This is a genomic window from Methanothrix sp. (genome assembly GCF_016706325.1).
GTDB lineage: Archaea > Halobacteriota > Methanosarcinia > Methanotrichales > Methanotrichaceae > Methanothrix.
Genome location: NZ_JADJJX010000002.1, coordinates 57,672 through 115,342 on the forward strand (window position 1 = coordinate 57,672; position 57,671 = coordinate 115,342).

A 57,671-nucleotide genomic window follows, 5' to 3' on the forward strand; every position below is an offset into this window, starting at 1 on the left:
GGAAAGTGGCGCATCACACTTCCATTTGATGGCATGGAAGGCCTTTTCAGCCATCCTGCCCACCAAGAGGAAACATAAAATGGCAACCATCGAGGAGCAGATCAAAGCGCTGGAAGAGGAGATCTTCAACACTCAGAAGAACAAGGCCACTGAGCACCACCTGGGCAAGATCAAGGCCAAGATAGCGAAGCTGAAGGCCCAGCAGGAGCTCCAGAAGATCAAGGGTGGCGGAGGGGGGAGAAGATATTATATCAAGAAGTCCGGCGATGCCACTGTGGCCCTGGTGGGCTTTCCGTCCGTGGGCAAATCCAGCCTGCTCAACCTTCTGACAGGCTCCAAGTCTGAGGTGGCTGCTTATCAGTTCACTACCCTGGAGGTCATCCCGGGGGTGATGAAGCATAAAGGGGCTGAGATCCAGATTCTGGATATGCCGGGGATCATCAAAGGGGCGGCGCGGGGCAAAGGCCGGGGCAGGGAGGTGATAACTGCAGCCCGGGCGGCGGATATGATTCTCTTATTGGGGGATGTATTCAACTACAACCTCAAGGTCCTGGAGCGGGAGCTTTACGATGCCGGCATAAGACTGGACAAGCAGCCTCCAAACATCAATATCACCCAGGAGAGGAAGGGGGGCATCATTGTGCGCAGCACTGTACCCCTCACCAAGATGACGGAGTTTGAGATCGCTGAGATCATCCGCGCCTATGGAATAGTGAATGCAAGCGTCACCGTCCGGGTGGATATAGATACCGATAGCCTGGTTGACTTCCTGGCCGGAAACAGGGTCTACATCCCCTCTTTAGTGGCCATAAACAAGTTCGATCTGCGCTATGATCAGATCGAGGAGAAGATCAGGGAGGATCTGGGCAGGGACTTTCTACCCCTATCCTGTGCCACCAAAGAAGGCTTGGAGGAGTTGAAGGATCACATATTCGAGAGATTGGGGTTCATTCGCATCTATCTCAAGCCCAAAGGAGGAAAAGCAGACCTGGAAGAGCCGCTTGTGATTCTGGACGGAAGCACAGTGAAATCGGTATGCGAGCATCTGCACCGGGACTTTGTGAACCTATTTCGCTATGCTCTGGTCTGGGGAAAGAGCGCCAAGTTCCCTGGCCAGTCCATAGGATTGGACCACCAACTGCAGGATTGTGATGTGCTCTCCATAGTGACCAAGAGGAGATGACCGAGGCATCATATCATTGACCAACAAGCTTATATGGCAAGCTATCTTGCTTATCCCGCTACATTTCATCGAATAGAAGATATCAATCGGATTGATTATAAAATAATGTTCGACCTGTTTTGATCTAAAGGCAAAAGCCTTCAGGATAGATCGCTGTGTGGCATGAGAAGAGGAGGAAGTGATCGAAATTGGAAAATCTGGGTCAGCCGATTTGACAAAATTCCAGGATATAATCTCAGAGCTCAAGAGAAGAGGAGCTGTGGTATTGATACACCGCCCGACTCGATGGGGTTATGTGGTAGATGCTGTAATTCCTTCTGCAAAAATTGTGATCCTGAAGATGCCGGACATCAGCAAGCAGGCAAGAGTGGCCGTGAGCCAGTTCAGGGATCTGATGAGCCGGCTGGAAGGCGATGGATATCAGGTTGTGGTGATTCCAAAGAACAGAATGAGCCCGGAAGATATCAAAGCATTCTGTGACAGGATCGCTGTTGAGGCATCTTTGGCCGCTGCCTGAGATTTTGGCCGCCGCCTTTGGCAGCCGCCTGAGATTTTGGCAGCCATCAGGGATCCTTTAGAGGGCCTCAAGGGGAGGAATCTGCAGAAAAGCCGGTATGAATCCATTCTCAATTGCAATCCTCTGGCCCTCTGCACTCAGCACAAAATCGATAAAGGCCTGCGCCCCCTGACTGGGCCTGCCCAGGGTGATGAAATAAAACTCGCGGGAGAGAGGATAGCTTCCATTTTTTATATTCTCGATCGATGGCGGAACGCCATCTAAAGATATCACATTCGAGTCGCCCCTCATGATATAGCTGTACCCGACATATCCGATGGCATTGTCGCTTTTCTGGATTGCGGTCTTGATCTCGGCGCTCTCAGCAGCTTCATTTCTAACTCCAGGGGTCTCAGACTCCCGGCTTCCCATGATGATCTCATCGAACGTATCTCTGGTCCCAGACCCCGGCTTCCTTCCTATGGCGAAGATCCCCCTGTCAGGACCGCCCAGCTCTTTCCAGTTGCTGATGCTTCCAGAATAGATCCTTCTGACCTCCTCCTTTGTGAGGTTAGTGACCCCGGAGTTGTACACTCCACGGCTCACTATCAAGCATATGGCATCGTATCCCACTGTGGTCACATTAAACCTCTTTTTAGGGGTCTCGTATCTTTGCCGCTCCACCAGATGAAGCTCCCGGGAGGTCATGGCGATCGCCGATCTGCCCTCGACCACGTTCACTATCCCCACCCCCGAGCCTCCTGAGTCGACAATCACCCGGTAGTCATTCTGGAGTATGTTGAACTCCTCTGCTGATATCTCTGCCAGGGGCATGACGGTGCTGGACCCTGACACCCTTATGCTCTGCCCTCTTGCTTCGACGGGTACAGTTATCAAGAAAAACACTAACAGCAAGACCGGGAACTGTCTTTTTGCCCTCATCATCATCATTTAGCGACCTGATGATATGTAAGGTTAATGTTCAGCTCAATTTGGTATGAAACCCTCCTCTGCGGCGATCTTCTGCCCTTGGGGGCCCAGGACAAAGTCGATGAACGCCATCGCACCGGGAACGGGATCGCCGAATGTGTAGAAGTAAAGGTTCCTCTTCAGCTCGTAGATGTCCAGCTTGATGTTCTCATAGCTGGGCACAATGCCATTGAAGGCTATCCCCTGGACACCGCCGCCCAGATAGTTGAATCCCAGATAGCCTATGGCTCTATCGCTTCTGGAGATCGCCGTCTTGACTGCTGCCCCGCTATAGGCTATAGTATCCACACCATCGGTCTCAGCATCGATCTCCTCCATCACTGCTTCATTGAAGTCATCTCTGGTGCCCGAGCCGTATTCCCTGGATACGACATAGATGTCCCTGTCCGGACCTCCCACCTCTTTCCAGTTGGTGATCTCGCCGGAGTAGATCCTCTTAACCTGATCCCGATTGAGATTTCTCACCCCCTTCTGATATATCTCATCGCTCACGGCAATGCTGATGCCATCCACGCCGACCTTGAACTGCTGGAAGCTCTCTCCAAATCTCTCCTTCTCCTCTTCAGTTATGATGCGCGAAGCCATGGCTATGTTGTATTTGCGCTCCACTATTCCCAATATTCCAGCGCCCGTTCCGCCGGCAGTGACGCTGACCAAATACTCGTTCTGCTCCTGGTTGAATGCCTCTGCGGCAGCCTCGGCCAGCGGCATCACTGTCGAGGATCCCATGACAGTCACATCCACTGGCATTGCAGTGCAGAGCGAGAGGGTGGCCAGTGAGAGCCAGACCAACAAGGTTATAATTTTTTTTGTAATGAACCCCACCATTTACAGATGGTCTGAACAGATATGTAAGCCTATCGTTGGCTCACTGCAATCAATACCCGGCTGGGTTTCAATATACCCTATAAATAAATTATTAAGTTTGCCTCCACGGCAGAATATCCCGGCGACTCCCGGCGACGGCACAAATACCACCTGTCCCTGGTGGGATCTTGAATCTGCAATGAATCAAGCCTGAAGGAACTGAGAGCTCAGATGCTCCCGGATATCCTGTGCCGCCTGGGCCAGGCTCTTTTCGTTGTCATATTCATTCAGCATCCTCTCCAGATCGGATCTGGGCTTCGAGGAGAGCTGCCTGACCTGTTCTGTTAGCTGGGGCACCGCCCGGAGGATGTTATCCACAATGCTCACAGTTGCTTTTTTTGCTGTGCGGGAGAGGGGGTTGAGGTCGATGGCGATCACCCTCTTCCCCATGGCCAGCAGGGCCTCGCAGCGGTCGCCGTCCTCCAGGGGGATGAGCACCACATCGGCATCATATATCCCGCCCCTGGTGGCCAGGGCGCGGGCGTGATCCAGGCCGGGCAGGGAGATGTCCGGCTGCTCGCCCAGGACATCCTTCGCCCCCTTCTCTCGCAGCAGAGCGGCGATCCTCTTCACCCTCTCCTCGCTGCGGTGGAAGAGGTTCACCTCCAGGGGGATGTCCAGGGCTTGGGCCAGGGCTACCATCTCCTCCGGGACCAAAGCAGCAACGTTGCCGTTGACTGAGATCGCCGGCCTCCTGGCCAGGAGCAGAAGTGCTGCTGCTGCCCTGATCGCCGCGGCGGCGGAGGGCGTTGTCCTCTCCCCCAAGAGGTAGTCGAAGCATTCTCCCCTGCCCTGGGCGATCAGCCCCTGGATGCTGGTGTATCCTCTCTTCACTCCTTCTGCCACGCGCTCCCGTGCCACCAGGGAGGCATATCTGGGATGGGATTTGGGAATATCAGTCAAGGTTAGCACCTCTCTGAGAGATGAAGGTGGAATAGACCGGGCCGAAGGCCTGCAGGGCCTCGGCTGCTCCAAGGGCATAGACTGCATCTCCCAGCATGATCATGCTGGCCCTTCCGCCCTCTGCCTCCACCGCCTCTATCACATCCAGGGCCCAGCTGCTGGCAAGTCCCGTCTGCAGGGTGAAGCGGCGGGAGAGGCGCATGAACTCCTTCAATGTGGGCCTCTTCAATAGATCCTTCAGAGCAGCCCGGCCGAACTCATTTACTGCTGACATAACACTCTGATTGGAGAGCACCTCCCGGGTGGAGATCGGGCCCCGGACCACACAGTGGACGGGAAGGGGGGGTACGGGTATGCGATCGATTCTGCCGCTGCCCGGTGCGCCCGCCTCCAGGCGGAGAACCATGCCGCCGCTGTTCTGGGCGATGACATCTCCCAGGCCAGTGCGGCAGACCACCTCTGCCTCATGGGCTACCGATGCCGCCTGATCGGCGGTGAGGGCCAGATCGAAGTGGCGGTTTAAGGCATAGGCGCAGCCCAAAGCCCCCGCCCCGCTGGCCCCAAAGCCGGATCCAGAGGGCATATCCAGATCTGTCCTCACCCGGACTGGGCCTCTGGCCAGCCTCTCCGCCACAAACCTTGATACCGGGGCCTCCGCGGCTGAACCGTTAAGGATGATCTCCAGATCCCCGATATCAGGTGAGGACTCCACCACAGTTGTAGCACCGGGGGAAAGGCAAAGGCCGCAGCCGACTGAGCCGGACTGCAACGGACCATCCTCGCGCCTGGCAGCGAAAAAGCCTGTGATGTGGGATGGGACCCAGGCTTTGCTCTGGCCGGGATTCAGCCCATTCACAGGACCTGCATTCACAGGACCTGCATTCATAGGATCTCCGCCAGAGAGTCGATGATCTTTCTTGCAATCAGGCTCTTCTCTCCCTGGGCCTCGCTGTGGCTGCCGTCGCGCCCCAGTATCAGCACCCGGTTATCGTCAGTTCCCATGCCGCCTCTCGAGACATCATTGGCCACCACCAGGTCCAGGTCCGCTCCCTCCAGGGACTCTCGTGCTCTGGCCAGGAGCTGCTCGTCGCCGGCATTTATCTCTGCCTTGAAGCCCACAATCCTCAGGTCGGGATAGGCCTCTCGCACAGCCTTGATTATCTTTTTGGTGGGCTTGAGGGAGAGGCTCAGCTTCTGGCCTGACCTGATCTTCTCCTCACTTGGGTCCAGAGTATAGTCAGCCACGGCTGCAGCACTGATCAGGGCATCGTAGCCTGTTTTTAGCTCATTTAGGACTGCATCCAGCATCTGAGCAGAGCTCTCGGCATAGATCTGGCGCACGGGCAGATCCTGGATGAAGCGGTGGACAACAGCCACATCCGCCCCCCGCCTGCGGGCCTCCAGGGCCAGGGCGACGCCCGTCTTTCCTGAGGCCCTGTTGGTGAGGATTCTTATGGGGTCGATGGGCTCGGCATTCGAGCCGCTGGTGATCAGGATTCTCTTCCCTTCGAGGTCGCCTGGGCCTAGCATCCTCTCCACCTCTGCCACCACCCGCCGGTTATCGGCGATCTTGGCCTTGCCCTCCTCGATGCGCGGATCGATGAGCACTACGCCCATCTCCCGCAGGGTCTCCAGGTTTCTGATGACTGCAGGGTGGCGGTACATGGCCTCATGCATAGCCGGCACCACAGCCACAGGCTTTCCACTTCCCAGAGCTGTGGTGGCAAAGGTGGTCACTGGAGTGTCATCGATGCCATTGGCCATCTTGCCGATGGTGTTGGCCGTAGCTGGAGCGACCAGGAATAGGTCTGCCTTTCCCCCCACGCCGCAGAATTCGACGTGCTCCACCCGGCCGGTGATCTCTGCTATCACCGGATGGGCGGAAGCGTACTCCAGGGCATAGGGATGCAGTATCTGCCCGGCGGCATGGCTCATAGTGCAGTGGACCTCTGCCCCGCGGCGGATGAGGTCGCGAATGAGATCCACCACCCGGACGGCGGCGATGCTGCCGGTAACTCCCACCACTATCGTCTTTTTGGATAGGGTTTCGCTTACCGAGGCTGAGATATCAGAGGGCATGGCAGTTTCTATGGCCTGCAAGCTTTTAAAGGATGCCTCACCCCCTGCAGAGAAGCACAAACCTTAATTAGCAATTCACCCGAGGGGGTATGCCGTGCCGGGGTGGCCTAGCTGGTTAGGGCGCGAGACTCATAGGGTTATAGCGAACGACGCGCCTGAGGCATCTCGAAGTCGCGGGCTCGAATCCCGCCCCCGGCACCTTATTTCCAGCAAATGTGCCATTGTTTTCCCTGTGGTGATATCAGGATGATCCGCCCTCACCGGTGAGACGGAGGCTGCACTGTTTGAGTTGATAAGACACGATCAGGATAGAATTATGATTATTGACCTTGGGCCGGAGGATGGTATGGTTATGGGCAGAGCCGGATCTATCGGAGTCACTCCGCAAGAATCAAAACGAGGAGCGACTGTCGTCAGATCGTCAGAAAAAGCAACCGTAACAGATTTAAACATTAAGAAATAAGAACAAAACTGCTTAATTTGGGAGCAAGCCCCCTGCCCAGCAGGGCCATCCGGGCCAGACGGATGGATTTCTGGGACGGAGAACGTCCCTGTTTCACGCACCTGGGTGATGTCTGAAACCCTGGGAGGTGCGTGAAACGTCAAAGCATATCGAAAAAGCCTCTTTGACAAGGCCGACTCCACTAAGATATAGGTGTAAGTCAAGGAGGTTCGTGAAAATCGGCTTTTTTTCGATAGCAGTAAAGGCCGAAAAATGGCGGCTGTATCCATGTCTGAAAGGACGTGGCCCAATTGAAACTCACCGACCTTCTCCCTGAAAAGGGAGCTTGCAATGTATCCATGTCTGAAAGGACGTGGCCCAATTGAAACCGGAATTAAAATCAACTAAAACGCAAATATTAAAATGTATCCATGTCTGAAAGGACGTGGCCCAATTGAAACTTGCACAAGCATTACAATTTTGCACAGTTGCTCTTCGGTATCCATGTCTGAAAGGACGTGGCCCAATTGAAACCTCCCCTTCCTCATACTCAATCAACATGGCTTTATAATAGTATCCATGTCTGAAAGGACGTGGCCCAATTGAAACCCCTCCATGGCCAACCCAACAAGCCGCAAAACTATTTACGTATCCATGGCTGAAAAGTCGTGGCCCAGTCCACCTTAAGAATTTAACACCAATCATAAAATGTGAAGGCATTATATCTTCTCATCAATTTTCACATTGCACGTTCATTTTACATGCAATTAATGTTTGAATTGTTTCATTTCGAACCGATCAACGGCCAGCTTCAATTGTATCCAAGCCTCCCCGGCGTTGAGGGGCCCAGGGCATTAGCGCGGGAGGCCCGAAGGGCCGACTCGCGGCGCCCAGAAAAAAACAGTCTGTATGGTCTCGAATCAGCCTAGATGACAGCCAGGATCTCATAAATATTATTCCAACCTTCGACCAGGCCCGTCCGGAGAATTTTTGTATTAATATATAACAGCTCTGAAACCATCAATATGCGATATTTTCTGAGGTTTTACGAGTTATAATACTTAAGTTCCAGCTCCAGGCACCTTATTTCCAGCAAATGTGCCATTGTTTTCCCTGTGGTGATATCGGGATGATCGGCCCTCACCGGTGAGACAGAGGCTGCACTGTTTGAGTTGATAAGACATGATCAGGATAGGATTATGATTATTGATCTTGGACCGGAGGATGGTACGGTTATGGGCAGAGCCGGATCTATCGGAGTCACTCCGCAAGAATCAAAACGAGGTGCGACTGTCGTCTGATCGTCAGAAAAAGCAACCGTAACAGATTTAAACATTAAGAAATAAGAATAAAACTGCTTAATTTGGGAGCAGGCCCCCTGCCCAGCAGGGCCATCCGGGCCAGACGGATGGATTTCTGGGACGGAGAACGTCCCTGTTTCACGCACCTGGGTGATGTCTGAAACCCTGGGAGGTGCGTGAAACGTCAGAGCATATCGAAAAAGCCTCTTTGACAAGGTTAACTCCATTAAGATATAGGTGTAAGTTAAGGAGGTTCGTGAAAATCGGCTTTTTTTCGATAGCAGTAAAGGCCGAAAAATGGCGGCTGTATCCATGGCTGAAAAGTCGTGGCCCAATTGAAACGCGATGCGCAGAAAGTTATCCGCGCGTTGGATTTGAAGTATCCATGGCTGAAAAGTCGTGGCCCAATTGAAACTAGCTGAGCTTGACGGCATGGATCTTGAGGATCTCATAGTATCCATGGCTGAAAAGTCGCGGCCCAATTGAAACCGTCATGCCTGGCTAGGCACCCATGAGGCATGAAAATAGGTCATGGCATGAAGGCATTCTCAAAGACATCAATCGCATGCAGGAGAGATCCATCGATATGCGTGGAGCCTATTTTCTTATCAAACATTTCCTCCTTGGCAACTTCGCCAAGGTCCTCCAACGTATCCATGGCTGAAAGGACGTGGCCCGGTCCGCCTTACAAATTTAATACTAATTATAAAATGCGCAAGCATTATATCTTCTCATCAATTTTCACATGTTCATTTTAAATATAATTAATATTTATATTGTTACATTTCTAACCGATCAACGGCCAGCTTCGATTGTATCCAAGCCTCCCCGGCGTTGAGGGGGCCCAGGGCATTAGCGCGGGAGGCCCGAAGGGCCGACTCGCGGCGCCCAGAAAAAGACAGCCTTCATGGTTTCGAATCAGCCTCGATGACAGCAAGGATCCTCTAAATATTATTCAAACCTTCGGCCAGGCCCGCCCGGAGAATCTTCGCATTAATATATCGCATCCCAAAACCATCAACATCCTCATTCCGATCTGTCTGGCTATATGGGCCCCTTCACCAGCATCCCGGATGGCCGACTCGCGGCGCCCAGGAAAAAAAAGCCTTCATGGTTTCGAATCGGCCTCGATAACAGCCAGGATCTCCTAAAATATTATTCAAGTTTTCAGCCAGGCCTTTCTGGAGAATTCTCGCATTAATATATAACAGCCCTGAAACCATCAATATGCGATATTTTCTGAGGTTTTACGAGTTATAATACTTAAGTTCCAGCTCCAGGCACCTTATTTCCAGCAAATGTGCCATTGTTATCCCTGTGGTGACCAGCTTATCTCCAAGATCTTTGACCCGTTCGTATTCAAGACGAAGGGCAAAATCAGTGAAGTTTCTCATAAAATATTATATACTAGTAATAATATTAATAGTTATTGATTAAAAGAGGTTTTTAGGAGTTCTCTTTAAATATTCTCCCCCTGGTACCGGCCCTCATACAGCTCCTCTGCCTTTTTTTCTAGCCTCATGAAGACCAGTTGCATCAACCGGGCATTCCTCTTCAGCCGCAACCCCGAGGGGTTGTGCACCACCAGAAGGCTCTGGCTGCGCCCCCGGTATCCCGGATCCCAGAGGGCCGTCTGCAGGCTGGCCCCACAGCGCAGGAGGGTGGAGCGGGCCCTGGCCATGGCAGCCACATCTGCAGGGATGCTGACGATCTCATTGAATGTCACCAGGTAGGCCCCAGCAGGAAGTTCGATCCAGCCGGATTGATCGAAGTCCATGACTTCCGTCTCCGGAAGCCTTCTCTCGCTGTTCTCAAAGGCCACCGCCCCAAAGGAGGCGAAGCGCTCAATCCTCTGCACTGTCAGCTCCATGCCGCACATCTGGGTCTGTGTCTGCGGCTCGATCATGGATTCCACAAGCCCCTGGGCCTCTCTGCCGGTAAGAATGCTCACTTCAGATCACCTTGAATATCTCATTGAATATCTCGTTGAATATTTGCACATGACTCCCTCACCAGAAAGGTCTATAAGCTCTTTGGCAGGTTATAACTCATAAGGTGATATCCTGTTTGAGATCCTGATACTGCCCATCACCGTCATCATCATACTTCTCATCCTAGCCCTGCCCCTGATCTTCATCTTCCTCTTTCTGCATCTCTCCCGCTCCGCCTTCGAGGTGGTCGGCTTCAGCCACTGGACTGCCACCCTGGCCGTCTTCGGCTCCATTCTGGGGAGCCTGGTGGACATCCCTCTCATGGAGACGCCGATCTCCACCTATCCGGAGTGGTACCTGACAGCAGCAAGCCAGCTCTCGATAGAATTTCCCACCTTCTTTCCCGCTGCCTTTCCCATCACCTTTCACCCCCTCTATCTGGCGGTGAATCTTGGCGGTTGCATCATACCCCTGGCCGTCTCCGCCCATCTCCTCCTCCGGGGACGGGCATCATTTGGCCGCTCCGCCCTCGGCATGGCTGTGGTTGCCGCAGTCACCTATTATGCAGCAGAGGCCATTCCCGGTGAGGGGATAGTCCTGCCCTTCTGGCTCTCCCCCTTCCTGGCAGCAGTGCTGGGGCTGGTCCTGTCGCGGGGCTACCGCCGCTCCCCTCCACTGGCCTATATCAGCGGCACCATAGGCACTCTGATCGGAGCAGACCTGCTCAGCCTTCTCACCCCGGGAGTTCTGCCTGCTCTATCGCCCCTGTATCTCTTACCCCCTCAGCCGGTAGTGATGTCCATAGGGGGGGCAGGGGTCTTCGATGGTATCTTCCTCACCGGGATCATCGCCGTCCTCCTGGCCGCAGGCATCGTCTGCATCTTTCGAGGATCATGCGAGGGCGGGCGGAGAACTGAGGTAGGCAGAAAAAAGAGATGAGAATAAGGCCGGATGGCTGTGGACCTGCCGGTATCTATTCTGAGATCAGCACCGGATAGATGAGCCTCTTCTCGATGATGCCGCCCTCCCAGGGCTGCAGGAGAAGAAGGTAGATCTCTGTCTCTCCAGGGGATTCTGCCCGGTAGGTGAGGATCGTCTTCTCCGGCAGCCCAACCATCTTTGGACTGGCATTGCCCTGAGATGATCCTGTTCCCACCAGGCTCAGGAACTGAGGATCGAAGTCATTCCACCAGCCAAATCCAGTTGAAGGATTTGATGGGAGAGTGATGTTGAACTCCTCTCCCGCAGTGACATTGATCAACGGCTCGCAGGGAGCGTTATCGCATACGCTGCTGCCAAGAGCCAAAGAGAGCGAGAGAAAGGCCAGGCCCAGGACAGATATCACATATACCTTTAAAGATCGCTTCATAGATCTAACATCTCCAAATTTATGCTATCTCTCTCTTTTTTCTATTTAAAAGGATGTGGTGAGAATCATCCGCAACTGCTCTAGTGTAAATTTTTATAAACGAAATATGGATACGAGTGAGGAGAGTAAGCCCCCTTCTGTTCTATGACGGCATTCAGCTTAGCGCCATACCCGAGCTTGGCTGGACGTCCATGTTCGCAGCTCTATTTTGGCTTGCACCCACAGGGTTTCGCCGTTTCATCCGCCTTCAGCGCGACCTCAACCTCCCGGCATCATAGCTTTAACGCTGCGCGGTCTCGTTTCTGTGCCAGAGCCGGAGCTCTCGCCCCACATCCTTTGGGATGTCTGTGTGTCCAGTGGTGGAGGGACTTTCCACACCGGCCGGAGCTGGCCAGCGGCAGCCGTCCTTCCTCTCTCGTATCATTGATAAATGCCGGTTTGGGTTAATAATACCTTCGCTGCTATCTGCCAGCAGCTCCCCCGGCTGTCAGGAGTCAAGGGCAGCCAGGAGGCGGCCAGGAGAGGCCGAGGGCGGCTGGGGGAAGCCTGGGGCAGAAAGGAAGCGGCCCCGATCCGCGAGAGTTTGATATCTGGGCTGGAGCACCAGGCATCCTCGGTCAGCTCTTTATTCTAGGTCTGCTAACTATTGGCAGATGGCCCGAGACCAGAAGGATCACTACTACCGCAAGGCTAAAGAGGAGGGCTACAGGGCCCGGTCTGCCTACAAGCTCCTGCAGATAAATGAGAAGTTCCATGTCATAAAGAGAGGCGACTTAGTAGTCGACCTGGGAGCGGCTCCCGGCGGCTGGCTGCAGGTGGCCCAGAAGCTCTCTGGAGGAAAGATCGTTGGTGTGGACCTGGAGGGCATAGCCCCCATCCCCGGCGTGGTCACCATCCGGGCGGATATCACTTCCGAGGGCACAGTGGGGCTGATCAAAGAGGCCCTAGGCGGAGATGCGGATGTGGTGATATGCGATGCCGCCCCCAATCTCTCCGGGGCCTGGGACAGAGACCATGCCATCTCTGTGGATCTGGCCCGCTCTGCACTGAAGATGGCTAAAAAGCTCCTCCGGCCACGGGGCAGCTTCGTGGTCAAGGTCTTCCAGGGAGATATGTTCAATGACTTTCTCAATGATGTCCGGCGGGAGTTTGTCCTCGTCCATGCCCATTCTCCGCCCGCCTCAAGAAAGGAGAGCGCCGAGACATATGTGGTGGGAAAGAAGCTCCTCACCGCCCCGGTGCGCAAAGGGGATATGCTCGATCTTACCATAAGCTCCACAGGCAGATCCGGGGACGGCGTGGCACTGGTGGAAGGCTTCGCGATCATCGTCCGGGGATCGAGGCTAAACGAGCAGCTCAGGGTTAAGATCGATGCCGTCCTGCCCAATTTTGCCTTTGCCACAATCGTAGAGAGAAAGAGTTAATAACCTGCCTAAGAAAAGTAAACGGAAGGGGCTAGACCATGGAAGAGAATGCAGTGATTTTCATTGGAGACAAACCAGTCATGAACTACGTCCTGGCAGTGATGACCCAGTTCAACAAGCCAATTGGCAGTGTGATATTGAAAGCCAGGGGGCGGGCCATCTCCCGCGCAGTGGATACCGCAGAGATAACCAAAAATAGATTCATGCCCAATCTCATCGTCAAGAATATCAGCATCAGCACTGAGACCATTCCCAATGAGGAGGGAAAGACGGTGAATGTCTCCTCAATGGAGATAATCCTCGCCAAGGAGGAATGAAGGAAATATTTTATCAAATCATTTTTCCTCCGAAAATAATTTAAGCGCAAAAGACATAACGAGGATATGTGACAGTATTCAGAGCTTATGATGTCAGAGGTGTCTACGGCACCGATCTCACAGAACAACTGGTGAAAAGGGTTGGCGAATCCTTTGGATCATATGCCGAAGGGGGCCAGGTCTCACTGGGAAGAGATACCCGGACCAGTGGGCCTAGCCTGCAGAAGGCCTTCCTGGATGGTATTCTGGGCACAGGCTGCCAGGTGAACAGCTTTGGCATCATCCCCATTGCCATCATCAGCTTCATCACCTGGAAGGAGGGGCTCAAAGCTGCAGCCTACATATCGGCCTCTCACAATCCCCCGGAGTACAATGGCGTGCGCTTCAGAACAGGTGACGGTTACGGCCTGCTCTATCAGAAGTCCGCTATAATGAAGTACTACCATGAAGGGGGCTTTCTCGCCGGCCAAGGGGTCCAGATCGATCGCGATCCTCAGGAGGCAATCGAGAGATACAGGGAGTATGTGGAGGAGAAGCTGAGCCTTGAACGCCCCCTCAAGCTGGTCTTGGACATGGGCAATGGCGCCGCCTGCACAATGGCCTCCTTCTACCAGCGGCTTGGATTCGATTCCCTGATCTTGAACGGCACTGCAGACGGCCAATTCCCCGGCAGAGGTCCCTCACCCAGCGAGGAGTCCCTGCGTCCTGCCTGCCAGGAGTTGCTGAGGAGCGGAGCCGATTTCGGCGTGGGCTTCGATCCGGATGCTGACCGGGGAATAGTCATCGATGATCGGGGAACTGTCCTGCCCCCGGAGAAGGTGGCGATCATCATCGCCCGGTCGAGGTATAAGCCCGGCGATCTGGTCATCTCCGGCTTTGACTGCTCTATGATCCTGGAGCGAGAGCTGGAAAAGGATGGCATAAGAGTCCAGCGAGAGAGGGTGGGAGATGTCTTCGTGGCCAACCGGGTGAAGAACTCGAAGGCGGTTCTGGGCGTAGAACGAAGCGGCCACTTCTTCCTGCCTGAGTTCCAGTACTCAGATGATCCCTTCGCCATGAGCCTCGCCCTGGCAGAGATCGTATCCAGCGGGGAGAAGCTCTCCCATCTGGCCGACATGATCCCTCACTATCCCTATAAACAGATGAGCATCCAGCTAAAAGAGGACCCGGCGGCTGTAATGCACCGCCTGACAGACTCCCTGGCCTCCCTTGAGCCGGATACAACTGATGGCCTGAAGATAACCACCGACAGCTACAGCGCACTCATCAGGCCGAGCAACACCGAGCCCATCATCAGGCTATATATAGAGACCACAAAAGAGGATATGAAAGAGCTGGAGGAGAAATACAAGGGTGCAATCCGCCAGGCGATGAAAGCCTGAATCGGCTGTTTGCTATTTGGTGCGCCAGATTCCATTGGGAGCTCAGACCCTCACCCCCCCAAACCCTCAATCCACAGCCTCTCAAACCGCATCCTCTCAACCCGCAACCCCTTAAGCCACAGCCCCACAACCTCATAAACCCCCAACCTGCAGCCCCCAAAACCAAAAAAACAAAAAAAAACGCCAGAGCTGATCCAAGCGTGAGCCAAGAAGAGATCTGCATTCTCATACCGACCCTCAATGAAGAGGAGTCCATCCAGCCGGTCATCCAGGAGTTCAAGGAGCTGGGCTACGATAATATCCTGGTTGTGGACGGCCACAGCATCGATAAGACAGTGGAAAAGGCCAGAGCGGCAGGAGCAAGGATACTGATTCAATCAGGATCAGGCAAAGGCCAGGCCTTAAAGGAGGTATTCGGCCATATCAATGAGAGGTACATCCTGCTCATCGATGGCGATGGCACCTACCTTCCCTCTGAGGCGGCCCGCCTCTTGAAGCCATTGCTGGAAGATCGGGCGGATCACGTGGTGGGAAACAGATTGGAGAACATTCAAGGTGGAGCCCTCAAAAGGCTGAACATGTTCGGCAACAAGATGATCAACCGCTTCTTTGCCATAATCTATCGTGTTCCTCTCCACGACATCCTCTCCGGCTACCGGGCCTTCACCTCAGAAGGGATAAGGATGCTCGATCTGTCCATGTCCGGCTTTGAGATCGAGTCTGAGATGACCATAGAGAGCGTGAAGAAGGGCCTGAGGATAATCGAGGTGCCTATCGCCTACCAACCCCGATCGGCGGGCACCAAGACGAAGCTGCACCCCTTCCGGGATGGCCTGAAGATCATTCTCACCATCTTCCGTATGGCCAAGACTGAGAACCCCATGTTCTACTTCGGTCTGATGGGCTCGCTTGTGGGAATGATCGGTTTTCTGGTAGGGATCTATGTGGCCAGAGACTGGTTTTTATGGCGCATAGAGCATATTCCTTTAACCATACTCACGGCCATACTGATCATCGTCGGCTTCCAGCTCTTCATGATCGGCATACAGGGCGATATGATGGCCTCCTTGCACCGGGAGATGATCAGAGAACTGCATCGAAAAAGGAGATGAATGATAAAAAGAGGAGGCCCTATATCTTCTTTTAGCGGAACTCCAGCTTCGCCTCCCTCTTCGCCTCGAATAGATATGCTCTTCCCGGTTCGAGCATCTCGTTCTCAGCCAAATTAATCCATCTCTCTCCCTCATACTTCCAGACGAATGCCGAGACGAGTCCCTTCTGGACCGCCTCTGGATATCTGTATCTCTTATGTTCGGCATTGATGGTGATATTGGCTAGATCAACGCCCTCATTCACCGGCAGGCCGATCATATTCCATCCCACATGCAGATCCAGCCGGCAAGGTAGATCAACTGGCTTTCCCGGTATCTCCATTGTGAAGTTCCCGGTGCTGTCTATAAGATATCCATCCCCTGCTTTGAATTCAGTCACATTGAGCTTGCCTGCCTCTTTCATGCCGAAATCCCATCCGCCTTTGCCAATGGTGAATATACTCCTGTAGGGCATGTTCTTCAGGTACCTCTCGGCGGATGGATCCAATGGATTCAGGTACAGGGATACGGCATTCCATCCCGCTGTGACATTGATCCTCTGCACCTGGCCGGGTATCAGCTCATACTCTATCTGATAGCTTCTCATCTCTTTAAGTCTGGGCCTGATGATCGGCCACATCACCTTCTTCTTTTTTCCCAGAGGATATTCATCATGCCATAGGGTTAGCCCTTCACCCTTCACCACGATCTTCTCCGCCTCACCAGGCAGCAGCACCTCACCGATGATGGCGGGGATGGCGTCCAGGTTGAGGTTGCCGCTGGAGCTATCTGTCTGAATCCAGTAGACCCAATCGGTGGCGCTCTCATTGAGCGGGATGACGGTCACCAATGTCTTCGTCTCATTCGAATCGCTATTGTTCTCCACAGACATCTCAGTTGTATAGGGGCGGGGTGGGACCCTTGGCAATGCAGGGCGGAAGCTCGGATCTCCCAGAATGACATTCATGTAGGATGTCTGGTTGAGCATCTCATGGACAGAGATATCCCAGTTGGGAAGAGCCTCATCATAATCGGAGTTGGGCTTGAGGCTCTCCGTTCCTCTGGACTTCAGCCGGAAGAGGTTATCTGCATCCAGTTGGGCCTGACCCACAGTGGAATTCCCGTAGACCAGGGACTGATAGAAGCGCTTGTAGTAGTCATCGGACAGGAAGATGTAGGATAGAGCAGAACCACCGATGTAATTCACTGATCCTGCTTTTATGAAAGCCAGAGCAATCGAATCCTCCAGCTTCCCGGGCACATACATTCGCGTCCCGGTCACATTCAGATAGTATCCTTTCAGATTGGTGGTGAGGCAAGCAGCCGCAGTAGTGGTCTGAGGGGACAGGGCGAGCTCTCTTACCTGCGCGGCGGTAAGGGCTGAGTCCATCATGGACCAGGCGGACAGATCCCAGGAGCCCTCATCTCCGTGATGATCGAAGTGGGCGATATTCTGGCCGTTGTTCATCTGAGATATAGTCTGCTGCATTGTGGCCTCCTCGTGGCGCAGGTCTTTGACTGCAAGCCCTGCCTCTTCCAGATACTCTTTTATGCTGATGCCCACAGGGGCCTGGGGAAATGAGAGGGCGGGAGAGGATACCACCAATCCGTTATTCTTCCAGCTTCCATTCAGCCGGTCGTAGGCCAGTGTCCGGGCCAGGAGTCCAGAGGCGTCGTACACGGAAAGCCCCATGATCCTTCCCACAGCTACAGTGCTATAATTGCCTATAACCGGCTTGATCTGGTAGTCCCGGTAGACCTCATACTCCATAGCATCCGATAACTTCTGAATGAGCCCTGTGGAGATGAAGGGCATAGAGCCGGGGTCACCAACCACCATGAGATACTCAGGATCAAGCTTAAGCTCTGCTACCTTCTGATTGAGCATCTCTTCCACCGCCAGGGGATCGATCCTTTGGGGATCACAGGCCACATCGATCAGCACCGCCCGGTGGGAGGATGCTGCCCCGGCTGCAGTCATCGAGAGCCTGGGGACCTTTGTATGGCTGAAGGCGGTGATGTTTAAGCCCTTCACATTGGAGCGAACATCGATGCTGTAGTTCTGAGTGCGGCTCACATCGGTCTCGATATTGAACTGCCAGATCCCCGGAGTGAGGAGGGGCACCCTGACATCATAGAGGCCATCCCTGGTTATGTTTGTGAGCTTCATCTTTCCTGATCTCTTGTCCGGGCTGAAGAGGTTCAGAGCGAGATAGTCGGTGTTCCGCTCCAGGTTCCAGGATATGTTTGTGCTCCCGGAATAGATCCATTTGGGATAGGTCAGATTGATTACGGGCGGATCATCCACATTCCTGAGGGTATGATTGTAGGTGAATCCATCATAAGCAGCAGTAGCGCCAGTATCCAGGCGCTGTGACCAGCCGGCATCCATGGGGTACATCAGCTCCACCTCCACATTGAGGCTGGTGGACTCTCCCGCCTCCAGCCGGCCAAGGTCCCAGCGGATCATGGAACCATTGAGGAAGGCAGAGGTCTGTGTAACCGGCTTTCTGTTGTAGGGGTCGATGACAATGATCTGACCTTCAGCAGCGCTCGCCACTCTTATGAGCCTTCCCATGGGAAAGATATCCCGCAGTTGCACCCCTTTTACCACCTCATCACCGGTATTGGTCAGGGTGACATTGAGCCTGACCACACCGCCTTCCTCCTCTGCCGGAAGCTGGTCTGGGCTCAAGGCCATTTTAATCAGCAGGTCTCCTACAATTGAGCGCACGACCTGCTCGCTTGTTGCCGGGGGCAGAAGGGAGAGGTCATGGGAGTTGGTCAGGACCACCATTGTGGGGCTCTCGCCTCTCATTCTCATCTCCTCTGCCAGGAACTTGTCGCTGCCCTCATGAAGGGTGATATTCATCTGGCTGAGGTTCTCCTTCACCCTCTCCGATAGCGGGCCCATTGTTACTGCCTGATCAGCTCCCAGCCGGAGCAGAGCAGAGCGGGTCTCCTCCGGCAGTGAATCGCCCACGAAAAGCAGTGGCCAGTTAAGGTAGGAGGCAATAGGAGCTGCAGAAAGGGCAGCAGTATAGTTCTCTCCCACAATTACTGCTCCCGGAGAGCTCTTCCAACGCCTGCTTATCATCTCGGCCAGTTCAAAGCTGTTGTTCGCCTTTATGGTCGAGTCGCTCATCCAGGATACATCTCCCACAGCCAGGACCTCCCCCCCCAGCTGCTCCAGCAGCCAGCGAGCTGCCACTGAGGGTGGCTCCAGCTCAGACCAGATGGGGGTGTGGACGACATCGTACTCAAAAGCGATCCCCGAGGCGCCTGAACCTGCCAGATCCTCGATATAGCTCAAGGCTCCCAGGACATTTTGGGTGGAGAGCACATAGCTAACATAATCATCGCTCAGCCGGATGTAGAGAGGATTGATGCTCTCCTGGCTGGCTATCTTGATATCATCAGGGGAGATGGGAGAGATGATTGTGAAGTCTGCCACCTTGGCCATCCGGGCGAAGTTATATCCCCGGCTGCGGTCAAAGGGGCTATCCAGAGCCACTCCCAATCTCACCGGGCCCAGCTCAGTGGTTATATTCCGGGCGTCCCTTACAATCCTCATGAGCTGTTCCTGCTTCCACTGGGCCCATCTCTCCCGGTTGTAGCTGTTGGCATTGGCCTTGCTGATGTCTATGCCTGTATCCTGATAGAACTTCTCTTTGCAGATATCGCAAAAGCAGTAGCTCTCGTCCTGGAAGCCGAACTGATAGAGCACAACGCCATCGACGTGGTACTCATCGATCAGCATCTCTATCTGATTGTAGAGCATGTCCCTTGCTTCCGGATTCACTGGACAATAATAGCTGCCATTGCCTCCGACATCCGGATTCGGTTTCTGCAGCATGTGGCGATCGATGCTGGACCGATCTGACCCCGCCGAAGCGAGGCCTGCCTGAGCCATCAAGGCCACCTCCCCCCGCTCCAGCCCATCCACTCCTGCTGAGCCGGCTTGAGATTCTGGCATCTGCAAAGTGACCGCCACATAGGCCTCGATTCCATCCTTCTGAGCGGCATGCACCATTGACTCCACCCTATCGCCAGTGCCATGGATGGTTATTGCGCTGATATTTGCTCCTTTGAAGGTATCCAGGATCGCCGAGGGACCATGCTTTTGCAGATCGTTCTCCTCGATCCAGCCCATCCTCTTGCCGGCATGGACCTCTCGGGGAAGGATGAGCATGGGCTTGGCAACAGTGCTATTCTCCTGGGAATAGATGGCCAGGGGAGTGGCAGCAATGGATGCATGCCAGTCGTCTGCGCCGACCAGGATGACATCCTCAGACTCTCCCTTCACCCCTCTCGTCAGGGGTTTTTCATCTGCTATGCAGAGCGGAGCAATAAATGATATTATAAGAAATATATAAAAAAATCTCAAGCGCTCACCTCCTCCAATTGGAGACCTGCCTCTTTGAGTGACTCGGTATAGTTCCCTTCCACTCTGCCCACGATCATCGCCCGGGAGAGGGAGGAATTGCGTGTGATCATCTCTTTTATGGCATCAAGGGAGGCGGGGGTGACGTTGCCCCTGCATACCACCAAGGGCAAGTCTCCGTCCATCGCTATTTTATAAGCCCGGAATATGTCCCCCTGTCTGGGGGTGGCCAGGACCACCTCTGCTGTTCCGTTCTCCCATATCTCTCTTATGAAGAGCCAGCACTCCTCATAGAGGCTTTCGCTATGTATGCGTTTGATTTCAGCATCTACTAGCTTGGTCTCGATATCATGAGATATCACAGACTCATTGCCCAGGATCACTATATCCTGGCACCCCTGCAGCCTATTTAAATAATCATCCGGGATCTCATCCGGGGGGTTCAGGAATACATCAAGGTTCCTGTTGCTGTAAGAGGCCAGAATGCCCAGTGTGCCATAGATGATATCCTCTCCTGTGAGCACCGCCTTTCCCTCTGCGGGGGAAGCAGTGATTGTGATGACCTCCTCGGGCATGGGGATGCCATGGGAGTCTGAGAGCTGGAAGGTGAGGGGATACTCTCCCGCTCTTGATGCCAGGAAGGTGATATTGGCTATCCCCGGGTTCTCGGGAGTGACCTTTACCGTCTGCGACTGAGGCATGACTATCAGCTCATCTGGAGAGGATGTCGTAACCCAGATGTTCTCTTTGACATCCAAGATCACCTTGAGGCTTCCCTTGTAGCTTTTGTTGGTGGCGATCTCGTCGGGAACATCGATCTGGGTATCGTAACCCCTCACCGCCAATCCAAACTCCACCTCTGCCTGAATGGAGGAGTTTATGGAATGGTTGCCCAGGGATGTGGCTGTGATGGTGACATTCTCTTTGGCCCCAGGCTTCTCTGTCTTTATCTGCAGCTTGATGGCGTGGGTGGCACCGGGGTCCAATGGAAGGTCATAGGGCATGGTGACGGCCTCATCATCATCCAGCAAGAATATGCTCCAGCCCTCGGGGAGGGCACCCGAATCGATCGAGGCTATATCCCTGAATGATCCCAGATTCTTAACTGCCAGATTGAACTGGGCTCTATCTTTGGCGCTGGCCCGAAGTGAGGCGGATTTTGCATCTTCTACCGTCATGGCAATGCCATAGCTCTCCTGAACAATGACATCGATATGAAAGTCTATGCGCAGAGGAAAGGAGGGCGGAGAGCTCTCCATCAGATATATAAATCCGGTATACGCCCCGGGCTTCGTCTCCGGGGGTATGCCGATATAGATTTTTATCTCTGCCTCATCTCCAGGGGAGAGGGGCTTGCCCTCTGGGACATCGATGAAGATAAAATCCCTGGCATCTCCAATCATCTCTGTCTTGGCGATCTTGAAGATGGCTGAATCTCCGGCGTTTATCACCTTGAGAGTCCTCTCTTCACCATCGCCGGGATGAAGAACTATGTCGAATCGATCCTTATCTGGTGTCAACTGAGCAGCGGCTGCGCCGGTCAGCAGGAACAGAATTATAAGCGGGTATATCAGCCTCATCTCACACCACATGTCATGTGCTGGATTTTTGCAAAGTAAATATATCTTCTCTTCTCGCTTTAAATCCTTTGCTTGGAGGATGACAAGAAGCATTGATGACCTCTCTGTCAGAGTGATCGATCTGGACAGACTGGTTTATATCTATTATGTGCAAGAATGCTCATTCGGTGTGTATCTTTGGAGCGTGAGAAGACGATCCTCGTGGCCACCCCTTTCAAGAAACGGGGCAAGAAGAGCCTGAAGGTCAGCGATTTCATCTTTGCATTATCCTTGGATCTGAAATGGGGGCCTCCGGAGAAGGTGCGCGCTCTTCTCAGAGAGGCCGAGGCAGAAGGGCTGGTCACGATGGATGGGGAGATGGTATCAGCGGCATTCGACCTGGAGTCGATGGAGGTTCCCCTGGGCTTTAAGCCCTCCACAGAGGAGGGAATACTGGATCAGGGAATAAGGCTCATCATCTCTCAGACGGGGATGAGCAGAAGGGAGGTCATCGCCCTGGCCAATGAAAAGCAGGATATGCTTGAGAAGCTGGTGGAGCTGGATGCAGTTGTCCTCCTGCTGGCGAGGGAGATGGGGATAGATGTTCATGATCTCGCAGCCAAGGCCTACGAGAATCTCCTTGCCCGCGCCCGAAAAAGCCCTTGAGAGCAGGGGATGGAGAGGCTGCAGGGGATGGAGAGGCTACAGGGGATGGAGAGGCTGCAGGGATCAAAGCTGACAGAGCAGACAACCAAGAATTCGCTAGACAGAAGAGGCTGGTTATATGGCAAGCATTACTCTTTATGAACTGCTTGGAATTCCCAAGGAACGGGCTGATGAGATTGCCCGGCAGGTTAGAGACTCCTTTGCCCAGTCGGGCACGCCGGGAGAGTGGATTGAGAGGCTGATAGAGGAGTTTGGGGTGGATAAAGATAAGGCTGAGATCTTTGCCTGTGGCTGGTTTGCCGGGAAGTATGCCGGGGTCTCAGAGATATTCAATGTGGTGCAAAAGGAGATAGATAGCCTGGAGAAGGATAAAGCAGAAAAAAGAGAGCTGAATAGCCGGCATCCCGGACAGAATGGGTATGCTTAGAGCTTAAGCCATCTGCATGTTGTCTTCATTGAACGCCGTTCCCTCTCCCACGCTGTTCCCTCTCCCACGCTGTTCCCTCTCCCACGCTGTTCCCTCTCCCACGCTGTTCCCTTTCCCATGCCGTTCCTTTTCCCACGCTGTTCCCTTTCCCATGCCATTCCCTCACCCACGCCAAGCCCCAATCTCTAATGGTCTATTAGAGCTCTTATGGCTTAACAAAAGCAATCAGTAATCGTAACCTTAATCTTGCATGGGGGCAGTCTCGGTGATTATGACTCCCCGAGTCCTCTTTACAACCTCATACCGAGATAGCCCTGAGCCATACGACTATATCGGAGCCAATGCCCGATCATGGTTCAGATTCTACTGGCCCCGGGTCCAATCATTCGGCCTGAGATTCCTCAAGCAGAACATTCCCCAGATTGAGATCATGGAGTTCCCCACCTGGGATCAGTACAATAAGAAGCTACAGGAGGGCTGGGATGTTGTCGGCCTCTCCTTTTACCTGAACGAGACCCATGAGGCCATAGAGATGGCAGATGCAGCCCATAAAGCGGGTGTGGGAGAGGTCTGGGCAGGAAACTACGGCGCTCTGACCACTGCTGTGCAGGACAGGTTTGATAAGGTATTTGTGGGATATGCAGAGCATCAGCTTGCTCCTTACTTCGGGCAGCAGATAAAAGATATAATCCATCCACCGCTTATCGAATACCTCAATACGCCCTTCAATATCAAGCTGAACATCTACGGGGTCCTTTTCACCACCAGAGGATGTCCGGTTGGCTGCAAGTTCTGCCAGACCCCGGTATTCTGCAATAAGCCCAATGTGATCTCTCTGGAGAGCATAGAGAGGGTCTTGGCCTACTACAAAGAGATGGGCATCAATGTGGTGATAATCGAGGATGAGAACTTCGGCTGCAATCGCCGCCATGCTGATGCAGTAGTGGAGCTATTCGATGAGTATCAGATCGTCTGGGGTTGTATGGCCCGGGCCGATTATCTGAGAAAGAAGATCGATGACTGGGCTGATGCCCGAAGGAGGAACGGCAAACAGATATCGGGATTTGCCGGGGCGGCGATCGGCATAGAGAACCTGCATCAAGAACGTTTGAACCAGATGAAGAAGAAGGAAGGGACTGAGGACATCCTGGAGACCATCAGGTTGCTTCAGTCCCGCGGCATGGGTTCGATCGGCTACTATATGATCGGCTTTGAGGAGGACACAAGAGAGTCGCTGAAGGTGGACATAAAGAGGCTGGCCGCCCTCAAGCTGGATATAACTCAGATCTGCGTGATAACCCCCCTGCCTCAGACCCCGATGTGGACGGAGATCGAGGAGAAGTACGGCATCTTCGATCACGATTACCATCATTACGACGGAAAACACCTGGTCTGGAACCACCCCCATATCAAGCCAGATGAGATGAGGGATATCCTGGACTGGTCGCTGCGGCAGGTCTATCCCTGGAAGACCCCCCTGCGAACATCGATGCGCGTCTGGCGGGGAGCCTATCAGTATGGCGGCTGGAGAGGGGTTAAGGAGGTTGCATCCTATATCTCCCGGGCAAATAAGTTCGATTGGGATCTGGGGCCCAGGTTCCTCCCCCTGCCGGGAGGCAAAGGATCATCTGGTGGTTCTGGATGAAGATCCTCCTTCTCTCCTCCCCCGTGGTCCAGCCCGACTTCGACCGCATCGCTCGCCTTCCCAATCTGGGGTTGGCCAGCCTGGCGGCGCATGTAAACGATCTGTGCACCGTCCATGTGGCAGATATCCATGGCCTGAGAGATCACCGGGAATATGTGAGAAGGCAGGTCCAGGGCTACGATCTGGTCGGCCTGACTGCCATGAGCTTTCAGTATCAGGAGGCTTTAGCACTGGCCAGGATTGTCAAGGATTCCGGCGCCAGGACTGTCTTTGGCGGCTATCATCCCACCCTGGCGGCAGAGGAGATCGGCAAGAGCGATGACCGCCAGCTGATCGACTTCATAGTGCGGGGCGAGGGTGAGGCCACCTTCCGGGAGCTGGTGGAATCTCAACTGGCGGGAAAGGGGCCAAATGATGTCCTGGGCCTCTCTTACCATGACCCGAGGGGCGGGGGCATGATTCATAACCCCGCCCGCCCTCTGCTGGATGTAGCGGATATCAGGATGCCTGACCGGGATGCCCGGCTCATCACCCGCGGTTTTCTCACCTTTGACGTGCCCATAGACTCTGTGGAGACCAGCAGGGGTTGCACTCAGGGCTGCAAGTTCTGCTCCATCAATCTCATGTATGGGCGGCATTTCCGCACCTTTCCCCTGGAGAGGGTGATCGAGGATATCAGGGACGCTGAAGAGCATGGTGCGGGCTCGATATTCTTTCCCGATGACAACATCACACTCCATCCAAAGAGGCTAGAGAGGCTCTGCCAGGCGATAATCGATGCAAACCTCACCCATCTGCGCTACAAGACCCAGGCCTCAGCTTCCGGCATCGCCTCCAGCAAGAGGCTGGTGGATAAGATGGGCGAAGCGGGATTTGATGGCGTCTTCCTGGGGGTGGAGAGCATCAATAAGAGGAACCTGGAGTTCTTGGGCAAGGGGCAGATGTCCAATGATGCTGAGATTGCAGTGCAGTACCTGCATGATAACAATATAATCGTCTCCACCGGGCTCATCGGCGGGAATCCAGATGATGATGAGGAGGATCTCTGGGAGAACTTCCATCTCGCCCGCAGGCTCAGGGTGGATTTTCCCATCTTCTATATCTCCACCCCTTATCCCAAGACCCAGATGAGGGCGGAGCTGGAGGAGATGGGGCTGGTGACCAGAAATGACTTCACCAAGTACGATGGCATGCATGCCAACCTGAGGACAAAGCATCTCACCGATGAGCAGGTGCAGTACATCACCTGGGAGATGAACGCCCGCTACTATGATCTGGAGTGGATCAGGTATAACAAGGTGAAAAGGATCTACCCAAAATGGTTTGCCGGAGAGATCAGAAGGCTGCTTCCCTTCTATGCCAGGAGAAAGCTGGAGCTGGCCATGGGGAAAAAGATGCCCCGGGATTTCTTCCAGGAGGACCTGGAGAGTGGAGAGCTGTGCAAGGGAGTGGTCTGAGAACAATTCAAATGGAAAATAAAAATAAAAAAATAGAAAATAAATAAGAGGTCAAGCTGATAAAAGGGGGGAAAAACTCAGGGCAATGAGACAGATCTACATTCAGGATAGCTACATAAGATCTTTTGAGACAAGGGTCGTTGATACAAAGGCCTTGGAAGCTGAGGGAGAGGGCGTCATTCTGCAGGAGACTGCATTCTATCCCCAGTCCGGTGGGCAGCCATCGGATGCAGGATACCTGTTTCGCAGTGGGGATGAGTTCAGGGTACTGAGGGTTGAGCCCTCTGGACCGCTTCACATTCTTGATCGGAGGGGGCTTGAGCCCGGTGACAGCATCTCAGGGATCATAGATTGGGATCGGCGATACCGGTTCATGCGCAGCCATACCGCCTGCCACATACTCAGTGCAGTGATATTCAAGGAGACTGGTGCCAGGATAACCGGAAACCAGATCGATCTGGCCAGATCCAGGGTGGACTTCAGCCTGGAGGCCTTCGACAAATCGAAAATAGCTGAATATGTCGAGCAAGCAAATAGCATCATCTCTGAGGATCGCGCCGTCAGGATCAGCCTTCTGCCAAGGTCAGAGGCCATGGAAATACCTGATCTGGTGCGGCTTGCCATGGACGTTCCGGACAGAGAGGTGATTAGGGTGATAGATATTGAAGGAGTGGATCAGCAGGCCTGCGGAGGAACTCACATTCGCAGAACGGGCGAGATCGGGGGGATAAAGCTTCTCAAGGCGGAGAACAAAGGCAAGTCCAACCGTCGGATCTACTTTGAGCTTGTGGATCGGCCTTAAGGTGGATCGGCCCTCAGAGAAATTGTGTATCATTTATCATCGAGAGGAGTGAAGAGAGTATGGAGGTCATACTGTATGTCACTTCATCTCAATAAGCCTGCTCTGCGGGCCCTGGGGATTGCGGAGAGCTTTCAGCGCCCCAGCACCTCCACTCTTTTCAGGCCATCCTTCGATCGATCACCCGCCAATCCGCCAACCGTCAATTCACCTGCTGACAATTCGCCTTCTGTCAATCCACCTGCTGTCAATTCGCCTTCTGTCAATTCACCTGCTGTCAATTCACCTGCTGTTAATTCACCTGCCGTCAATTCGCTTTCTGCTAATCAGTGCTCCGCAAATCCCCGCTCCATTCTGGCCGGGGTGGTCATGCGCGCAGACAGGAGGGTGGATGGCCTGGTCTATGCCCATGCGACTGTGGGAGGGGATGATGCCACAGAGGCAGTGCTTAACCTGTACCGCCGTCTTGAGCGCAGAGATATCAATGCCCTCCTCCTGGGCGGGGCGGTGATAAGCTGGTTTAACATCATCGATCTGGATGAGGTATTCGAGGAGATCAAGCGGCCTTTGGTCTGCCTGACCTATGAGGAATCAGCCGGCCTGGAAAAATATCTGCGCGAATATTTTCCTGGTTCCAAAGAAAAATTGAACGCTATCGATCCCTGGGCGGGAGGGAGAGGATGAGGCTCAAGACAGGGCATGAGATCTATGTGCGCGTCCATGGAGCAACAGTTGAGGAGGCGAGGATTCTCCTGAATAAGTTCACCCTGGATGGCAGGGTGCCGGAGCCTGTGAGGTTGGCCCGTATGGCAGCCCGGGCAGCGCGCAAGATTGAGGAGGGATTGGCATCCGGCAGCGAATAGTCGCCTGCTATCCAATGATATCAGCTATATATTGGCGATACCAGCGATATCAACTCAGATGGCTAGATGGCTTTCTGCTGGCAGGAGACCTTTCTGCCATCGGTTCTCCTGCCAGGGCGGCAAGGATAAGTCCCCACTCTCCTACCGCTCAATAGTCGATTCTCTCCGAAGTTAATAACTGTTTTTTTCATGTATATCTTATGTAGGTCTGATATAGGTCATCTATGATTAAGATCAGGGGATACACTGGCAGAAGGCATAAGATGCTCAATCGCCGATGTAAAATTCCCAGGAGGGTTGTCTGGCAGCGGGGTTGAGGCTACTGCTCTGTCGGCGGGCATTGGCCGATATCCTTCAGTGATGAAGCCAGCCTGTAGATCTCATCCACTGCCATTTGCTCTCCCTCAAGGGAGAATGCATACTCCCCTCCGGGCTCTATTATCAGCAATGCAATGGGGCGCGATCTGAATCCCAGCAGATCATCACCTGCTGCCATGACCAGGACCTCGATGATGGGATGGATGGCTCTATCTCCTGCCTGGATCTCTTTTCCTGCCAGGATGTGCTTCTCTATCCGGGGGAGCCGTCTATCCTTCACCATTCGGCTATCCTCCCAAAGCAGTCTTTTCCATTCCTATGCCCATCATACCCATCCTTTCATCTCTTCCTGCCAGTAAGCTCCTTTATCAACGTTCTCATCTCCCCATTCCGCAGGGCGGAGACGATGGCCACTGGAATATGGATCGGCCGGATTCTGGCCTGAGCCAGGAGCTCCCCCTCCAGCCTCTCCTCTTCAAAGAAGGGCAGGATGAGGATATCCCCGCCAAGACAATTGAGAAAGGCGGCCACCGCCCAGAGCCATCCGCTCAATACGGCCGTCCGGGCGGGATCATCCAGCCCGAACTCCAGGCGGCAGCGGATGCCCTTGAAGGCAAACGACCTCAATAGATGCTCGATGAGATCGACGAAGGCGGGCATGGCCGCCAGCAAAGATCTGAGCTGTCTTATGCTGAGGCCCCCCTCATCCTCCTCCTGCTGCCCGCCCCTCATGCCTTCCAAGGCCCGCTGGCCTTTATTCTGCTCTCTTTTCCCCTCCTGCCTATCCCCTCCTCTTCTCTCCCGAGCCGATGAGATGAGGTCAATGAACGATGGGGCTGAGCTTGCCCTCTCGAAGAGGCTGATGCCCAGCCACGAAATCCAGATTCTCCCCTGGACCAGCCTCTCCTGGCCCTTCAACTCACTGCCTGCAGATGTGCCCAGCCAGGATGCCATCAGCCTTCCCTCAATCTGCTCCCCGCTTTTGTATAAAAACATATTAATATTTAAAGGAATCATCAAAATAATCATCAAAATAATTATCAGCAGAATGATGAGAAGTAAGAGGATCAATATGGCTGATGTCAGAGGACTGTGATTCAATGGCGCAGCCAAAATATGAACGCCTGGTGGCATCCAGAAAACCTCGGGCGAGATCGATGGGAAAGGGCGTCATCGGCGAGGCTATTCGATGAGAATAGCAGTCTGCTGAGATGACCTCTTATCTCCTCTCTCCTTCTCCGTTCTCTCCTTCTTCGCTTTCTCCTTCTCTGCACTCTCTTTCTCTGCACTCTCTTTCTCTGCACTCTCTTTTTCTGATCCCTCCCGGGAGGCGGCAATCCTCTCCAGGATGGACTGGGCGGCTCCTGCTATGCTACCAAGATAGAGTCTATCTGAGCTGCGGCCAGAGAGAGGTATCACCTTGACCCCTTCCTCCCCGGGAATCTCCTTGAAGACCACTACAATGGCGACCGGCATCACTCCAGCCCCCCCACCGGCCTTCATCTTGCTGATCTCATTGCCCCTGGAATCCTTCCCCTGGCTGGCGCTGAATCCCATCCCCATCTTGGTGATGGGTATGATGATCTTGTCCCCCATCTCCATAGGCTCCCCAATGATATTCCTGGTGGAGAGCACCCCGAGAAGCTCATCCACTGTAGCCCTTATGGCATCGGTGCCGGTCATCTATATCTCCATTAATAAGATAGTATACATTATATTTACATCTTCTGCAGCATACGCAGTCCAAGAACATTTTATAAAATGTTAAACAGAACCAAACTTTATATAGAAAGAAGGCCCCAAAGTAAGGCAATCAAACTGCGCGCGGCCACTCCATCCTAAAGGGATGGGGTATGCTTCGGGCCGCGCGCCCTGGTTAGCCGGATTTCAGAAACATCTGAAGCTCCGGCTTCCTGGATGTGATAATCAGAATAATTGCGTATCTGCATTTGATTGCATGATGGCCCTGCTAATCGATCTCAATAAAACATGAAATCCGGGCGAGGGTTCACTTCATCCCCAACCCAAAGGATGGAGAATTCGTGACCCTTCGCGCTCTCGTATCATTAGATAGCAAGGTATTAGCACAAAAGTGGTATTTTCACTGGTCAATTTGTGGGAATTGGATTCAGTTTATGAGGTTGGTGGTTGAAATGAAAAACTTGGAAAGTACAGTAAGGAAGAATGGTGGTATTATGACTAAAACACTATATGCTTTTATATTAATAGTTGTTTTAATCGGACTGGCATCAGGCCAGCCTGTAGCTGAACCATCAGGGGACCAATTAACATCAGGCCAGCCTGTAGCTGAACCATCAGGGGACCAATTAACATCAGGCCAGCCTGTAGCTGAACCATCAAGGGACCAATTAATAATGATGGCCATTTTTGTGCTTTTATTATTAATATTTGCAGCTGCTCCAATCATATTAAACATGTATTGGGCGTATCGACATCTATCAAGAGCTCAGAATATATTGAATGATCTTGTGAAAAACCAAAAAGAGAATAAAATAGAAAATAGTTTATTGATACAAATCGTTAGAGATTGCATTGATGCAGAACCTAGTGGTATTATTGGTGTCGGCAGATCTACTATGGCCTTGACTCTTACTGTTATTGTAGGAATATCTATAATTTATCTACTTGTATATAACATATCAGCAGAGGGTCCGATAAAAGACCTGCTGCTAACTGTTATTGGAGCAATATCTTCTATCATCGGATTCTACTTCGGAGGAAGAGCTCTCCAGGAAAGCCCAAGTTACCCATCTACTACATCATCTGGCGTAGCTCCAACTGAAGTTAACATAAAGCCTTATGTAACAGATCTAGCTCCTGATAAGCTCTCTCCACAGGTAGCAGGGACGACCATAAATTGGATAGCAACGGCTATAGATCCTGATGGGGATCAGATATTCTACAAGTTTCTCCTCAAAGGTCCATCCACTAATAATCAGTTAGTGGCTAAAACACAGGGCTGGATCAAAGAAGGTACATGGGACTGGGTCACAACCCCGGGAGATATAGGGTTAAACCTCATTGAGGTTCGGGTAAGGGATGGAAAGCACGCAGATGAAGAAGGGTACGATAGCCGTATGATAGTGTCTTACCAGGTGATTGCAGAGTCGCAATGATTGATATAGAAGGGGAATTGGCGAGCATATTGCCAGCTGTGGAGGTTTAGGTAGTAACTTAGATCATCTGACAATAACTCATACGTCTTCGGTTAAGGATTCTGTACTTTCCAAGTTTCTCCTAATTTTTTATTACAACGGGAGTGCAGAGGGTCACGAATACCCCGACCTTCAGGTCGGAGATGAAGTGAAACCTCGCCTCTTCTTTTCTGCTATCTAATTCAATAAACTGTTCCTTCTTTTAAAATGAGGCCTTTAAGCACCTTAGCAACAGGTGGTGCCAGCCACCTATGGCTAGGATGTGATAAGCTTGGAGTTGCGCAGTTTTAGCCATAGCTATGGTTAGATAACCTACCACATCGTACTGGTGCCTAAGTACTGATACAGAATATTCTACGATAGGCAAGTTAAAAAGGATTGCATACGTCATCGGTTAAGGATTTTTTGATACTATATTATTATTTCATTTTGCACTTTGCTATTGAGCCAAAAACTCGAATTTGTTGAAATCAGTACTCTGTGGGCTTGAACCTTTTCTGCAAAAATTGATCTCAAAAAGCTCGGAAGCCTAATTCTATGCATGCTGGTCTTAACCGATGACGCATGCATTATATTTACATCTTCTGCAGCATACGCAGTCCAAGAAGACTTTATAAAATGTTAAACAGCACCAAACTTTATATAGAAAGAAGGCCCCCAAGCAGGGCAATAATAATGATGGTCCAGGCTTCCCGCATGCCTCTATTGGGCTTTGGCCAGAGGAGACTGTGGGGTTTTGCTGATTGGAGCTGATGTTCAATGAGACATATGGCATTATTGGTAGTATTAGCGGTATTGGTGGTGCCACTATTGCTGCTGGCCTCTCCGCTCACTCTGGCCTCTGATGCCGCCAGGATGACCCTCCCCAGCGGCATGAGCAACCCTCTGACCATAAGATACCCGGAACTGGCACAGGCTCCCTCACCCCCTCTGATCGTCGAAGGCCTCAGGGCCACCTATGAGATCGTGGCCGGGTCTCCGGATGTGGTCGCCGGAAAGGGAGATGTGGCATATTCCAAAGGCGAGTATGGGGCAGGACTGGTACAGATCGACATTCTCGCCCTGGAGGATGGCCAGGCTGCCACCCGGACGGTCTCATTTGCTCCTGATGCCATTACAGGGGAATGAAGAAGATCAACATCTACGGCTCAGTAAATGCAGCCGGCTGCGGGGATTTCTGGTGTAATCCCAGCCTCCTGGCTGCCATACCAAATAGAGCGGGGGAGGATCTGACTGTGGACCGGGGCAAATACGATCTGAATGGTCAGGAGTATGATGTGATCCGGTTCTATTACCGGTCCCAGGGCATCAGCCTGGGGATGATCTACGATCTGGAGACGGGAATACTCCTCCACCACACCGCCGACTATACCTCAAACCTGCCCACAGAAGAGGGTGGAATGGTCACCAGAGGCCAGAATGCCATAATGAGACTGAGGAATCTGCGCCAGGTGAACATCCCCTGGAATGATGGCCGCGTTCCATCCTGGGCCAGAGGGGGAAGTTCTCTTCACTTCCAGGGTACGCACTCATTCTGGCTGCCCCAGCTGCCAGATGTGGCTCCCACAGTCTCTCCCATCAGTGTGCGGGTTGACATACAGGAGGCACATGAGCGATTTATAGAGGGCAGGCAGCAGACCTACACCCAGGAGGCCGTTCAACCGGCCTATGTGCCTATGGTGTCGAGCATCTCCCAGCTCATGGGCTTTTGGGTGCCCAAGGAGGCGATGTCACTGAGGCCAGCGATTATAGATAGCGATCCTGACACGGGAATGGTCGTGAGCATCCTGGAGAGCAGCCCGGATGGACTGATCATGCAGGAGACCAACAACATCAATTACAAGTTCATAGCGGCATATGATGCCAGCGGCAGGGTGGTTCAGACGGTCATCGAGAGCTATGCAGGGACAGCCACCGGCCAGAGGGATGAGCTGCAACTGGTAGAATGATCCCTTTCGATCCCAATCGGGACAGGATGGTGACGGATCGATATGACGGATCGATATGATGGATCGATATGACAGATCGATATGATGGATCGATATGATAGTGCCCCGTATGCTCCTGCGGGGGCACTATCCCTCTGCTCTCTGTGAGGCTATCTCCCTTTGGCGAAATCAGCATTATTCGGGTTCATGAGGCTCCAACATTTTTAAGACCGCAACAGAGTGGCTGGAAAAGATATAATTAGATCGAAAACTCCTCAGAAGATGATAAGGAGAGAATAATGTCTGAGGATCTCAGAATAGTCTACAGCCGAGCTCCGGAGATTTTCCAGAGGCTCAAAAGAGAGATCGATAAGGTGATCGTGGGGCAGGATAGGGCCATAGAGCAGCTCCTGGTAGCGATAATTGCTGGCGGGCATGCCCTTTTGGAGAGCAATCCCGGCCTGGCCAAGACACTGCTGGTGAAGACCACCGCCTCCTGCATGGGCCTGGACTTCAGCAGAATTCAGTGCACTCCAGACCTCATGCCTGCAGATATCACCGGCACCACCATCATCGATGAGATCGGAGGGGGAAAGAGGTTCCGTTTCGAGCCGGGGCCGGTCTTCTCCAATATCGTCCTGGCGGATGAGATCAATCGCGCCTCCCCCAAGACTCAGAGCGCTCTTTTGGAGGCCATGCAGGAAAAGCAGGTGACAGTGGGCAATAAAACCTATCCTCTGGACAGGCCCTTCTTCATCTTAGCCACCCAGAATCCAATCGAGATGGAAGGCACCTTTCCACTGCCTGAGGCCCAGCTCGACAGGTTCCTGCTCAAGATCTTCATGGAGTATCCCACAACGGAAGAGGAGCTGGAGATACTGGAGAGATATACCATCCGGGCAGAGCCGGCGGTCTTTTTTCAGGTGAGCAAGGCAGAGGTCATCGCCCTCCAGCAGCTCTGTCGCGATATACCGATTGCTGATGATCTGAAAAGGGCGGTGGTCAATTTAGTCCTGGCCACTCGCAACTGGGAAGGGGTCCAGTATGGCGCCAGCCCCCGCGCCTCCATCGGCCTCATCCTCTCCGCCAAGGCCAGGGCATTCTTGCAGGGGAGGAACTATGTCTCCAGGGAGGATCTGCATGTGATGGCCTATCCAGTCCTCAGGCACAGGATAATCCTGGGATTCGAGGCGGAGAGAAAGGGGCTCACCCGCGATCAGGTGGTCGGTGACATCCTGAAAAGCCTATCGCTATGATACCAATCTGGATGCATTATGGATACTGATTTCTTCAAGGAGCTGGAGAGGTTCTCCCTGCTCGTCCGCAAGCGCGTCTCCACCGCCTACAGTGGGGGAAGAAAGTCGATGCGCTTCGGCCACGGCATCAGCCCGGTGGGCTACCGGGAGTACCGCAAGGGGGACGACTTCAAGCTGGTGGATTGGAAGGTCTATGGGAGGACGGAGAAGCTCTTCATCCGGGAGCACGAGGAGGAGAGAAGCCTTGTGGTTCATATCCTGCTCGACAGCAGCGGCAGCATGGGCTATGGGGGAAAGTTCGCCTACGCCTCCCGTCTGGCAGCGGGCTTTGCTTATCTGGCCACCACGGAGAATGAGAAGTACACCATATCCCGTTTCTGCCACCGCTTCTACCCCGGGGAGCCCAAACGGGGGAGGAGAAATCTGATCTCATCCATAGCCATGCTGGATGATACTCTGCCCCGGGGGAGGACCAATCTCCTGCACATCGCAGAGCTCTTCGCCTCCCAGATCAAGACCACCAGCATGGTGGTGATGATATCCGATCTCCTTGATGATACAGAGGATGTCATCTCCAGCATCTATCGGCTCGCCAGACATGATCTGGTGGTCATTCAGGTCCTAGCTCCGGATGAGGCACAGCTGGGGTTCGGCGGGGATGTGAAGTTTGTGGACCTTGAATCCGGCAACTCCCTTGTCACCCGGGTTACAGAAGGAGAGCGCTCGGAGTACCTGAGGAGGTTGAATGATCACAACCAGGCCATCAGAGCGACATGCGACAGAGTCGGAGCGAACTACTTTCTCTTCCAGACAGACCGGCCGATCTTCGATGCCTTCTCTGAGATGCTCACCAGAACAGTGATCTGGAAGACATAGGCCATATGAAGACCAATAAGAATGGACTGCCATACCATGAAATCAGATAATAACACCATTAAGCTCGATTATGGACAGGGCTGCCTGGAGCTTTTGGCAGGGGAGGAGGTGGAGGTAGTTCTTCCCCGGGAGCTTCCGCCTGCCGGGCCAGAGGAGGTCGGAAGATCTTTAGAGCAGGCAGTGGGAAGGAGGCTGGAGGATTTTGCCGGGGCAAGGTCGGCCTCTATCCTGGTGAGCGATATCACCCGCCCCGCTCCCAGCCATCTCATGCTTCCTCCTCTGGTCAGAAGGATGAGGGAGCTGAACATCACAGATCTCTCTGTGGTCTTTGCCCTGGGAACCCACAGAAGGATGAGCCCGGCCGAGGAGGAGTATCTCCTCAGGGAGTTCATCCGCCTGCCTCACTCCCAGCACGATCCCAAGGCCTGTATCTCCCTGGGATTTACCGAACGGGGAACTCCAGTGGAGATCCTGGAATCAGTCGCTTCCTCTGATCTGATTGTGGCCACGGGAAATATCGAGTATCACTATTATGCCGGCTACAGCGGCGGGGCAAAGGCCCTCCTCCCTGGGGTGAGCTCAGAGCCCTCTGTGGTCAGAAATCATGAGCTGATGAGGGATCCGGCGGCGACCACTGGGAACCTGAAAAGCCCCGTCCGCCAGGATATGGAGGAGGCTGCTCGCATCGCTGACCTGGACTTCATTCTGAACACTGTCTTAAACAGCAGAAAAGAGATAGTCCTATCCACAGCCGGCGACTACATAAGGGCGCATAGAATAGGGGCGGCGGCGGTGGACAGGATGTACCGCTGCCCGGTGGAGCGGGCGGATATTGTGGTCAGTTGTGCTGGAGGCCGGCCTAAGGATATCAACCTCTTCCAGGCCCAAAAGGCCCTGGACAATGCCAAGAATGCTGCTCTGCCCGGCGGCAGCATCATCCTCCTTGCGGAGTGCAGCGAGGGGCTGGGCCATCCGGTATTCGAACGCTGGGCCTGTGAGGCCTCCTCTGCTGAGCAGTGCTGGGAGAGGTTCGGCATAGAGTATGAGTTTGGAGGGCACAAGGCCGCCTTCCTGGCCAAAGAGTCCCTGGAGCACCATCTGATCCTGGTCTCATCCATGCCCAGGGATAAGGTAGAGATGTGCTTCATGAACCCGGCGAGGACTTTGGAAGAGGCTCTATCCCAGGCCTGGAAGAGGCAGGGCAGGGATGCGAGGATGCTGGTGATGCCCTACGGGAATCTGACCCTGGCGGTGGGTAAATAGAATAAGTGAACCGGGAAGCATCGATCCAGCTTCATACTGCAGGGTGGGCGGGCGATCTCTTGGAAGATGATCCCGCCGGATAAACTATTTCCGTTGAAAGGATTTTGGCGAATATATGATGCGGCCTGAGGAGCAGATCGAAAAGCAGCTTATGGATGACAGCAGTGGAGCAATCCTCAAGGATGCTGTGATCATCAGAAGATTGAGAGCTAGCGATCTGCAGGCAGCTTTGGAGATCGATCGGGAGGTCTCGGGGGGGTACAATCCCGATGTGTTCACTGCTTTCTACGAGTATCATCCCGCAACCACCTTTGCGGCGGAGGTGAACGGAGAGCTGGCAGGATTCGTCCTGGGATTCAAGCATGCCCCCTTCGAAGGCCGGGTCTTCTGGCTGGCAATAAGAACCAGATACCAGGGCCAGGGAATAGGCATGAGGCTCATGCTTGCTCTCCTCAAGTCCTTCCGCAAATTGGGAGCACTGAGGGCCACCCTGGAGGTAAGGGTGAGCAATCGGAGGGCTCAGTCGCTCTACACCAACCTGGGATTCCAGACCACAGCCGTCTGGCCCTCCTACTACTCCGATGGGGAGGCGGCCTTCATCATGAAAGCCCGGCTTTAGCCCTCGGTTGCAGTCGCACCTTCTGCTCTCTTTTATTACTCCAGGCCCCGGGAGGTGAGACGGAACTGGGCTGTTCTATTCTCCGGAAGTGAGCGGTGCTTCATCAGCCTGGCCCGGCGCAGGCCCTCGCCCGCCTTCTCCAGCAAGACTATAGCCTTGCACATGTGCTCGAGGTACGTGCCCCCAGCGGCCGGAGGGTGTTGCTCTCAATATCGGTGTAGACCTGATTGGTTATGACCACAGGTATGCTGTGCCTCCGGGCGATCTCCTGCAGCTCAGAGAGCTGGACGGTCAGGGCGCGGCGGGCAGGCCTGCTGTCCTCTGCCTCCAATAACATGCGGTATAGCGATGTCGCCGAATCAAGGACGACCAGCCCTACATCCCGGCTGACGATCTTGGACGCCTCTCTGATGGCCATCGCCTGCTGCTCAAGGCTCATGGGCTCAAAGATTATGATCTTCTTCGCCATCTCTGCCGCGCCCGGTCCGGCAATCTGTTTGAACCTCTCTGCAGAGAAGCCCTCTGTATCGATGAAGATCACCTTGAGGCCCCTGGTCACTGCAGCTACTGCGAGCTGCAGGACGATGTTGCTCTTCCCCGAGCCAGACTCGCCATAAAGCTCTGTGATTATGCCCGACTCGAATCCTCCGCCCAAAAGGAGGTCCAGGCTCTGACAGCCCACGGGAAGGCGCTCAAGCATGTTCATAGATATCGAAATTGCTCATCTCCTGTGGGCGAAGCTGTCTATCCGATCCATCAGCCTCTCCATCGCCTCTCTCTCTCTGGGGTTGCCGCAGCGGTCTATAATTCTCTGGGTCTTCAGCAGCTCCTCGAAGTAAGAATCAGTGCGAAGGGACATGTACCTGGTGGCGGCTACTGCTGCCTCTATCACCAGATTGGCTCCCCGGTTGACTGCCCGGAAATCCTTTCTCAATAGCTCTCCTTTCACGGGCTCGATATCGGTGATTATGATGTCCGAGGCAAAGGGATTGCACTTGAATAGCAGCCAGGCCTCAGTATCCTTCAAGATCGGCAGGCCATCGCAATGGGTGAAGTACTCCTGAGGCAGGTCCTCCAGGGCCGTCTCCGCGAAGATCCAGGCATCATGGGTGACATTGGCCACAAACCATTTCCTGGTGAGGATATTCTCATAGGTATGAGTGCCTAAAAATAGGCGAATGTACAGGCTGTCCTCACTCCTGATGATGCCTAAAGGAGCAGCATTGACTCTGCCATTCCTCTCTGTGGTAGCAATTACCTCGTTTATGCCCTCCAGTATTCCCAACTCATCCAAAGCCTCTCTGCCATAGAACATGATCAAAACCGCAATCTCCTCAGAAGGGAGATAAATAAAGATGCCGCAATCAGATCTGCCGTGGAGCCGGGATTCATGTCCTCCTCCAGCAGATATCTGTCCATCTGCCTGGCCTTATCCAGGCTGGGATCAAGCAATGCCTCAGCCGCGAGCTGTGAGACCTGCAAAGACCTCTCCTGGCCGAACTTGGCAGAGATGAGGCTGTCAGGCACCTGAGCCAGTGCCTCAAGGAAGGCCCTGACAACGCCATCATTGAGGCCGTATGATGATACCAGCTCCTGCAGCCTTCCAGCGAGCTGGAATGATCGTTTGTAGTCAGTGGCCCATTCGCGAGCGACGATATCATGATCCGCCGAGAGCATCATCAGATCGAGGAGCGATCGGCGAGCTTCCATCAGCCGCTCTTTCCACTGCGGATCCTTCAGGCAGAACTCATCCACGGATACCACCCTCGCCCCGGCCAGGCCGAATGCCCGGTAGAAGTCCACTGCATCCTGGATGGTGGTGCTTCTCAGCACCCTGGCCAGCTCCTCCTCCAGCCTTTCAAAGAGCCGGTCAGGGCTGGCCTTCTCTTCATCCTCTCCCACTGCCTGCCATTCGCCGTGGCTGCAGTCATGGGGGCGGCCAGCACGATCTCTTGCCTGGCCGGCTGCCAGGGCGAGAGGCATCATGAGCACCAGCGAGCCGAAGTGGGTGTTGCTTCTCAGACCCCATTCCCCCCAGGCCTGCACCCCTTCCAGTATGAGCGAGCCGGGGCTCCCCTCCGCCCGGGCCGCCTTCCTGAAGATGGGATAGGCTGAGATTGCACTGGTGAGGAAGTGATGAAAGCTGATATCGGAAAAATCATGGCAGCGGTCGACATTTCCCGGCTTGGGGCTGGAGGAGAGCTCGAAGAGCATGGCCAGAACTGCACACTGGGCGATCCAGTCAGAGATCCGGTCGGATACCCCTCCGGCACTCCGTTCTGATAGCTGTTCTGCCTCCCGATGCGATCTGCTGCCGGGCCGGTTCATGCTCGATCAGTGGATCTTGGGCAGGATCTTCTCTGCCAGCTTCTTTTTCAGTTCCATGTACTCCCTTTCAGAGAGATCCGCCCTGGCCAATGCCTCATCTCGCAGGTAGCAGGGCTTGCCGATCTTGCAGCACCAGACAAGGCTGCCAAAGCAGGTGCCTTCTCCCTTCTCCAGGGGAGTGCCCCTGGCAGCAGCGATCTTCCGATTAACATACTCCTCTGGAGTTAGGCCTGCTCTCTTCAGGGCCCCGAAGACGGCACAGCTCTTCACCGGGGGACAGCAGAAGGCCAGGCCGCGCAGGTCTCCGCCGGCACAGATGTGCTTGGGAGCATTGCACCAGCCGCTCAGGGAATCATATTCTGTCATCGCCCCCGCGAGCCACTGGACAAAATCGAGATCCGCACCTCTAAGGGATACCACATCTGCTCCCATGGCCAGAAGGGTTCTGGCATCCTCAAAATCTCCCACATCCGCCAGGGCCATTATGGCCGGACCGCGAGCATCCGCTGCCTTCTTGACCAGCTTGGGGCTGACCCCATCCAGGCCTCGCAGGTCGAGGTGGATCATGTCCAGATCGCTCTCATTGAGCTTCTGCAGCAATGTATTGGATAGATCCTCAGGCCTGATCCTGAGGGAGAGTGTGACTCCGGAGCGCTTCAGGAGAGGTATCAGCTCCAGCAGCCTGATGGGGTCGCGAATGCTTGACATCTTCAGCTCAAGCAGACAGAGATTCTGAGCAGCGATTCTCGCTGCCTCCAGGAGGGGGCCGTCCTCTGAGCAGGTCGCACAGAGGCCGAGGGAGGCAGGACGGGGCAGCTCCCTTTCCCCGGACCCTTCTTCTTTAGCCCCTTGCCCATCATATATATTCGGGAGGCTCGGCCTTCCCTCCCTCCACACCAGAAGCTTCTGCTTCACATCATTCAGGCGGGACTTGATCTGTGAAAGGGAGACGAGATCGAGGTCAAAGCCGTCCAGCAATATCAAACCGGCTGAGCTGTCGGTCTCCGGACGGCTTTGGGGAGATACAACGGCAATGGGATTATCAATATGTAGATATCCAATTTCAACCATCAACAAAGCAGTAATGGCGCATATGATATCAGTCTTTCGCCTCCTGGCCTATGCTCTCAGTATTATGCTCCCGTGTATGGTTCCGGTCTATTCTCTCGGTCTATGCTCCTGGTCTATGCTCCCGGTCTATTCTCTCGGTCTATGCCACCTTTATATTGGAGAAAATCCAATCACTCTCTGTGATACAATGGTGAGCTTCAAAGTAGATGCTGATGCAAGGGCTATTGTTCAAGGATCTGAGGACCTGGAGAAGCACCCTATAGTGGCCAAGGTCAAGGGCTCTGGAAAAGATGGAGCTTTGAGCGTCCAAGTGGGAGGGGATGGCTCCAACCCCATATCTGCCCGAATATCAGGGGACTCCCAAAAGCCCATAGCCCTCGAGCCCATCAAGCTGGCTCCTATCACTGTGGTCCCAGATCTCAAGGAGGCCGCCCAGACAGTGGACTTCGGATCCATTGTCGATGCACTCACCCGGCTATCCCAGGGAGTGAAGGTGAACATCGGCAATCCAGACGCGCCCCTCAGCATAGCACTGGGAAAGATCCCCGTGGACCTGAACATCTCCGTCTCCTCCCCCAACCAGGAGACCGTCTTCAAGGTGGAGATCAAAGGATTTATAGGAGAGCAGGAGCCATAAACCGGCAATATGAGCCCCGAGCAGGGAGAAGAGGTCTTTGATGCCGCCTTTTCTGGCATCATTTGCGCATTTGGAAGGTCCAGGTGGTTTTTATAGTCCCCTCATGGCTGACCATTCTCATGGCGGCTGCTCTTCCCGTCTCTGAGGTCCGGGGGGCCATACCTTTGGCCATAGGATATTATGGATATTCATGGGATCAGGCCTTTATCATATCAGTCCTGGGAAATCTCCTGCCTGTGGTTCCTCTGCTCTTATTCCTGGGTCCGGTCTCCGATTACCTTAGCCGTTATTCCCTGGGTGATAAATTCTTCACCTGGCTGTTTGCCCGCACCCGCAGCAGGTACATCCAGAAGCATGAGAGCTTCGGATTGATCGCACTGACATTATTCGTGGCCGTGCCCTTTCCATTGACCGGGGCCTGGACCGGCTGTGCCATAGCCTTTCTCCTTGGTTTCAGGTTCCTGCCGGCTTTGGGCGCTGTAGCGACAGGAGTCTTGATCGCGGCAGGCATTGTGACCGCCACAGTGATGGGCGTAAAAATCCTGATTTTTTGAAAGCAGTAACCACCTGATAGGGATCAATGTGGCCGGCCTGTTTTCTTTTCCACCCTAGCCATATGATCTCTATTGCTCTTCAAGATTGGAAAGGCAAGCCCCGTCAATAACGCCATCAGTGCATGCAGAATCGCCTGTCTGTGGCTGTAGCCTGGACAGCTTTGACTCGATGGTGGTCTCCCTGTCCAGCCGCATATCTATTTTTATGGAGGTGATTATCCTTCTGACCCCCATCTGAGCGAGCAGGTGATTGGCCTTCTCCATCAGATCGAAGAGCTCTCTGAGGCTGCTGACCTCCAGAGATGTGGACATGGCCCCGGGGATGAACTTTATCTCCTCCTCTTCCAAAAGCGCGTGCACTGCTCTTATGCAGTCTCCGGCACTGGTTCCCGATCCCATGGGGAGAAGGGAGAATTCAGCGACTATCATGGTAATGGACTGCTCAGCGCAAGTATAGAAATCTGCTGGGCTATCCAATTCTTCGACATTTTGCCAAACCAAAATCGTCATATAGTAATAACAAAATCAGAGGGCTGAGGTTCGATCGCTATGAGATCTCATAAGCTACTCCCTGGAATGATTCTTGTCATCGTTTTACTGCTGCAGGCACCTGCCGGAGCCGGCGACCCTCTCGATCCCAGCCAGATGGGAGAGTCCATGTCCATGCCCCTCTCCCCAGAGCTCATTCAGGCAGCAGTGAGAGCTGGAGTTATAACTGATTCGAATTTGCTGGAGAGGCCTGACCGCCAGCAACCATCCTTTTCCGCCGGGCCCAGAGCTGAAGCCGATGCTGTCAATTCTATAGATAAAGTGAATGTGACTGGGATCTGGTCGCTGGATCTGGGCGGGGAGCCTGGTGAGCAGATGAGGCTGGATCTGGTCCAGATCGGCGGGATTATCATGGGCCAGGGAGCGTTGATCAGAGGGGGTGAGAGCGAGAATGCCACTGTAAGCGGCTCGCTATCAGGCGACAGGTTGAGCCTGGTTGTGATGCCCGTGGGGGTGCTGAGACTCTATCAGTTGAATCTATCCCTGTCCACCCTCTCTGCAGGCACTTATACCGCCTATATGGCAGACGGCAGCAGCCGGTCGGGCAAGGCAACTTTCTCCGTCTCCTCGAACATCTTTATGGAGAAGGGCCCGGACAGCTCCTTTCCCTCCATCTAGCAACCGCCAGCATCCTCCCGATCCCAGTTATCGAGGGGAAGGATTATCGCCTGTGATTGAGATCCCATTGCCCGGTGAAGGATGAAGTGATCGAGACCAGATATGTAGAATTTGAGAGCGATAGCGGAGAGGTAGTTGATATAACCGGCGAGGTGCAAAAGAGCCTGGAGAGCACCTCTTTGGAGTCGGGGGTGGTGGTGATCTTCGTTCCCGGGGCGACGGGAGCAGTGAGCACCATCGAGTACGAGGAGGGTCTGGTGGCTGACCTGGGGGATGCCCTGCAGAGGATCGCCCCGCAGGAGATCGATTATGCCCATAACCTGCGCTGGCACGATGGCAACGGCCACTCCCATATCCGGGCCTCTCTGATCGGTCCCAGCCTGGTTGTACCCTTCTCTGCCCAAAGATTGATGCTTGGCACCTGGCAGCAGATAGTTTTCCTGGAGCTAGATAACCGCAGCCGCCACAGAAAGCTTGTGCTGCAGATGATGGGAGAGTAGGCAAAGAGCTGATTTTGAGAGAGAAGGAAGAGAGCTGATTTCGGACTGAATTCAGCTCAAAATCCGCCCAGAGGATCAAGGTCAGTGCCCATCTTCGTAGCCGACACTCAGAATCCTCTGGTCATGCCTCTTCTCCTCCTCCGGCCACGATCCCGGCTTCTCAATGCCATTGGGGTTTTTCCCAATATCTAAAGCAGCAGACCTAAGGAATGATGGATTCAAGTTGTGCTGGATCTAGGCGCACTATATCCAAGGTGTAGCAGAAAACTCTTGAAGGGCGGGTAATGGAGGGAGGGGAAAGTCGTTATAAAATGGAGTGTAGGAGGGAATGGAACGACTTTCACCATACTCTATATAGTCAACCACTGAGATATATAGTTTTCGATATAAGAGCTATGGTTCATGCTTTGTGCCAATATCCTCGATATGTGTCATAAAAAGCTTATACAAAGATTTACGATATATCTTAACGAAAATTTAAACTTTAAAAAATTTAATCATCGCTTCCAGATTGGAGGGATGAGGCTATGGGATCGAATGAAGAGTTGAAGGGCAAAAAAGAGTATGTTAAGATACCCACCTCTGAAATCAAAGCTTCGGAGATGGATGTAGAAGGAAATGGAGATAGACAGGAGCATATCGATTACGGTCAGAGAATCGATTACGGCCAGAGAATCGATTACGTTCAGAGGGATACATTCACATTGAAGTATGAAGTCAACGATAAGGGCATAGGCCAGCTACTGCTGCCCCCAAGCTTATCTCTGCTGCTTCAATCTGATCGAGTATCGATATCGCCTTCTGCTGGCGGTCTGTTCATCCGGTCGATTTGACATCGAGAGGCCTCTGAGAGGGGCAAGGTGCGATCCATGAGGCTGGAAGGAGAATCGCGTGAGAATGAACATGCCGTTGGTGTCAATGCCCCGGAGAGCTCTTGGCCCCTATTCGCAATGGGCCGTGAGATCTGCAACCCCATGAACTCGATTATAAGCATGACCTCCATTCTCCTTCGGGATGAGACTCTGACATCCGATCAAAGGGAGTTCGTGGAGAGCATAAAAGTCAGCAGCGATGCACTCATGAGGGTGCTCAACGACATCATCGATCTCTCCAAGCTGGAGAGCGAGAAGTTGACATTGAATATACATCCTTTTAGCCTTCGAAGCCTGGTAGAGGAGACCCTCAGCTCGATCTCCATCGATGCGGCCAGAAAGGGTTTGGTCCTCTCGCATCGCTTCAATGGGGCTGTCCCGGACGACATTCTCCAGGATAAGATGAGGCTTGAACAGGTAATCTTCAATCTGCTGGACAGTGCAGTGAAATGCACAGATTCAGGGGAGATACGGCTCAATATCTCCTGCCAGGGGGGGCAAGGCGATCTGGAGATCCATTTTTCCATCCTGGATACTGGTCTGGACTTGTCCCGTGAGGGCGCTGAAGATCTCTTCAATCCCCTCATCGAGAAGGACTCTCTCTGCTCTTACAGGTTTGGCCGTTCCGGCCTGGGATTGGCTATCTGCAAAGGGCTGGTGGAGCTGATGGAGGGCAGAATCTGGGTCGAGTATGCAGAGGGCACCGGCTCGGCATTCCATTTCACCATTAAGGCTAATCCTCGGGCTGAGGTTCGGAAATTATGCGGGGAGAATTGAGCACCACGCCCTGAATATCCTTTCAACCTGGCGGGCGGCACCACTGCGCTCTTGCTGCCTGGTCGTCCAAATAATGATGTAATAGAGATATTCTCGTCCCGGCAATGGGATGGATCAGCATAATGAGGTAGAGTGGACCTATAGCATGGATGCTGATTAAGAATCTCTGCTACGAAACATATTCCCAGCTGATTCAGTCTATTGTTTTTTCCTTAATGTACATAATCGTCTATAATACTGAATAGGATCGATCAGTATCAAAAAGGAGGAAGATCATGAAAAGAAATAGAAATGAGATCATATCCGAGATCCTCAGAGTCTGCATGAAAGGGGCAAGCAAGACCAGGGTGGTGTATCAGGCTAATCTCAATTTCAGAACAGTTAATCCTTATTTAGAGCTTCTGATGAAGAACGATCTGATTGTTGCCAGCAACCAGGGACCTCGTGTCGTCTATGAGACAACAGAAAAGGGAACGGACCTGATGAAGACCATAGAGCAGGTGCACAGCACTCTGATTGAATATCAGGAGCCAGTTCCCTCCTCAACCTCGGCCTGATTCCAATTCAGCCATCCCAATGCTTTTATCCTTTTTATGCTCATCTCCCCCCCATGCCATCACTCTCCGTCCATGTCGGCGGCCTGGATCTGAAAAATCCTGTCCTTCTGGCTGCAGGCATCCTGGGCACCACTGGCGCATCCCTCTGCCGCGCATCCCGAGCGGGCGCAGGAGGGGTCGTCACCAAGTCCATCGGCTCTGTGCCAAGAGCGGGCCATCCCGGCCCCTGCATCGTCCATGTGGATTGCGGTCTTATCAATGCCATGGGCCTTCCCAATCCCTCTTACCGGGATTTCCAGGAGGAGATCGATGCTGCCAGAAGGGGTGGGGCGCCGGTCATAGCCAGCATCTTCGGCTCCAGTGCAGAGGAGTTCGCCCAGATCTCCCGCAGCCTGGATGCCGATGCCTTCGAGCTCAATTTATCCTGCCCCCATGCCGAGAAGTACGGCAGCGAGCTGGGGCGTTATCCCGATCTGGTGGAGTCAGTCACCGGGGCGGTGAAAGCGGCCTCAAACGTCCCGGTCTGGGTGAAGCTGACCCCCAACACTGCTGACATCCTGGAGCTGGGGCTGGCTGCTCAGAGGGGAGGAGCAGATGCCGTAGTGGCGATAAACACCCTCAAGGCCATGGCCATAGACATTGAGACCGGCTACCCCATTTTGGGCAACCGCTTTGGGGGCCTGTCCGGGCGGGCGATCAAGCCGGTGGCCGTGCGTGCGGTATACGACCTCGCCTCCCGGCTGGAGATCCCAGTGATAGGAGTGGGCGGAATATCCTCCTGGGAGGATGCTGTGGAGATGATCATGGCCGGAGCCACCTCGATTCAGGTGGGAACTGCCCTCCTGCAGGGCTATGGCATATTCGAGGAGATCATATCCGGCCTTTCGGCCTATCTGCAGAGAAAGTCGATCACATTGGAGGAGCTATGCGGCATGGCCGGGAGGCGCACATGAGGCCTATAGATGTCACTATTCTGGATGTTGTGTCCGAGGCCCCTCAGATCAAAACCCTGTGGCTGGACAGAGACCTTGATCCCTATCCGGGACAGTATGCCATGCTCTGGATCCGGGGGCTGGACGAGGTGCCTATGAGCTTCTCCGGACCGGATAGCATCACTGTGCAGTCGGTGGGAGAGGCCTCCGAGGCCCTCACCAGCCTGGGCAAAGGGGAGAGTATCGGGCTGCGTGGCCCCCTTGGCAGGGGTTTTACCATCCTGGGAGAGAGGATTCTGATCATCGGCGGCGGGGTGGGGGTTGCTCCTCTGGCCTTCCTGGGCGAGCAGGCCGCTGAAGCGGGAAGAGAGGTCACCTCGCTGCTCGGCTATCGCTGCTGTAGCGATATGATATTTCTGGAGAGGTTCCAGAGATTGGGCAGGACGGTCGTCACCACTGATGATGGCTCAAGCGGGATCTGTGGTCGGGTGTCGGCGGGCCTTGAGGCTTTGGATATTGATGAGTATGATCAGATCTATCTTTGCGGCCCGGAGATGATGATGTGGGATGTGATCTCGAAGATCAGGGAGCAGGCAGAGAAGATTCAGGCCTGCATCAACCGCTACTTCAAGTGTGCTGCTGGGATATGCGGATCCTGCTGTCTGGACCCAGAGGGGATCAGAGTCTGCGTTGAAGGACCGGTGATCAGGGCCGATCGGCTCCTGGAGAGCGAGTTTGGCCGGTATCGGCGGGGGCCGACAGGAGGCAAAGGCCCTTGCAGAGGATGATTGATGGTGGGGACGAAGAAAGGGGATGGGAGGGGTGTAAGAGGATGGGAGAGGGTGTAAGAGGATGGGAGAGGGTGTAAGAGGATGAGAGGGGCAAGAGAGGATGAGAGGGGCAAGAGAGGATGAGAGGGGCAAGAGAGGATGAGATAGGATGATTGTCAGATTCGTGAAGGATGGCACTGTTCGGGGTGGCTCATATAGCATTGAACACGGAATAGTATCGGGAGGAGACATAATCCCTCTGGAGGAGGTGGATTTGCTCGTGCCCTGCCAGCCGACAAAGATCATCTGTGTGGGCTTGAACTATGTGGAGCATGCACGGGAACTGGATATGGAACTGCCCGAAGAGCCGGTAATCTTTCTCAAGCCTCCCACTGCTGCCTTGAGCCCGGGAGGGGAGATAGTCTATCCCTCCTCCAGCCAACAGGTGGACTATGAAGGGGAGCTGGCGGTGGTGATAGGAAAGAGGGGCAGGGATATCCCGGCGGATGAGGCGGAGGGCTATATTCTGGGATACACCTGCTTCAATGATGTTACCGCTCGCGATCTGCAGAGAAGGGATACTCAGTGGACCCGGGCGAAGAGCTTTGATACCTTTGCCCCCTTCGGCCCCTGGATTGCATCGATCGATCCCGCCAATGCTGCTATCCAGACGAGGGTGAACGGCAGGAGGGTGCAGCAGTCCAGTACCTCGGACCTGATATTCTCCGTTCCGAGGCTTATCGAGTTCATTAGCGGCATTATGACCCTGATGCCAGGGGATGTGATAGCCACAGGAACCCCGCCCGGGGTGGGCCAGTTGCATAAGGGCGACCGGGTGGAGGTGGAGATCGAGGGGATAGGGGTTCTGGAGAACTCTGTAGTGTGAATGGAATTGATCTTGATTCTGTCAAAAATAAGAGGTATGAGGAGGCTGAAGGCTCATTTTAGGATCTTAATCGCCTCCTCGGCGCTTTTGCCCTGATTCACTATGGCTGCTATGGCCTGGGTCATCTGCACAGGATCTTTGTGCTGGAAGACGTTTCTGCCTATAGCCACACCGCGGGCGCCGGCCTGCATCGCTCCATCGATCATCTGCAGGAACTCCATGTCCGTATCGGTCTTGGGACCTCCTGCGATGACCACCGGCACCGGACAGCCCTTGACCACGCGGGCAAAGCTCTCCGGGTCTCCAGTATAGTTGGTCTTGATGATATCTGCTCCCAGTTCAGCTCCCGCTCGGGCGGCGTGGGCCACCACCTCTACATCATTAGGATTGGCGATGTTCTTGCCCCTGGGGTACATCATGGCGACGAGGGGCATGCCCCAGAAGTCGCAGCGCTCGCTCACACATCCCAGGATGCTGAGCTGATCGGACTCGGTCTCAGAGCCGATATTGATATGGACAGAGACTGCATCAGCGCCCATCTTGAGGCACTCTTCCACCAGGCAGACCTGGACCTTGTTGTCCGGGTCTGGGCCCAGTGAGGTGGAGGCGCTCATGTGCACAATCAGGCCCACATCCTGGCCGTAGCCACGGTGGCCGTGTCTGACCATTCCCTTCTGCTGCAGCACAGCATTGGCCCCGCCCCGGGCCACCTTGTTCACCATCTCTGGAAGGTCAGCCAATCCTTGGATAGGACCTACTGATATGCCGTGGTCCAGGGGAATGATGACTGTGTTCCTGCTGTCTCGATCCATTATCCTCTCAATTCTCACTCTCTTGCCAATCTCGCTCAAGTATGATCACCTAATCATGCTAACATGTATCATGGTAGCACGTGACATATATAAGGGTTGCGATTTGATATGAAAATGGGCGCAAGCATATCAATACAATCTCCCCTGGATATGATTGATCTCTTCAATCTCTTCAATCTCTTCAATCTCTTCGATCTCTTCTATCTCTTCGGGAATGCCTTTGTGCCATGATCCATTTTCATACCCCATCTATTTCTAGTCAGGAATCAGCGATCTGAGCCGGAAATCTGAATCTAGCAGGTTTTTGCTAATAGATATCTATTTAAATTATCTTTAAAATGCTGTAAATTGGAAAAAACATATGAAAATATAAAGATTTATTATCAATTTTCACTGTTGAAGTTCAAGTTAGATCATTTCATCTTTATATTTCTTTTTTTTCTTAGGATGTGTCAACTCTCACTTTTCACTCCAATTACAGCTTTAATATCATAATTATTAAAAAACAAAAATTTAAAAATATAATAAAAAAATAAAAAATACATATATTACTGATAATCATATATTTATTTTATATTATGTTTTTATGATCATACTAAAACATAATCAATTTAATAGCATCATAACAAAATCATATTATAAAATTTTAAAATATAGCTATATGATATGTTTATATGCAATTAAGATTTTGTAAATATAAATAATCTATTCAACTAATTATGGATTTCAATAATTTTATAAATACATGATTGGAGGAAAACTGAGATATTCTATAGGCCTATTTTATATTTATAAAAATGTTCAAATTAATTCTTCCGGGTCCTATAAATCTTATAGTGTATGTGAATGAAATGGGGCCGGATGTCAATTCACCCTTTAGGACCGCTCTTCGCCTGGTGAATGATAGGTATGTGCGGAGATAGGGGCATATTCACATAGTGTATAGAATGAAGTTGTTGACAAAAAGCATGTTTTTCCGGAGAAAAAAAATCGATACCCATAGTTTATGGAATAAGGCTGTTTTTATCAGCGCGTTTGCATCCATCCAAGAGCTCTTATTCAGGAAAATCAGAAAATGAAAATATATAATTTATAAATTTGATTTAAATCAATTAACATTGAATTTTAAAATTTGTACAATTAATAAACAATTATTTTTTTACATAATTCTAATAATTTGATTTAATGTACTAATATTTGTTTTATATTAAAATTTATTATTTATGAAATTTTATTATTTACTAAATTTCATTTATTTATTTTATTTTTATTTATTAAAACTATTTAGAATCATTTTAATTTTTCTCTTTATGGGTTTAAAAGTGAGAGTTAGATTTACCCGTCAAATTCATTTAATTAATTATAATAAATTAAAATAAATTATAATAAATTATATAATTATCAAGACCCTGAAAGCGGGTGGTGATCCTAAAATGGATTGGATCTTATGGAGAGCAATTAGCGATTGCGGTCTCATGGACAGGTCCAAGAGGATATCCAGGTCAAATCAGCATTCAGTAAGAGCTAATTCTATGGCCGGCCAAATGCCAATCCATAATTGATTCATGACCTGAAAATGCCTGATGATGACTTCACTCATCAGCGTTTTTCCAGCCCATTATATACGAATTTATAATTATATATTAATAGTTATAGACTTGTTTTGATTGAATTGAAATAGCTGCTCATCAAGAGGGGATAGAAGGGATAAAATAGGAATTCGTTTGCTCTATTAAGCGTTCAAGCAAGAGGTCAGGAAAGATGCCGAAGCGTGAAGATATAAACAAGATCATGATCATTGGGTCAGGCCCCATCGTTATCGGGCAGGCCTGCGAATTCGATTACTCTGGCACCCAGGCCTGCAAGGCGCTCAAGGCGCTGGGATATAAAATAGTCCTTGTGAACTCCAATCCGGCTACTATCATGACCGATCCAGGGATGGCCGATGCCACCTATATTGAGCCCCTCAATGTCGATAGACTGGCTCAGATCATCGAAAAAGAGAGGCCTGATGCCCTGCTGCCAAACCTGGGCGGGCAAAACGGGCTCAACCTGAGCCTTGAGCTCTCTCGCGCAGGCATCCTGGAGAAGTTCAAGGTCAAGATCATAGGAGTGGAACTTGATGCCATCGAGCGGGGCGAGGACAGGATCATCTTCAAGCAGACCATGAACTCTCTGGGTATCGAGGTTCCCAGGAGCTTTGCCATCTATACTATAGAAGAGGCTGAGAAGGTGGCCTTGGAGCTGGGCTATCCGGTCGTCATCCGGCCAGCCTATACTATGGGGGGAACTGGGGGCGGCCTGGTCTATAATGCTGAAGAGCTGAGGACAGTTGTAAGCCGGGGAATTGCCGCCAGCCTGATCGGCCAGGTGCTGATTGAGGAGTCGGTAGCCGGTTGGGATGAACTGGAGCTTGAGGTTGTCCGGGATGCCAAGAATCATATGATCACCGTCTGCTTCATAGAGAACGTCGACGCCATGGGAGTCCATACCGGTGACTCCTTCTGTACTGCCCCCATGCTGACCATATCCCAGGAGCTTCAGGATAGGCTGCAGGACTACTCTTACCGGATCGTCGAGGCCATCAAGGTCATAGGGGGCACCAACATCCAGTTCGCCCACAATCCCGACACCGGAAGGGTAGTGGTCATAGAGATCAACCCTCGCACCTCCCGGTCATCCGCCCTCGCCTCCAAGGCCACCGGCTTTCCCATCGCCCTGATCTCAGCGAAGCTTGCCGCCGGGCTGACCCTGGATGAGCTGCCCTACTGGAAGGAGGGTACTCTGGAGAGATATAAGCCCTCGGGAGATTATGTCGTGGTCAAGTTCCCCCGCTGGGCCTTCGAGAAGTTCCCGGGCTCAAAGGATATCCTCGGCACCCAGATGAAAGCAGTGGGTGAGGCGATGAGCATAGGCAAGAGCTACAAGGAGGCCTTCCAAAAGGCAATACGCTCATTGGAAAACAGCAGATACGGCCTTGGTTTTGCCAGGGACTTCAACAGCCGATCCCTGGAGGATCTAATCACCCTTCTCCAGGAGCCTTCCAGCGAGAGGCAGTTCATTCTTTACGAGGCGATCAGGAAGGGGGCCGATATCCAGAAGCTATATCAATTGACCCGTATAAAGCCCTGGTTCCTGCAGCAGATGAAGGAACTGGTGGAGCTGGAGGAGGAGATTCTGGCCTATAGGGGGCAGACCTCTGGCCGATCTTCCTGACGAGCTTTTAGGGCGAGCAAAGAGAGATGGTTTTGCAGACCGGTATCTCTCCAATCTCCTTGAGGTTCCAGAGGCTGAGATCCGGGCGCGGCGCAAATCGCTGGGAATTGTGCAGGGCTGGGAGGCAGTTCCCGTGAGCGGGGTGGAGAATGCCTTCTACTACTACTCCACATACAATGCTCCCGATAAGACCCCTAGCAGCAGCCGGCGAAAGGTCATGGTCCTGGGAGGAGGGCCCAACCGCATCGGTCAGGGTATTGAGTTCGATTACTGCTGTGTTCATGCCGCCTTTGCTCTTAGGGATATGGGCCTGGAGACCATCATGGTCAACTGCAATCCTGAGACTGTCTCCACCGATTATGACACCTCAGATAAGCTCTACTTCGAGCCCCTGACAGTGGAGGATGTCCTCAGTATCTATGAGAAGGAGAAGCCTGAAGGGGTCATCGTCCAGTTCGGCGGCCAGACCCCTCTCAATATCTCTCGCGAGCTGGAGGAGGCAGGGGTGAAGATCCTGGGAACCTCTGTGGATGCCATAGATCTGGCCGAGGACAGGGACCGGTTCAGGATGATGATGGAAGAGCTGAATATACCCATGCCGGAATCGGGGATGGCAAGCAACCTCGACCAGGCACTTGAGGTGGCCAAGAGGATCGGCTATCCCCTCATGGTCCGGCCCTCATATGTCCTGGGCGGACGGGGGATGGAGGTGATATATGATGAGGAGAAGCTGGAAAAATATGTCGCTGCGGCAGTGGATGTCACCCCGGAGAGGCCGATTCTCATCGACCGCTTCTTAGAGAATGCCCTGGAGACGGAGGCTGATGCCCTCTCCGATGGAGCTGGGGCCTTTGTCCCGGCGGTCATGGAGCATATCGAGCAGGCAGGCATTCATTCCGGCGATTCTGCCTGTGTCATCCCCCCGGTGAGCATCTCCCCGGATCACCTCCAGATCATAGAGGAGTACACCCGCAAGATCGCCCAGAGGCTGCATGTGGTGGGATTGATGAATATGCAGTATGCCATCGCCCACGATATGGTATATGTGCTGGAGGCCAACCCCCGCGCATCGCGGACGGTTCCCCTGGTCTCCAAGGTCTGCAATGTCTCCATGGCCAGAATAGCCACCCAGATGATGATGGGCACGCGGATGGATGAGCTGGGGCTGAAGAAGAGGAATATTCCTCATTATGGGGTCAAGGAGTCAGTATTCCCCTTCAATATGTTTCCGGAGGTCGATCCCCTGCTCGGCCCGGAGATGCGTTCCACTGGAGAGGTGCTGGGGCTGGCAGACTCATTTGGAATGGCCTTCTATAAAGCGGAGGAGGCGGCCAAGCCCTCCCTTCCTGTGAAGGGAACAGTGATGATCACTGTTGCTGCCAGGGATCGGTCGGCGGAGCTGGTAGAGGTTGGGCGGGAGTTTCAAAGGCTCGGCTTTACCATCAAGGCCACCAGCGGAACCCAGTCCTTCCTGGCAGAGAATGGCATCCAGTCAGAGATGATCAAAAAGATCTATGAGGGCCGGCCCAATATCGATGATGCCATAAAGAACAAGGAGATCCAACTGGTGATAAACACCCCTATCGGCAAGGCCAGCCAGTATGATGACTCTTATATCCGGAAGGCGGCAATCAGGTACAAGGTGCCTTATATCACCACCATTGCTGCTGCCTCAGCGGCGGCAAAGGGGATAGCGGCCTCAAGATCCGGCCACTCAGAGGTGAAGTCGCTGCAGGAGTATCACAGAGATATAGAGTAGATAGGAGCAATCATCCTGCCGCTCACCTAAATAGCGCATCTGCTTGAGCCGCAGGACAGCCTGCCGGCGGGTCTCGTAAACAGCCTTGAATTAGAACCTGGTCACCCAAATCCAGGCACTAACTCTCCAGGGACTCGCCCTTTGGCAGAATGTTATTGGACTGCTGCTGGGCTGCTGCGTATGACATTGGCCAGTCGAGAATGCTGAATAGATGGAGATGTCAAAAACAGCATATAAATCATATACTAGCTCTAAATAAAACTGAGAGTTTTAATTTTCGGCGCCAAGTGCTGATGTGGGATAAAGGCCATCTCTTCAAAAGCACGCCATGAACCTGGCTATTCCTGGGCTCGCTGTTTATAGCGGGGATGAGGCCGGCTGACAACATTCAATATTTTATAATCTCTGCCGCCACCGGCCAGAGGGCAGCATATGAGCTGTAATGCTCTTGGATCTGCCGACAAGCTTGAAGAAGATGGATGATTGAAGTGGCGGCGAGACATGCACCCCACTGCAACCAGACGGGGCATTCAAGGCACTGCCAAATGAAGATGGTATTGCTCGGATCTGATTCAATCCCCAGTTGGACACAGATGCCTTTTATCTTTGATGCAAGCATCGAGGTGAGGTATTGCGATAGAGGCTCATCTAAGCCTCAACTTAGAGAAAGCAGAAGATTTTTAGATGATTCACGTCCCTCGCGTCGCGGCTTGGGCTATGGTCCAGGACCCTTATGCTCGCCTTACGGGGATGCATGTGTTGCCTTTCGGAGGTGAATGGATTGGGCAGCATTCATCATTCTATCGGGATGGCCTTCCCGGTTTGGCAGACATCATCATAGAGCTCTCTGGGCCCTTGTAGGGATAGGACGATCGGGAAGCTGTTTTCAAAAAACCGGAGTTGTCCATCTTTGAGAAGGCAGATCTAGCTCGATAGTTGGCATATAATCATACAGCATTAAAAAATAGTATTACGTTTAATCGTAACAGGGGATGTGAGCATAGATAATATTTCAAGGAGGTCTAGAAAGGTAAACCAGGAAGGTTCTGTCATAGCTGGCCGATGAATGATGAACAGAATATTTTCATATAGCATAGGATGCAATCAATAGATGTGAGTTCTCAAGTTGTGTTCTCTCCAAGGCTCGACGGTGTAATCACTGGCCCAGCCTATGCAAGGATAATTACCCCTAGCCGACTGACATTGTGGATTATTGCTCATAATGTTGCCGATAATGCCATTGTCTTTTTATATTATTAAATTATCTAGATGTTTCTCCACTTGGAGAGTTTAATATACGCTCCAATATAAATTTAATAACAAATATGTATTTTTAAATAATTACTAGATTAATATTAAATTATGGAGGATCATATCTGATCTTGAAGAAGTAGCTGTGTGATGGTGAATCATGGCGGATATCAGTACTAAAACGTCAAGAGTATATTATGTTATTAATTATAAAATGCTCTTAATCCTAACGTTGATTGACTACAATATCTGTAACAAAAATAAATAGCTTAATTATTGAAAGGAAATGCTTGAATTGATTATTGAGACAATGTTCTAATATTATAATTAAGTAAATTAAACTTTCATGTCTGGTGATATATTAATAACTAATATTATATGTTAATTTAGATTAATAAGGTATTACGGCTTATTGCTTATCGCATAATTAAAAAAAATAAAAGATGTAGATGATGCTATGGACCTTTTATGGGGTAAACTATAAATATAGCCCTCCTCAAGGGCAATTGGTTGCGAATTTAAATCTTTATATTGGGGGGAATGAATCAGGAAGTTAAGGCATCTGCATCGAATAACCGAGATCAGGATACTTACTACAAATAAGTTAATTAATTACTTATAATAGGTAAGTACTAATTACTGTTTGAAAATCCTGGGTTGAAGAATCGGCCAATGAGATTCTCGAGTTAGTGTTAAACATAAAAAAACAGAAGGTGTATTATAGTAAACTATATATATGATCACAAATCACGACGGTTCACGACAATAGTCGAAAGCAAATCCAACTTGGTATTGGATGGTGATAAATTGAAAGGAAAAGCAGTTGCATGTTTGGTGTCGCTTGCCATACTATTCTTAACCGCTTCTTGTTCGCAAGCGAGCACCATTGATCTGGCTAAATCGAATAGTCCTCCGACAACTCCATTAGTTCTTTCGGGTCCGATATCTGGCTCCTCTGATATTTTCTACAGCTATACCGTAAAATCAATCGATCCCGATGGAGATCAGGTGAAGTACACCTTCGATTGGGGAGATGGGACTGCCTCCACTACCACTTTGTTTGATCAAGATAAGGCTGTAAGTGTTTTCCATAAATGGACTGTCCCATCTGGAGCAATGAATGTCTTCAGCCTTCGGGTGAAGGCCACAGATAGCCTTGGAATGGACTCCGGCTGGTCAAATCCATTGAAGGTCGCCATAACCGGTCCAGCCGTCTCCAGTGGTAACAATCCACCTACAACTCCACTAACCCCTTCAGGCCCAACAACGGGCTCCTCTGGAATATTATACAGCTTTTCGACCAAGTCATCCGATCCTGATGGAGATCGAGTGAAGTACACCTTCGACTGGGGAGATGGAACAGTATCTGTCACATCCTTCGTCGGATCTGGTGTCTCAGAGAGCTCTTCTCATATCTGGTCTGTTGCTCCCGGATCTACCAGGACCTTCAGCGTCCGCAGCCGGGCCACAGATGAGAAGGGATTGGACTCCGGCTGGTCCGGTCCATTGTCGGTCACCATAAACGGGCCACCCGTCGTCAGTGCACAGGATTCACCGACCACCCCATCAATTCCTTCCGGCCCTACAACAGGCTACTCTGGAGTATTCTATAGCTTTATCACCAAAGCAAGCAATCCCAGTGGAGGCCAGATAAGATATACATTCGACTGGGGAGATGGAACTGCTGCTACTACATGCCTGGTAAATCCAGACTGCCCCATAACAGTCGCTAATAAATGGGCTGTGGCCTCTGGATCAAAGACCTTTGATGTCCGGGTTAAAGCCATAGATGAGAAAGGAATTGAATCCGGCTGGTCTCGACCATTATCGATCACCATAACCAATAACGAAGCTCCCACCAATAGTCCGCCTTCGGCCCCCTCGACGCCCACCGGCTCGACATCGGGCGACTCGGGGTCATCTTACACCTACTCCACCAGGGCAACAGATCCCGATGGAGACCGGGTGAAGTACACCTTTGATTGGGGCGATGGGAGCACATCAGTCACCTCCCTGGTCAGCTCAGGTTCCACAGCCAGCACATCTCATATCTGGACAGTTCCCTCTGGCTCGACCAGGACCTTCAGCGTGCGCTCTCGGGCCACAGACGAGAAGGGTCTGGACTCCGACTGGTCCCGACCGTTGTCGGTTACCATAACCGGTCCTGCACCAGTGAACAATCCACCGTCGACCCCCTCAACCCCCTCCGGCTCGACATCGGGCGACTCGGGTTCATCTTACACCTACTCCACCAGGGCAACAGATCCCGATGGAGACCGGGTTAAGTACACCTTCGATTGGGGCGATGGGAGCACATCTGATACCTCCCTGGTAAACTCAGGATCCGCAGCTGTCACATCTCATATCTGGACAGTTCCCTCTGGCTCGACCAGGACCTTCAGTGTGCGCTCTCGGGCCACAGATGATAAGGGCCTGCAGTCCGGCTGGTCAAATGTGTTATCGGTTACCATAACCGGTCCTGCACCGGCAAATAATCCTCCTGTAACACCATCAATTCCCTACGGTCCAACAACGGGCTCCTCTGGAATATTATACAGCTTTTCGACCAAG

Annotated in this window: 53 protein-coding genes, 1 tRNA gene, 1 other RNA gene, 2 pseudogenes and 1 CRISPR repeat array (1 of these 58 only partly in view); of the genes and pseudogenes, 34 read left to right on the forward strand and 23 right to left on the reverse strand. The window is 52.6% G+C overall.

What is annotated here, in order from left to right; genetic code table 11:
• Positions 1–79 precede the first annotated feature (79 nt).
• Positions 80–1,183, forward strand: coding sequence for a GTP-binding protein (locus IPI63_RS09870; protein ID WP_292478260.1), 1,104 nt, complete (start codon positions 80–82; stop codon positions 1,181–1,183).
• A gap of 178 nt (positions 1,184–1,361) precedes the next feature.
• A complete protein-coding gene (locus IPI63_RS09875; RefSeq protein ID WP_214065393.1) occupies positions 1,362–1,700 on the forward strand; it encodes a hypothetical protein in 339 nt (112 codons plus the stop codon).
• Positions 1,701–1,757: 57 nt separating this feature from the next.
• Here the strand turns inward: IPI63_RS09875 and IPI63_RS09880 are convergent, their stop codons facing one another.
• The 5 genes from IPI63_RS09880 to coaBC form a co-directional block, all read right to left on the reverse strand.
• Positions 1,758–2,585, reverse strand: coding sequence for a phosphate ABC transporter substrate-binding protein (locus tag IPI63_RS09880; RefSeq protein ID WP_292478639.1), 828 nt, complete (start codon positions 2,583–2,585; stop codon positions 1,758–1,760).
• 81 nt (positions 2,586–2,666) lie between these two features.
• Entirely contained in the window at positions 2,667–3,461 is a 795-nt protein-coding gene (locus tag IPI63_RS09885) for a phosphate ABC transporter substrate-binding protein (RefSeq protein ID WP_292478261.1), read from the reverse strand.
• 219 nt (positions 3,462–3,680) lie between these two features.
• Complete coding sequence (locus IPI63_RS09890; RefSeq protein ID WP_292478262.1) at positions 3,681–4,439, reverse strand: 4-phosphopantoate--beta-alanine ligase; 759 nt, start codon at positions 4,437–4,439, stop codon at positions 3,681–3,683.
• Positions 4,432–5,325, reverse strand: a complete 894-nt coding sequence (locus tag IPI63_RS09895; protein ID WP_292478263.1) for a pantoate kinase — start codon at positions 5,323–5,325, stop codon at positions 4,432–4,434. The genes IPI63_RS09890 and IPI63_RS09895 overlap by 8 nt, the downstream gene beginning before the upstream one ends.
• Positions 5,322–6,518, reverse strand: coding sequence for a bifunctional phosphopantothenoylcysteine decarboxylase/phosphopantothenate--cysteine ligase CoaBC (gene coaBC / locus IPI63_RS09900; RefSeq protein ID WP_292478264.1), 1,197 nt, complete (start codon positions 6,516–6,518; stop codon positions 5,322–5,324). Before coaBC ends, IPI63_RS09895 begins: the two co-directional genes overlap by 4 nt.
• A gap of 96 nt (positions 6,519–6,614) precedes the next feature.
• Here coaBC and IPI63_RS09905 point away from each other — a divergent pair.
• Positions 6,615–6,716, forward strand: a tRNA-Met gene (locus tag IPI63_RS09905).
• A gap of 526 nt (positions 6,717–7,242) precedes the next feature.
• Positions 7,243–7,644: direct repeats of the CRISPR family, unit length 36 nt; unit sequence GTATCCATGTCTGAAAGGACGTGGCCCAATTGAAAC.
• A gap of 1,146 nt (positions 7,645–8,790) precedes the next feature.
• On the opposite strand, the gene IPI63_RS09910 is transcribed toward IPI63_RS09905, so the two are convergent.
• The 3 genes from IPI63_RS09910 to IPI63_RS09920 form a co-directional block, all read right to left on the reverse strand.
• Entirely contained in the window at positions 8,791–8,919 is a 129-nt protein-coding gene (locus IPI63_RS09910) for a hypothetical protein (RefSeq protein ID WP_292478265.1), read from the reverse strand.
• A gap of 589 nt (positions 8,920–9,508) precedes the next feature.
• Entirely contained in the window at positions 9,509–9,655 is a 147-nt protein-coding gene (locus IPI63_RS09915; protein ID WP_292478266.1) for a hypothetical protein, read from the reverse strand.
• Positions 9,656–9,720: 65 nt separating this feature from the next.
• Positions 9,721–10,212 (reverse strand): deoxyuridine 5'-triphosphate nucleotidohydrolase, encoded by a 492-nt coding sequence (locus tag IPI63_RS09920; RefSeq protein ID WP_292478267.1) that lies wholly within the window; start codon positions 10,210–10,212, stop codon positions 9,721–9,723.
• A gap of 223 nt (positions 10,213–10,435) precedes the next feature.
• Here IPI63_RS09920 and IPI63_RS09925 point away from each other — a divergent pair, with 223 nt between their 5' ends.
• Positions 10,436–11,131: a DUF1614 domain-containing protein gene (locus IPI63_RS09925; protein ID WP_292478268.1), complete on the forward strand. Its 696-nt coding sequence runs from the start codon at positions 10,436–10,438 to the stop codon at positions 11,129–11,131.
• A gap of 34 nt (positions 11,132–11,165) precedes the next feature.
• Here IPI63_RS09925 and IPI63_RS09930 read toward each other — a convergent pair whose 3' ends face one another.
• Together IPI63_RS09930 and rnpB are read right to left on the reverse strand one after the other, a co-directional pair.
• A complete protein-coding gene (locus IPI63_RS09930) occupies positions 11,166–11,561 on the reverse strand; it encodes a protease inhibitor I42 family protein (protein WP_214065492.1) in 396 nt (131 codons plus the stop codon).
• A 114-nt stretch (positions 11,562–11,675) separates the two neighbouring features.
• Positions 11,676–11,978: RNase P RNA component (gene rnpB / locus IPI63_RS09935), an RNA gene on the reverse strand.
• A gap of 236 nt (positions 11,979–12,214) precedes the next feature.
• Between rnpB and IPI63_RS09940 the strand changes: the two genes are divergently transcribed.
• The 4 genes from IPI63_RS09940 (at position 12,215) to aglJ (ending at position 15,796) form a co-directional block, all read left to right on the forward strand.
• Positions 12,215–12,985, forward strand: coding sequence for a 23S rRNA (uridine(2552)-2'-O)-methyltransferase (locus IPI63_RS09940; protein ID WP_214065493.1), 771 nt, complete (start codon positions 12,215–12,217; stop codon positions 12,983–12,985).
• A gap of 38 nt (positions 12,986–13,023) precedes the next feature.
• Positions 13,024–13,302: a DNA-binding protein Alba gene (gene albA, locus IPI63_RS09945; RefSeq protein ID WP_214065494.1), complete on the forward strand. Its 279-nt coding sequence runs from the start codon at positions 13,024–13,026 to the stop codon at positions 13,300–13,302.
• A gap of 68 nt (positions 13,303–13,370) precedes the next feature.
• The gene (locus tag IPI63_RS09950) at positions 13,371–14,684 is read left to right on the forward strand and encodes a phosphoglucomutase (protein WP_214065495.1); all 1,314 of its coding nucleotides are present in this window, start codon (positions 13,371–13,373) and stop codon (positions 14,682–14,684) included.
• Between the two features lie 200 nt (positions 14,685–14,884).
• A complete protein-coding gene (aglJ, locus tag IPI63_RS09955; RefSeq protein ID WP_214065496.1) occupies positions 14,885–15,796 on the forward strand; it encodes an S-layer glycoprotein N-glycosyltransferase AglJ in 912 nt (303 codons plus the stop codon).
• 31 nt (positions 15,797–15,827) lie between these two features.
• Here aglJ and IPI63_RS09960 read toward each other — a convergent pair whose 3' ends face one another.
• Together IPI63_RS09960 and IPI63_RS09965 are read right to left on the reverse strand one after the other, a co-directional pair.
• Positions 15,828–20,081, reverse strand: coding sequence for a C25 family cysteine peptidase (locus IPI63_RS09960; protein WP_292478269.1), 4,254 nt, complete (start codon positions 20,079–20,081; stop codon positions 15,828–15,830).
• A 77-nt stretch (positions 20,082–20,158) separates the two neighbouring features.
• Positions 20,159–21,751 carry a hypothetical protein gene (locus tag IPI63_RS09965; protein WP_292478270.1) on the reverse strand — a complete coding sequence of 531 codons (1,593 nt, stop codon included), beginning with the start codon at positions 21,749–21,751 and terminating at the stop codon, positions 20,159–20,161.
• Between the two features lie 144 nt (positions 21,752–21,895).
• Here IPI63_RS09965 and IPI63_RS09970 point away from each other — a divergent pair, with 144 nt between their 5' ends.
• The 3 genes from IPI63_RS09970 to IPI63_RS09980 are packed head-to-tail and all read left to right on the forward strand — an operon-like array spanning position 21,896 to position 22,811.
• Complete coding sequence (locus IPI63_RS09970) at positions 21,896–22,384, forward strand: DUF2240 family protein (RefSeq protein ID WP_292478271.1); 489 nt, start codon at positions 21,896–21,898, stop codon at positions 22,382–22,384.
• A gap of 9 nt (positions 22,385–22,393) precedes the next feature.
• A complete protein-coding gene (locus IPI63_RS09975; protein WP_292478272.1) occupies positions 22,394–22,525 on the forward strand; it encodes a hypothetical protein in 132 nt (43 codons plus the stop codon).
• Entirely contained in the window at positions 22,503–22,811 is a 309-nt protein-coding gene (locus IPI63_RS09980) for a hypothetical protein (protein WP_214065102.1), read from the forward strand. The genes IPI63_RS09975 and IPI63_RS09980 overlap by 23 nt, the downstream gene beginning before the upstream one ends.
• 3 nt (positions 22,812–22,814) lie before the next feature.
• Here IPI63_RS09980 and IPI63_RS09985 read toward each other — a convergent pair whose 3' ends face one another.
• Positions 22,815–22,964, reverse strand: coding sequence for a hypothetical protein (locus IPI63_RS09985; RefSeq protein WP_292478273.1), 150 nt, complete (start codon positions 22,962–22,964; stop codon positions 22,815–22,817).
• A gap of 118 nt (positions 22,965–23,082) precedes the next feature.
• On the opposite strand from IPI63_RS09985, the gene IPI63_RS09990 reads away from it, so the two are divergent.
• From IPI63_RS09990 to IPI63_RS10005, 4 genes and pseudogenes are all read left to right on the forward strand, one after another.
• Positions 23,083–24,456 (forward strand): radical SAM protein, encoded by a 1,374-nt coding sequence (locus IPI63_RS09990; protein WP_214065100.1) that lies wholly within the window; start codon positions 23,083–23,085, stop codon positions 24,454–24,456.
• Positions 24,453–25,913, forward strand: a complete 1,461-nt coding sequence (locus IPI63_RS09995) for a B12-binding domain-containing radical SAM protein (protein WP_292478274.1) — start codon at positions 24,453–24,455, stop codon at positions 25,911–25,913. The genes IPI63_RS09990 and IPI63_RS09995 overlap by 4 nt, the downstream gene beginning before the upstream one ends.
• A gap of 85 nt (positions 25,914–25,998) precedes the next feature.
• Entirely contained in the window at positions 25,999–26,715 is a 717-nt protein-coding gene (locus tag IPI63_RS10000) for an alanyl-tRNA editing protein (RefSeq protein WP_292478275.1), read from the forward strand.
• A gap of 366 nt (positions 26,716–27,081) precedes the next feature.
• A pseudogene (locus tag IPI63_RS10005) lies at positions 27,082–27,575 on the forward strand (DUF99 family protein).
• A 319-nt stretch (positions 27,576–27,894) separates the two neighbouring features.
• Here the strand turns inward: IPI63_RS10005 and IPI63_RS10010 are convergent.
• From IPI63_RS10010 to IPI63_RS10020, 3 genes are all read right to left on the reverse strand, one after another.
• Positions 27,895–28,176: a hypothetical protein gene (locus tag IPI63_RS10010; protein WP_292478276.1), complete on the reverse strand. Its 282-nt coding sequence runs from the start codon at positions 28,174–28,176 to the stop codon at positions 27,895–27,897.
• Between the two features lie 56 nt (positions 28,177–28,232).
• The gene (locus IPI63_RS10015; protein WP_214065093.1) at positions 28,233–28,847 is read right to left on the reverse strand and encodes a DUF2953 domain-containing protein; all 615 of its coding nucleotides are present in this window, start codon (positions 28,845–28,847) and stop codon (positions 28,233–28,235) included.
• Between the two features lie 228 nt (positions 28,848–29,075).
• Positions 29,076–29,576 carry a GerW family sporulation protein gene (locus IPI63_RS10020; protein WP_292478277.1) on the reverse strand — a complete coding sequence of 167 codons (501 nt, stop codon included), beginning with the start codon at positions 29,574–29,576 and terminating at the stop codon, positions 29,076–29,078.
• A 458-nt stretch (positions 29,577–30,034) separates the two neighbouring features.
• Between IPI63_RS10020 and IPI63_RS10025 the strand changes: the two genes are divergently transcribed.
• From IPI63_RS10025 to rimI, 7 genes are all read left to right on the forward strand, one after another.
• Positions 30,035–31,030, forward strand: a complete 996-nt coding sequence (locus IPI63_RS10025; protein ID WP_292478278.1) for a hypothetical protein — start codon at positions 30,035–30,037, stop codon at positions 31,028–31,030.
• An 807-nt stretch (positions 31,031–31,837) separates the two neighbouring features.
• A complete protein-coding gene (locus tag IPI63_RS10030; RefSeq protein ID WP_292478279.1) occupies positions 31,838–32,197 on the forward strand; it encodes a hypothetical protein in 360 nt (119 codons plus the stop codon).
• Positions 32,194–33,018 (forward strand): hypothetical protein, encoded by an 825-nt coding sequence (locus IPI63_RS10035; protein ID WP_292478280.1) that lies wholly within the window; start codon positions 32,194–32,196, stop codon positions 33,016–33,018. The genes IPI63_RS10030 and IPI63_RS10035 overlap by 4 nt, the downstream gene beginning before the upstream one ends.
• A gap of 278 nt (positions 33,019–33,296) precedes the next feature.
• Positions 33,297–34,253: a MoxR family ATPase gene (locus tag IPI63_RS10040; RefSeq protein WP_292478281.1), complete on the forward strand. Its 957-nt coding sequence runs from the start codon at positions 33,297–33,299 to the stop codon at positions 34,251–34,253.
• A gap of 18 nt (positions 34,254–34,271) precedes the next feature.
• Positions 34,272–35,129, forward strand: a complete 858-nt coding sequence (locus IPI63_RS10045; protein WP_292478283.1) for a DUF58 domain-containing protein — start codon at positions 34,272–34,274, stop codon at positions 35,127–35,129.
• Positions 35,130–35,165: 36 nt separating this feature from the next.
• A complete protein-coding gene (gene larA, locus IPI63_RS10050) occupies positions 35,166–36,392 on the forward strand; it encodes a nickel-dependent lactate racemase (RefSeq protein WP_292478284.1) in 1,227 nt (408 codons plus the stop codon).
• 115 nt (positions 36,393–36,507) lie between these two features.
• On the forward strand, positions 36,508–37,011 hold the full coding sequence (gene rimI, locus IPI63_RS10055) for a ribosomal protein S18-alanine N-acetyltransferase (RefSeq protein WP_292478285.1): 504 nt from the start codon (positions 36,508–36,510) through the stop codon (positions 37,009–37,011).
• A 35-nt stretch (positions 37,012–37,046) separates the two neighbouring features.
• On the opposite strand, the gene IPI63_RS10060 is transcribed toward rimI, so the two are convergent.
• Genes IPI63_RS10060 through IPI63_RS10080 form a run of 5 tightly spaced genes read right to left on the reverse strand, consistent with a single transcriptional unit; the run spans position 37,047 to position 40,410 of the window.
• The gene (locus IPI63_RS10060) at positions 37,047–37,175 is read right to left on the reverse strand and encodes a hypothetical protein (RefSeq protein WP_292478286.1); all 129 of its coding nucleotides are present in this window, start codon (positions 37,173–37,175) and stop codon (positions 37,047–37,049) included.
• Positions 37,160–37,717 (reverse strand): DNA repair and recombination protein RadB, encoded by a 558-nt coding sequence (gene radB / locus IPI63_RS10065; RefSeq protein WP_292478287.1) that lies wholly within the window; start codon positions 37,715–37,717, stop codon positions 37,160–37,162. Before radB ends, IPI63_RS10060 begins: the two co-directional genes overlap by 16 nt.
• A gap of 15 nt (positions 37,718–37,732) precedes the next feature.
• Positions 37,733–38,326: a DUF447 domain-containing protein gene (locus IPI63_RS10070; RefSeq protein WP_292478288.1), complete on the reverse strand. Its 594-nt coding sequence runs from the start codon at positions 38,324–38,326 to the stop codon at positions 37,733–37,735.
• Between the two features lie 2 nt (positions 38,327–38,328).
• Positions 38,329–39,339, reverse strand: coding sequence for a triphosphoribosyl-dephospho-CoA synthase (locus IPI63_RS10075; protein ID WP_292478289.1), 1,011 nt, complete (start codon positions 39,337–39,339; stop codon positions 38,329–38,331).
• A gap of 6 nt (positions 39,340–39,345) precedes the next feature.
• Positions 39,346–40,410: a methanogenesis marker 9 domain-containing protein gene (locus tag IPI63_RS10080; protein WP_292478290.1), complete on the reverse strand. Its 1,065-nt coding sequence runs from the start codon at positions 40,408–40,410 to the stop codon at positions 39,346–39,348.
• A gap of 187 nt (positions 40,411–40,597) precedes the next feature.
• Here IPI63_RS10080 and IPI63_RS10085 point away from each other — a divergent pair, with 187 nt between their 5' ends.
• Positions 40,598–41,047: a hypothetical protein gene (locus IPI63_RS10085; RefSeq protein WP_292478291.1), complete on the forward strand. Its 450-nt coding sequence runs from the start codon at positions 40,598–40,600 to the stop codon at positions 41,045–41,047.
• 83 nt (positions 41,048–41,130) lie between these two features.
• The gene (locus tag IPI63_RS10090; protein ID WP_292478292.1) at positions 41,131–41,601 is read left to right on the forward strand and encodes a small multi-drug export protein; all 471 of its coding nucleotides are present in this window, start codon (positions 41,131–41,133) and stop codon (positions 41,599–41,601) included.
• Positions 41,602–41,670: 69 nt separating this feature from the next.
• Here the strand turns inward: IPI63_RS10090 and IPI63_RS10095 are convergent, their stop codons facing one another.
• On the reverse strand, positions 41,671–42,030 hold the full coding sequence (locus IPI63_RS10095; RefSeq protein WP_292478293.1) for an MTH1187 family thiamine-binding protein: 360 nt from the start codon (positions 42,028–42,030) through the stop codon (positions 41,671–41,673).
• A 120-nt stretch (positions 42,031–42,150) separates the two neighbouring features.
• Between IPI63_RS10095 and IPI63_RS10100 the strand changes: the two genes are divergently transcribed.
• From IPI63_RS10100 to IPI63_RS10135, 8 genes are all read left to right on the forward strand, one after another.
• Positions 42,151–42,768 (forward strand): hypothetical protein, encoded by a 618-nt coding sequence (locus IPI63_RS10100; RefSeq protein ID WP_292478294.1) that lies wholly within the window; start codon positions 42,151–42,153, stop codon positions 42,766–42,768.
• A 74-nt stretch (positions 42,769–42,842) separates the two neighbouring features.
• Complete coding sequence (locus tag IPI63_RS10105) at positions 42,843–43,268, forward strand: secondary thiamine-phosphate synthase enzyme YjbQ (protein WP_292478295.1); 426 nt, start codon at positions 42,843–42,845, stop codon at positions 43,266–43,268.
• A gap of 527 nt (positions 43,269–43,795) precedes the next feature.
• Positions 43,796–44,101: a hypothetical protein gene (locus IPI63_RS10110; protein ID WP_214066234.1), complete on the forward strand. Its 306-nt coding sequence runs from the start codon at positions 43,796–43,798 to the stop codon at positions 44,099–44,101.
• A gap of 117 nt (positions 44,102–44,218) precedes the next feature.
• A complete protein-coding gene (locus tag IPI63_RS10115; protein ID WP_292478641.1) occupies positions 44,219–44,917 on the forward strand; it encodes a sensor histidine kinase KdpD in 699 nt (232 codons plus the stop codon).
• Positions 44,918–45,192: 275 nt separating this feature from the next.
• Positions 45,193–45,474, forward strand: coding sequence for a winged helix-turn-helix domain-containing protein (locus IPI63_RS10120; protein WP_214066232.1), 282 nt, complete (start codon positions 45,193–45,195; stop codon positions 45,472–45,474).
• Positions 45,475–45,527: 53 nt separating this feature from the next.
• Positions 45,528–46,427 carry a dihydroorotate dehydrogenase gene (locus IPI63_RS10125; protein WP_292478297.1) on the forward strand — a complete coding sequence of 300 codons (900 nt, stop codon included), beginning with the start codon at positions 45,528–45,530 and terminating at the stop codon, positions 46,425–46,427.
• On the forward strand, positions 46,424–47,194 hold the full coding sequence (locus IPI63_RS10130) for a dihydroorotate dehydrogenase electron transfer subunit (protein WP_292478299.1): 771 nt from the start codon (positions 46,424–46,426) through the stop codon (positions 47,192–47,194). The genes IPI63_RS10125 and IPI63_RS10130 overlap by 4 nt, the downstream gene beginning before the upstream one ends.
• A 151-nt stretch (positions 47,195–47,345) precedes the next feature.
• Positions 47,346–48,062, forward strand: coding sequence for a fumarylacetoacetate hydrolase family protein (locus IPI63_RS10135; RefSeq protein WP_214066229.1), 717 nt, complete (start codon positions 47,346–47,348; stop codon positions 48,060–48,062).
• A 53-nt stretch (positions 48,063–48,115) separates the two neighbouring features.
• On the opposite strand, the gene IPI63_RS10140 is transcribed toward IPI63_RS10135, so the two are convergent.
• Positions 48,116–48,913: a 2-amino-3,7-dideoxy-D-threo-hept-6-ulosonate synthase gene (locus IPI63_RS10140; protein WP_292478301.1), complete on the reverse strand. Its 798-nt coding sequence runs from the start codon at positions 48,911–48,913 to the stop codon at positions 48,116–48,118.
• Between the two features lie 1,722 nt (positions 48,914–50,635).
• Here IPI63_RS10140 and carB point away from each other — a divergent pair.
• Positions 50,636–53,849, forward strand: a pseudogene (gene carB / locus IPI63_RS12995) (carbamoyl-phosphate synthase large subunit).
• Positions 53,850–56,216: 2,367 nt separating this feature from the next.
• Positions 56,217–57,671, forward strand: partial view of a hypothetical protein gene (locus tag IPI63_RS10155; RefSeq protein ID WP_292478303.1) — the 5' portion only. It continues 1,797 nt past the right edge of the window; the window shows 1,455 of its 3,252 coding nt (coding positions 1–1,455); its start codon is at positions 56,217–56,219; the stop codon falls past the right edge of the window.

Coding starts and splice junctions, on each gene's coding strand:
- larA (WP_292478284.1), top strand. CDS start 35,166: ATGAAATCAGATAATAACACCATTAAGCTCGATTATGGACAGGGCTGC.
- IPI63_RS10085 (WP_292478291.1), top strand. CDS start 40,598: ATGGTGAGCTTCAAAGTAGATGCTGATGCAAGGGCTATTGTTCAAGGA.
- coaBC (WP_292478264.1), bottom strand. CDS start 6,518: ATGCCCTCTGATATCTCAGCCTCGGTAAGCGAAACCCTATCCAAAAAG.
- IPI63_RS10060 (WP_292478286.1), bottom strand. CDS start 37,175: ATGTGCAAGGCTATAGTCTTGCTGGAGAAGGCGGGCGAGGGCCTGCGC.
- IPI63_RS10035 (WP_292478280.1), top strand. CDS start 32,194: ATGAAGAAGATCAACATCTACGGCTCAGTAAATGCAGCCGGCTGCGGG.
- IPI63_RS10075 (WP_292478289.1), bottom strand. CDS start 39,339: ATGAACCGGCCCGGCAGCAGATCGCATCGGGAGGCAGAACAGCTATCA.
- IPI63_RS10015 (WP_214065093.1), bottom strand. CDS start 28,847: ATGGCATCCTGGCTGGGCACATCTGCAGGCAGTGAGTTGAAGGGCCAG.
- IPI63_RS09985 (WP_292478273.1), bottom strand. CDS start 22,964: ATGGGAAAGGGAACAGCGTGGGAAAAGGAACGGCATGGGAAAGGGAAC.
- IPI63_RS10120 (WP_214066232.1), top strand. CDS start 45,193: ATGAAAAGAAATAGAAATGAGATCATATCCGAGATCCTCAGAGTCTGC.
- rimI (WP_292478285.1), top strand. CDS start 36,508: ATGATGCGGCCTGAGGAGCAGATCGAAAAGCAGCTTATGGATGACAGC.
- IPI63_RS10095 (WP_292478293.1), bottom strand. CDS start 42,030: ATGATAGTCGCTGAATTCTCCCTTCTCCCCATGGGATCGGGAACCAGT.
- IPI63_RS09940 (WP_214065493.1), top strand. CDS start 12,215: ATGGCCCGAGACCAGAAGGATCACTACTACCGCAAGGCTAAAGAGGAG.
- IPI63_RS10115 (WP_292478641.1), top strand. CDS start 44,219: ATGGGCCGTGAGATCTGCAACCCCATGAACTCGATTATAAGCATGACC.
- IPI63_RS10010 (WP_292478276.1), bottom strand. CDS start 28,176: ATGGTGAAGGATAGACGGCTCCCCCGGATAGAGAAGCACATCCTGGCA.
- IPI63_RS09915 (WP_292478266.1), bottom strand. CDS start 9,655: ATGAGAAACTTCACTGATTTTGCCCTTCGTCTTGAATACGAACGGGTC.
- IPI63_RS09965 (WP_292478270.1), bottom strand. CDS start 21,751: ATGTGGTGTGAGATGAGGCTGATATACCCGCTTATAATTCTGTTCCTG.
- IPI63_RS10110 (WP_214066234.1), top strand. CDS start 43,796: ATGGGATCGAATGAAGAGTTGAAGGGCAAAAAAGAGTATGTTAAGATA.
- IPI63_RS10040 (WP_292478281.1), top strand. CDS start 33,297: ATGTCTGAGGATCTCAGAATAGTCTACAGCCGAGCTCCGGAGATTTTC.
- radB (WP_292478287.1), bottom strand. CDS start 37,717: ATGAACATGCTTGAGCGCCTTCCCGTGGGCTGTCAGAGCCTGGACCTC.
- IPI63_RS10020 (WP_292478277.1), bottom strand. CDS start 29,576: ATGACCGGCACCGATGCCATAAGGGCTACAGTGGATGAGCTTCTCGGG.
- IPI63_RS09995 (WP_292478274.1), top strand. CDS start 24,453: ATGAAGATCCTCCTTCTCTCCTCCCCCGTGGTCCAGCCCGACTTCGAC.
- IPI63_RS10080 (WP_292478290.1), bottom strand. CDS start 40,410: ATGGTTGAAATTGGATATCTACATATTGATAATCCCATTGCCGTTGTA.
- IPI63_RS09970 (WP_292478271.1), top strand. CDS start 21,896: ATGCTCATTCGGTGTGTATCTTTGGAGCGTGAGAAGACGATCCTCGTG.
- IPI63_RS10100 (WP_292478294.1), top strand. CDS start 42,151: ATGAGATCTCATAAGCTACTCCCTGGAATGATTCTTGTCATCGTTTTA.
- albA (WP_214065494.1), top strand. CDS start 13,024: ATGGAAGAGAATGCAGTGATTTTCATTGGAGACAAACCAGTCATGAAC.
- IPI63_RS10125 (WP_292478297.1), top strand. CDS start 45,528: ATGCCATCACTCTCCGTCCATGTCGGCGGCCTGGATCTGAAAAATCCT.
- IPI63_RS10130 (WP_292478299.1), top strand. CDS start 46,424: ATGAGGCCTATAGATGTCACTATTCTGGATGTTGTGTCCGAGGCCCCT.
- IPI63_RS09975 (WP_292478272.1), top strand. CDS start 22,394: ATGGAGAGGCTGCAGGGGATGGAGAGGCTACAGGGGATGGAGAGGCTG.
- IPI63_RS09990 (WP_214065100.1), top strand. CDS start 23,083: ATGACTCCCCGAGTCCTCTTTACAACCTCATACCGAGATAGCCCTGAG.
- IPI63_RS09895 (WP_292478263.1), bottom strand. CDS start 5,325: ATGAATGCAGGTCCTGTGAATGCAGGTCCTGTGAATGGGCTGAATCCC.
- IPI63_RS10000 (WP_292478275.1), top strand. CDS start 25,999: ATGAGACAGATCTACATTCAGGATAGCTACATAAGATCTTTTGAGACA.
- IPI63_RS09910 (WP_292478265.1), bottom strand. CDS start 8,919: ATGGATACGTTGGAGGACCTTGGCGAAGTTGCCAAGGAGGAAATGTTT.
- IPI63_RS10045 (WP_292478283.1), top strand. CDS start 34,272: ATGGATACTGATTTCTTCAAGGAGCTGGAGAGGTTCTCCCTGCTCGTC.
- IPI63_RS09870 (WP_292478260.1), top strand. CDS start 80: ATGGCAACCATCGAGGAGCAGATCAAAGCGCTGGAAGAGGAGATCTTC.
- IPI63_RS10030 (WP_292478279.1), top strand. CDS start 31,838: ATGGCATTATTGGTAGTATTAGCGGTATTGGTGGTGCCACTATTGCTG.
- IPI63_RS10135 (WP_214066229.1), top strand. CDS start 47,346: ATGATTGTCAGATTCGTGAAGGATGGCACTGTTCGGGGTGGCTCATAT.
- IPI63_RS09980 (WP_214065102.1), top strand. CDS start 22,503: ATGGCAAGCATTACTCTTTATGAACTGCTTGGAATTCCCAAGGAACGG.
- IPI63_RS10070 (WP_292478288.1), bottom strand. CDS start 38,326: ATGTTCTATGGCAGAGAGGCTTTGGATGAGTTGGGAATACTGGAGGGC.
- IPI63_RS09930 (WP_214065492.1), bottom strand. CDS start 11,561: ATGAAGCGATCTTTAAAGGTATATGTGATATCTGTCCTGGGCCTGGCC.